Origin of the sequence: Clostridium sp. 'White wine YQ' (assembly GCF_028728205.1) — a bacterium.
Taxonomy (GTDB): Bacteria; Bacillota; Clostridia; order Clostridiales; family Clostridiaceae; genus Clostridium_T.
Genome location: NZ_JAQYUU010000003.1, coordinates 115,344 through 173,014 on the forward strand (window position 1 = coordinate 115,344; position 57,671 = coordinate 173,014).

At 30.4% G+C, this 57,671-nt stretch carries 55 protein-coding genes, 1 tRNA gene and 1 riboswitch (2 of these 57 cut by a window edge); of the genes, 13 read left to right on the forward strand and 43 right to left on the reverse strand.

The genetic code is table 11. The annotated features are described in order from the left end of the window. Nucleotides 1–292: the beginning of a glutamate racemase gene (gene murI, locus PTZ02_RS12785; RefSeq protein ID WP_274228464.1), read on the reverse strand. 482 nt of this gene lie to the left of the window's left edge; only the first 292 of its 774 coding nucleotides appear in the window; it begins with the start codon at nucleotides 290–292; its stop codon lies beyond the left edge, outside the window. A gap of 246 nt (nucleotides 293–538) precedes the next feature. Between murI and PTZ02_RS12790 the strand changes: the two genes are divergently transcribed. Next, nucleotides 539–1,660 carry an HD-GYP domain-containing protein gene (locus PTZ02_RS12790; protein ID WP_274228194.1) on the forward strand — a complete coding sequence of 374 codons (1,122 nt, stop codon included), beginning with the start codon at nucleotides 539–541 and terminating at the stop codon, nucleotides 1,658–1,660. 65 nt (nucleotides 1,661–1,725) lie between these two features. On the opposite strand, the gene PTZ02_RS12795 is transcribed toward PTZ02_RS12790, so the two are convergent. The 4 genes from PTZ02_RS12795 to PTZ02_RS12810 all read right to left on the reverse strand — a co-directional run bounded on the left by PTZ02_RS12795 (nucleotide 1,726) and on the right by PTZ02_RS12810 (nucleotide 7,059). Then, on the reverse strand, nucleotides 1,726–2,001 hold the full coding sequence (locus tag PTZ02_RS12795; RefSeq protein ID WP_274228195.1) for a hypothetical protein: 276 nt from the start codon (nucleotides 1,999–2,001) through the stop codon (nucleotides 1,726–1,728). A 201-nt stretch (nucleotides 2,002–2,202) separates the two neighbouring features. Further along, entirely contained in the window at nucleotides 2,203–2,592 is a 390-nt protein-coding gene (locus tag PTZ02_RS12800) for an ACT domain-containing protein (protein ID WP_274228196.1), read from the reverse strand. 65 nt (nucleotides 2,593–2,657) lie between these two features. Beyond that, nucleotides 2,658–2,758, reverse strand: a riboswitch (guanidine-I (ykkC/yxkD leader). 15 nt (nucleotides 2,759–2,773) lie between these two features. Further along, the gene (carB, locus tag PTZ02_RS12805) at nucleotides 2,774–5,983 is read right to left on the reverse strand and encodes a carbamoyl-phosphate synthase large subunit (RefSeq protein ID WP_274228197.1); all 3,210 of its coding nucleotides are present in this window, start codon (nucleotides 5,981–5,983) and stop codon (nucleotides 2,774–2,776) included. A 26-nt stretch (nucleotides 5,984–6,009) separates the two neighbouring features. Further along, nucleotides 6,010–7,059, reverse strand: coding sequence for a carbamoyl phosphate synthase small subunit (locus PTZ02_RS12810; RefSeq protein ID WP_274228198.1), 1,050 nt, complete (start codon nucleotides 7,057–7,059; stop codon nucleotides 6,010–6,012). 798 nt (nucleotides 7,060–7,857) lie between these two features. On the opposite strand from PTZ02_RS12810, the gene PTZ02_RS12815 reads away from it, so the two are divergent. Further along, nucleotides 7,858–8,514, forward strand: coding sequence for a hypothetical protein (locus PTZ02_RS12815; RefSeq protein ID WP_274228199.1), 657 nt, complete (start codon nucleotides 7,858–7,860; stop codon nucleotides 8,512–8,514). Nucleotides 8,515–8,590: 76 nt separating this feature from the next. Here the strand turns inward: PTZ02_RS12815 and PTZ02_RS12820 are convergent, their stop codons facing one another. The 11 genes from PTZ02_RS12820 to PTZ02_RS12870 all read right to left on the reverse strand — a co-directional run bounded on the left by PTZ02_RS12820 (nucleotide 8,591) and on the right by PTZ02_RS12870 (nucleotide 21,550). Continuing rightward, nucleotides 8,591–9,388, reverse strand: a complete 798-nt coding sequence (locus PTZ02_RS12820; protein ID WP_274228200.1) for an ATP-binding cassette domain-containing protein — start codon at nucleotides 9,386–9,388, stop codon at nucleotides 8,591–8,593. Continuing rightward, a complete protein-coding gene (locus PTZ02_RS12825) occupies nucleotides 9,381–10,358 on the reverse strand; it encodes an ABC transporter ATP-binding protein (protein ID WP_274228201.1) in 978 nt (325 codons plus the stop codon). The genes PTZ02_RS12820 and PTZ02_RS12825 overlap by 8 nt, the downstream gene beginning before the upstream one ends. Nucleotides 10,359–10,373: 15 nt before the next feature. Beyond that, a complete protein-coding gene (locus PTZ02_RS12830; RefSeq protein WP_274228202.1) occupies nucleotides 10,374–12,614 on the reverse strand; it encodes an ABC transporter permease subunit in 2,241 nt (746 codons plus the stop codon). Then, entirely contained in the window at nucleotides 12,601–14,919 is a 2,319-nt protein-coding gene (locus tag PTZ02_RS12835) for an ABC transporter permease subunit (protein WP_274228203.1), read from the reverse strand. Before PTZ02_RS12835 ends, PTZ02_RS12830 begins: the two co-directional genes overlap by 14 nt. A gap of 45 nt (nucleotides 14,920–14,964) precedes the next feature. Beyond that, the gene (locus PTZ02_RS12840; RefSeq protein WP_274228204.1) at nucleotides 14,965–15,675 is read right to left on the reverse strand and encodes a tetratricopeptide repeat protein; all 711 of its coding nucleotides are present in this window, start codon (nucleotides 15,673–15,675) and stop codon (nucleotides 14,965–14,967) included. Between the two features lie 77 nt (nucleotides 15,676–15,752). Next, complete coding sequence (locus PTZ02_RS12845) at nucleotides 15,753–16,613, reverse strand: GNAT family N-acetyltransferase (RefSeq protein WP_274228205.1); 861 nt, start codon at nucleotides 16,611–16,613, stop codon at nucleotides 15,753–15,755. 26 nt (nucleotides 16,614–16,639) lie between these two features. Continuing rightward, on the reverse strand, nucleotides 16,640–17,257 hold the full coding sequence (locus PTZ02_RS12850) for a DNA-3-methyladenine glycosylase (RefSeq protein ID WP_274228206.1): 618 nt from the start codon (nucleotides 17,255–17,257) through the stop codon (nucleotides 16,640–16,642). Nucleotides 17,258–17,393: 136 nt separating this feature from the next. Beyond that, a complete protein-coding gene (locus PTZ02_RS12855; protein ID WP_274228207.1) occupies nucleotides 17,394–18,890 on the reverse strand; it encodes a DUF4179 domain-containing protein in 1,497 nt (498 codons plus the stop codon). Between the two features lies 1 nt (nucleotide 18,891). Beyond that, nucleotides 18,892–19,410, reverse strand: a complete 519-nt coding sequence (locus PTZ02_RS12860; RefSeq protein WP_274228208.1) for a sigma-70 family RNA polymerase sigma factor — start codon at nucleotides 19,408–19,410, stop codon at nucleotides 18,892–18,894. Nucleotides 19,411–19,656: 246 nt separating this feature from the next. Continuing rightward, nucleotides 19,657–20,826, reverse strand: coding sequence for an ABC transporter permease (locus PTZ02_RS12865; protein WP_274228209.1), 1,170 nt, complete (start codon nucleotides 20,824–20,826; stop codon nucleotides 19,657–19,659). Next, nucleotides 20,819–21,550 carry an ABC transporter ATP-binding protein gene (locus PTZ02_RS12870; protein WP_274228210.1) on the reverse strand — a complete coding sequence of 244 codons (732 nt, stop codon included), beginning with the start codon at nucleotides 21,548–21,550 and terminating at the stop codon, nucleotides 20,819–20,821. Before PTZ02_RS12870 ends, PTZ02_RS12865 begins: the two co-directional genes overlap by 8 nt. A gap of 176 nt (nucleotides 21,551–21,726) precedes the next feature. Between PTZ02_RS12870 and PTZ02_RS12875 the strand changes: the two genes are divergently transcribed. After that, nucleotides 21,727–22,392, forward strand: a complete 666-nt coding sequence (locus PTZ02_RS12875; RefSeq protein ID WP_274228211.1) for a macro domain-containing protein — start codon at nucleotides 21,727–21,729, stop codon at nucleotides 22,390–22,392. 85 nt (nucleotides 22,393–22,477) lie between these two features. Here PTZ02_RS12875 and PTZ02_RS12880 read toward each other — a convergent pair whose 3' ends face one another. Further along, on the reverse strand, nucleotides 22,478–23,254 hold the full coding sequence (locus tag PTZ02_RS12880) for an SDR family NAD(P)-dependent oxidoreductase (RefSeq protein WP_274228212.1): 777 nt from the start codon (nucleotides 23,252–23,254) through the stop codon (nucleotides 22,478–22,480). 381 nt (nucleotides 23,255–23,635) lie between these two features. On the opposite strand from PTZ02_RS12880, the gene PTZ02_RS12885 reads away from it, so the two are divergent. After that, entirely contained in the window at nucleotides 23,636–26,233 is a 2,598-nt protein-coding gene (locus PTZ02_RS12885; protein ID WP_274228213.1) for a cation-translocating P-type ATPase, read from the forward strand. A gap of 21 nt (nucleotides 26,234–26,254) precedes the next feature. Here PTZ02_RS12885 and PTZ02_RS12890 read toward each other — a convergent pair whose 3' ends face one another. Beyond that, a complete protein-coding gene (locus PTZ02_RS12890; RefSeq protein WP_274228214.1) occupies nucleotides 26,255–27,127 on the reverse strand; it encodes an AraC family transcriptional regulator in 873 nt (290 codons plus the stop codon). 143 nt (nucleotides 27,128–27,270) lie between these two features. Between PTZ02_RS12890 and PTZ02_RS12895 the strand changes: the two genes are divergently transcribed. Next, nucleotides 27,271–28,722: a UDP-N-acetylmuramoyl-L-alanyl-D-glutamate--2,6-diaminopimelate ligase gene (locus PTZ02_RS12895; RefSeq protein ID WP_274228215.1), complete on the forward strand. Its 1,452-nt coding sequence runs from the start codon at nucleotides 27,271–27,273 to the stop codon at nucleotides 28,720–28,722. 65 nt (nucleotides 28,723–28,787) lie between these two features. Here PTZ02_RS12895 and PTZ02_RS12900 read toward each other — a convergent pair whose 3' ends face one another. The 4 genes from PTZ02_RS12900 to PTZ02_RS12915 all read right to left on the reverse strand — a co-directional run bounded on the left by PTZ02_RS12900 (nucleotide 28,788) and on the right by PTZ02_RS12915 (nucleotide 33,302). Further along, nucleotides 28,788–30,032 (reverse strand): glutamate-5-semialdehyde dehydrogenase, encoded by a 1,245-nt coding sequence (locus PTZ02_RS12900; protein WP_274228216.1) that lies wholly within the window; start codon nucleotides 30,030–30,032, stop codon nucleotides 28,788–28,790. Nucleotides 30,033–30,036: 4 nt separating this feature from the next. Next, entirely contained in the window at nucleotides 30,037–30,855 is an 819-nt protein-coding gene (gene proB, locus PTZ02_RS12905) for a glutamate 5-kinase (protein ID WP_274228217.1), read from the reverse strand. A 216-nt stretch (nucleotides 30,856–31,071) separates the two neighbouring features. Continuing rightward, entirely contained in the window at nucleotides 31,072–31,944 is an 873-nt protein-coding gene (locus tag PTZ02_RS12910; protein ID WP_274228218.1) for an SDR family oxidoreductase, read from the reverse strand. A 125-nt stretch (nucleotides 31,945–32,069) separates the two neighbouring features. Continuing rightward, on the reverse strand, nucleotides 32,070–33,302 hold the full coding sequence (locus PTZ02_RS12915) for an HD-GYP domain-containing protein (RefSeq protein ID WP_274228219.1): 1,233 nt from the start codon (nucleotides 33,300–33,302) through the stop codon (nucleotides 32,070–32,072). Nucleotides 33,303–33,550: 248 nt separating this feature from the next. Between PTZ02_RS12915 and PTZ02_RS12920 the strand changes: the two genes are divergently transcribed. Beyond that, a complete protein-coding gene (locus tag PTZ02_RS12920; RefSeq protein ID WP_274228220.1) occupies nucleotides 33,551–33,931 on the forward strand; it encodes a RidA family protein in 381 nt (126 codons plus the stop codon). 45 nt (nucleotides 33,932–33,976) lie between these two features. Further along, nucleotides 33,977–34,222: a TIGR03905 family TSCPD domain-containing protein gene (locus tag PTZ02_RS12925; RefSeq protein ID WP_202766749.1), complete on the forward strand. Its 246-nt coding sequence runs from the start codon at nucleotides 33,977–33,979 to the stop codon at nucleotides 34,220–34,222. A gap of 44 nt (nucleotides 34,223–34,266) precedes the next feature. On the opposite strand, the gene PTZ02_RS12930 is transcribed toward PTZ02_RS12925, so the two are convergent. Then, a complete protein-coding gene (locus tag PTZ02_RS12930) occupies nucleotides 34,267–35,145 on the reverse strand; it encodes a LysR substrate-binding domain-containing protein (protein WP_274228221.1) in 879 nt (292 codons plus the stop codon). A 132-nt stretch (nucleotides 35,146–35,277) separates the two neighbouring features. On the opposite strand from PTZ02_RS12930, the gene PTZ02_RS12935 reads away from it, so the two are divergent. Together PTZ02_RS12935 and PTZ02_RS12940 are read left to right on the forward strand one after the other, a co-directional pair. Beyond that, nucleotides 35,278–35,628 (forward strand): hypothetical protein, encoded by a 351-nt coding sequence (locus PTZ02_RS12935; RefSeq protein WP_274228222.1) that lies wholly within the window; start codon nucleotides 35,278–35,280, stop codon nucleotides 35,626–35,628. Between the two features lie 332 nt (nucleotides 35,629–35,960). Continuing rightward, nucleotides 35,961–36,036: transfer RNA gene (locus PTZ02_RS12940), tRNA-Met, on the forward strand. 99 nt (nucleotides 36,037–36,135) lie between these two features. Here the strand turns inward: PTZ02_RS12940 and PTZ02_RS12945 are convergent. The 3 genes from PTZ02_RS12945 to PTZ02_RS12955 form a co-directional block, all read right to left on the reverse strand. Then, nucleotides 36,136–39,060 (reverse strand): insulinase family protein, encoded by a 2,925-nt coding sequence (locus PTZ02_RS12945; RefSeq protein WP_274228223.1) that lies wholly within the window; start codon nucleotides 39,058–39,060, stop codon nucleotides 36,136–36,138. A gap of 200 nt (nucleotides 39,061–39,260) precedes the next feature. Further along, nucleotides 39,261–40,838, reverse strand: coding sequence for a DEAD/DEAH box helicase (locus PTZ02_RS12950; RefSeq protein ID WP_274228224.1), 1,578 nt, complete (start codon nucleotides 40,836–40,838; stop codon nucleotides 39,261–39,263). Nucleotides 40,839–40,969: 131 nt separating this feature from the next. After that, nucleotides 40,970–41,140: a zinc-ribbon domain-containing protein gene (locus tag PTZ02_RS12955; RefSeq protein ID WP_202766744.1), complete on the reverse strand. Its 171-nt coding sequence runs from the start codon at nucleotides 41,138–41,140 to the stop codon at nucleotides 40,970–40,972. 463 nt (nucleotides 41,141–41,603) lie between these two features. Here PTZ02_RS12955 and PTZ02_RS12960 point away from each other — a divergent pair, with 463 nt between their 5' ends. Then, nucleotides 41,604–42,593, forward strand: a complete 990-nt coding sequence (locus tag PTZ02_RS12960; protein WP_274228225.1) for a ubiquitin-like domain-containing protein — start codon at nucleotides 41,604–41,606, stop codon at nucleotides 42,591–42,593. Nucleotides 42,594–42,662: 69 nt separating this feature from the next. Here the strand turns inward: PTZ02_RS12960 and PTZ02_RS12965 are convergent, their stop codons facing one another. Beyond that, nucleotides 42,663–43,616 carry a 1,4-dihydroxy-2-naphthoate polyprenyltransferase gene (locus PTZ02_RS12965; protein ID WP_274228226.1) on the reverse strand — a complete coding sequence of 318 codons (954 nt, stop codon included), beginning with the start codon at nucleotides 43,614–43,616 and terminating at the stop codon, nucleotides 42,663–42,665. A gap of 156 nt (nucleotides 43,617–43,772) precedes the next feature. Between PTZ02_RS12965 and PTZ02_RS12970 the strand changes: the two genes are divergently transcribed. Together PTZ02_RS12970 and PTZ02_RS12975 are read left to right on the forward strand one after the other, a co-directional pair. Next, on the forward strand, nucleotides 43,773–44,246 hold the full coding sequence (locus PTZ02_RS12970) for a MarR family transcriptional regulator (protein WP_274228227.1): 474 nt from the start codon (nucleotides 43,773–43,775) through the stop codon (nucleotides 44,244–44,246). 146 nt (nucleotides 44,247–44,392) lie between these two features. Continuing rightward, nucleotides 44,393–45,628 (forward strand): MFS transporter, encoded by a 1,236-nt coding sequence (locus tag PTZ02_RS12975; protein WP_274228228.1) that lies wholly within the window; start codon nucleotides 44,393–44,395, stop codon nucleotides 45,626–45,628. A gap of 147 nt (nucleotides 45,629–45,775) precedes the next feature. Here the strand turns inward: PTZ02_RS12975 and PTZ02_RS12980 are convergent, their stop codons facing one another. From PTZ02_RS12980 to PTZ02_RS12990, 3 genes are read right to left on the reverse strand one after another with little or no spacing between them, the layout of a single operon-like run. Then, complete coding sequence (locus PTZ02_RS12980; protein WP_274228229.1) at nucleotides 45,776–46,525, reverse strand: amino acid ABC transporter ATP-binding protein; 750 nt, start codon at nucleotides 46,523–46,525, stop codon at nucleotides 45,776–45,778. Nucleotides 46,526–46,536: 11 nt separating this feature from the next. Further along, the gene (locus tag PTZ02_RS12985) at nucleotides 46,537–47,178 is read right to left on the reverse strand and encodes an amino acid ABC transporter permease (RefSeq protein ID WP_274228230.1); all 642 of its coding nucleotides are present in this window, start codon (nucleotides 47,176–47,178) and stop codon (nucleotides 46,537–46,539) included. 33 nt (nucleotides 47,179–47,211) lie between these two features. Then, nucleotides 47,212–48,015: an amino acid ABC transporter substrate-binding protein gene (locus PTZ02_RS12990; protein WP_274228231.1), complete on the reverse strand. Its 804-nt coding sequence runs from the start codon at nucleotides 48,013–48,015 to the stop codon at nucleotides 47,212–47,214. A 133-nt stretch (nucleotides 48,016–48,148) separates the two neighbouring features. Between PTZ02_RS12990 and PTZ02_RS12995 the strand changes: the two genes are divergently transcribed. Next, nucleotides 48,149–49,024 carry a GNAT family N-acetyltransferase gene (locus PTZ02_RS12995; RefSeq protein ID WP_274228232.1) on the forward strand — a complete coding sequence of 292 codons (876 nt, stop codon included), beginning with the start codon at nucleotides 48,149–48,151 and terminating at the stop codon, nucleotides 49,022–49,024. 51 nt (nucleotides 49,025–49,075) lie between these two features. Here the strand turns inward: PTZ02_RS12995 and PTZ02_RS13000 are convergent, their stop codons facing one another. From PTZ02_RS13000 to PTZ02_RS13060, 13 genes are all read right to left on the reverse strand, one after another. Next, a complete protein-coding gene (locus PTZ02_RS13000; protein ID WP_274228233.1) occupies nucleotides 49,076–49,969 on the reverse strand; it encodes a site-2 protease family protein in 894 nt (297 codons plus the stop codon). Between the two features lie 89 nt (nucleotides 49,970–50,058). Then, nucleotides 50,059–50,358, reverse strand: coding sequence for an AzlD domain-containing protein (locus PTZ02_RS13005; RefSeq protein ID WP_274228234.1), 300 nt, complete (start codon nucleotides 50,356–50,358; stop codon nucleotides 50,059–50,061). Further along, nucleotides 50,355–51,044, reverse strand: a complete 690-nt coding sequence (locus tag PTZ02_RS13010) for an AzlC family ABC transporter permease (RefSeq protein ID WP_274228235.1) — start codon at nucleotides 51,042–51,044, stop codon at nucleotides 50,355–50,357. Before PTZ02_RS13010 ends, PTZ02_RS13005 begins: the two co-directional genes overlap by 4 nt. 108 nt (nucleotides 51,045–51,152) lie before the next feature. Further along, nucleotides 51,153–52,478 carry an APC family permease gene (locus tag PTZ02_RS13015; protein WP_274228236.1) on the reverse strand — a complete coding sequence of 442 codons (1,326 nt, stop codon included), beginning with the start codon at nucleotides 52,476–52,478 and terminating at the stop codon, nucleotides 51,153–51,155. A 149-nt stretch (nucleotides 52,479–52,627) separates the two neighbouring features. Continuing rightward, entirely contained in the window at nucleotides 52,628–52,993 is a 366-nt protein-coding gene (locus PTZ02_RS13020) for a DUF6483 family protein (protein ID WP_274228237.1), read from the reverse strand. A 175-nt stretch (nucleotides 52,994–53,168) separates the two neighbouring features. Beyond that, on the reverse strand, nucleotides 53,169–53,342 hold the full coding sequence (locus PTZ02_RS13025) for a hypothetical protein (RefSeq protein WP_238883570.1): 174 nt from the start codon (nucleotides 53,340–53,342) through the stop codon (nucleotides 53,169–53,171). Between the two features lie 15 nt (nucleotides 53,343–53,357). Next, nucleotides 53,358–53,531, reverse strand: coding sequence for a hypothetical protein (locus PTZ02_RS13030; protein ID WP_238883570.1), 174 nt, complete (start codon nucleotides 53,529–53,531; stop codon nucleotides 53,358–53,360). Between the two features lie 15 nt (nucleotides 53,532–53,546). Further along, nucleotides 53,547–53,720 carry a hypothetical protein gene (locus tag PTZ02_RS13035; protein ID WP_238883570.1) on the reverse strand — a complete coding sequence of 58 codons (174 nt, stop codon included), beginning with the start codon at nucleotides 53,718–53,720 and terminating at the stop codon, nucleotides 53,547–53,549. A gap of 15 nt (nucleotides 53,721–53,735) precedes the next feature. Further along, entirely contained in the window at nucleotides 53,736–53,909 is a 174-nt protein-coding gene (locus PTZ02_RS13040) for a hypothetical protein (protein WP_238883570.1), read from the reverse strand. Nucleotides 53,910–53,924: 15 nt separating this feature from the next. Beyond that, entirely contained in the window at nucleotides 53,925–54,098 is a 174-nt protein-coding gene (locus PTZ02_RS13045) for a hypothetical protein (protein WP_238883569.1), read from the reverse strand. A 239-nt stretch (nucleotides 54,099–54,337) separates the two neighbouring features. Next, nucleotides 54,338–54,907 (reverse strand): hypothetical protein, encoded by a 570-nt coding sequence (locus PTZ02_RS13050; RefSeq protein ID WP_274228238.1) that lies wholly within the window; start codon nucleotides 54,905–54,907, stop codon nucleotides 54,338–54,340. A 15-nt stretch (nucleotides 54,908–54,922) separates the two neighbouring features. Beyond that, nucleotides 54,923–56,191, reverse strand: coding sequence for a M16 family metallopeptidase (locus PTZ02_RS13055; protein WP_274228239.1), 1,269 nt, complete (start codon nucleotides 56,189–56,191; stop codon nucleotides 54,923–54,925). A gap of 13 nt (nucleotides 56,192–56,204) precedes the next feature. Further along, nucleotides 56,205–57,671, reverse strand: partial view of a B12-binding domain-containing radical SAM protein gene (locus tag PTZ02_RS13060; RefSeq protein ID WP_274228240.1) — the 3' portion only. Its footprint extends 294 nt past the window's final position; 1,467 of the gene's 1,761 nt are visible here — the last part of the coding sequence; its start codon lies beyond the right edge, outside the window; the stop codon is at nucleotides 56,205–56,207.

Genomic DNA, 57,671 nt, shown 5'->3' on the forward strand with positions numbered 1-57,671 from the left:
TGATCGGAATATCTATATACTTTGTTCTAAGCTCCTCTATAGCTACTGAAGTTGCGGTATTACATGCAACCACAATCGCCTTTACTCCTTTACCTAATAAAAATTCAATATTCTCTAAAGTTAATCTTTTTATCTCCTCTATAGATTTAACACCATACGGTGCATTAGCTGAATCTCCTAAATAAATATAATTTTCTTCTGGCATATATTCAATTGCTTTCTTTAAAACACTTAGGCCTCCAACTCCAGAATCAAAGAAACCTATGGGTCTATTCTTAATAAGCTCTTCCATCATGTTATCACTCCATTAATTAAGCTAATATAAATAAACTATTAATAATTAATATATAATAATTATATCACCTAATTATTAGGAATGTATTATGATTTTTATTGCTTCATTCTTAACTATCTAAAAATAGCTTTATGATACTGCAAATAGTAGTGATTCTGTAACAATTTTAAATCATTTATATAGTTATTGTTAAAATTCTATAGTATAATTATACTTATCTGTTACTAGTATGAGGTGTTATTTATGAGGCTGGTGCCTATTGAGTGTATAAAAGAAGGAAGTTTTTTGGCTAGAACTATTTTCGATGAAAATGGACGTACTCTTCTAAAAGAAGGGATTAAATTGAATACGGCACTTATCAAGCGGATAAAATCCATCAATATTTTCTCACTTTACATAATTGATGAATATAGCTACAGTGATATAGAAGATGTTATCAAGCCTGAATTAAGGCAAAAGTCTATCAAGATTGTTAAAGATACTTTTTCTAATATAGAGAGAATTGCTAATTACATATTTGATTCTAGCACCTCTTCAAAAGATAAAAATCTTTTAATTAAAGAAAGAGAATGTTATTTAAAAAACATCTGTGATGTTGCTTTAGAATTAATTGAAAATATATCTGCGAATAAAAATATACTTGTTAATTTAGTAGATATTAAAAGTATGGATAACTATACATATCAGCATTGTGTTAATGTAGCGGTTCTTTCATTGGTTATGGGAGTTGCTTTAAAATTGCCACGCTCAGATTTACAAGATTTATGTATCGGTGCTCTAATTCACGATATAGGCAAGGTTTGTATTCCAAAGGAAATAATTCTAAAGGACGCTGAGCTTACAGAGCAAGAATTTAACATAATTAAGACTCATCCTCAAAAAGGTTATGATTACATAGGTAGTACTACAGAACTTAGTTCAGTGGCTAAAATGATAATATTGCAGCATCATGAAAAAGAAGATGGTACTGGATATCCTTTCGGATTAACTGGGAATGAAGTTAACCCACTGGTGAAAATAGTTGCTATAGCCGATGTATATGATGCATTAACTTCTGATAGACCATATAAAAAGGCTGCTACACCTAATGAAGCCTTAGAATACATTATGGCTAATGTAGGTACTCATTTTGATATAAATTACGTTGATTTATTCACAAAAATTATAGTCCCATTCCCTACAGGTACTGTTGTAAAATTGAGCAATGGAGAAATCGGAGTTGTAGAGGAAACCCCTCCTAATTACCCATTGAGACCTAGTATAAAAATATTAAAAAGTCCATTAAATGAAAATAGGGTGGGTTCTATCATAAACTTACTAAAAGATTTATCCCTAGTTATTTCTGGGATTCAATACGAAGTATAAAGTACATAATTAAAACAGGACATTGAAGAATTTATATTCTTAATGTCCTGTTTTTTATCTTAAATTTAAGAATTTAATGCAATATAATTCTTGCTCAATATTTCAAAGGAATAAAAACTTGCCTTCTGAAACGGATTATTATTAATTATTTCTTCTGCCTCTTTTAAGTTTTCCGCTTGAAAAATCATTGTAACCCCATCTTTATTATATTTCCCACCACAAAGAAGATACTTATCAAAAAGGCCTTTCTTATTCTTATGTGAATTTTCTTTTATACCTTCTTTAAAACTTCTATCAATCTTATAATTTATTTTAACAAATATTCCACTAGTCTTTTTCATATTAATAACCCCCTAAACAAATCTATATAAAGAGATTATCAATTCTCTTTACATAATAAATACTATGCCTATCTATATATATTTATTACAATTATCTTTATACGAACATATATTCTATATCTATATATTATCGAACATATGTTCAAGTGTCAACACTTATTTACTTCTTTTAGTAAATATTTACGTTAAGGGGGTGTATTCTTAAACCTCTATTTCACATCCTATAGCTTTTAAAGCCTCAATTGCCTCACCTATCTTATTCTCTTTTACTAATACATAATCTGTATCATAGGTTGATATTGCAAAAATACTTATCTTATGCTGAGCAAGTACACTACTTAAATTTGATAATATTCCGATTAACGAAAAATCCAAAGGTCCTTGAACCTTCAAAATTCTCCATTTTTTCTCGCACTTTATTTCTTCTGGAATATATTCCTCATTACATACTATAGATAGTTCCTCATGGGTCTTAGTAATTGAATAGACATCGCTTTGCAATGCCCATTTAGGTATTTCATCTTTACAGTCCAACCTACAAACTCCATAAAACATTTCTAATAGTTTCAATTTCAATTTTAAATCCTGCATTTATTGTTTATCCTCTCTACTGTTATTTTTAAAATATTAAAAGCCTAGGAGGACATCTCTACGATATCTCCCAGGCTTTTATCCTTCCGTGTACACAATAATATAATTGTGCGTTCTCTCTCGGACCTGACCAGTTCTTTTCTGCGGAAACCTAGAAAACTTTTCTTCATTTTATTATATCTTACTCTTCTGCGATGTCAAATACCTCAAGATCTTTTTTACACGTTTGATTAACTTTTACATTTACTATAGCGTTAAAAGTATCTAATGCAGTAACTACTCCGATATTTCTTTCTACTGCAGCTCTTCTTAAATTAAAGCCATCCCTTTTAGAATCATTACCTTTAGTCGGTGTATTAATTACTAGATCAACTTCCTTATTTTTAATTACATTCATTATATTTGGTTCTTCTTCTCCAAGCTTTCTTACTACTTCAGCATTTAATCCTTCTTTTCTTAAAAGTTCTGCAGTTCCTGATGTTGCAACAAATTCATAATCTAACCCCTTTAATTTTCTAACTATACTTAAGAATTCGTCTTTGTCATGATTATTTATAGTAGCTAGTATTTTTCCAGTATTTCTTTCTGGATATAACCCTGCTGCAAGCATTCCCTTATATAAAGCTTCTTCTAGGGTTTTACCTACACCCAATACTTCTCCTGTAGATTTCATTTCAGGCCCTAATGAAACTTCAACATTAGGAAGCTTTTGAGTTGAGAATACAGGTACTTTTACTGATACAAGTTTAGGTTCTTTATATACATCTACACCATATCCTAAATCTTTAAGCTTTGCTCCTAACATAACCTTAGTTGCCAAATCAACAATTGGTACCTTGCTAACTTTTGATATATATGGTACAGTTCTTGATGCCCTAGGATTAACTTCAATCACGTAAAGATTATCTTGATATTCAATAAATTGAATATTAATCATTCCCTTTATGCCTATTTCAAGTGCAAGCTTCTTAGTATATTCTAACACCTTATCCTTAATTGACTTACTTAGATTTTGACTTGGATACATTGTTATAGAGTCACCAGAGTGAACCCCTGCTCTCTCTAAATGCTCCATGATACCTGGAATTAAAACATCTTCTCCATCTGATATAGCATCTACTTCTATCTCTCTTCCCATTAGATACTTATCTATCAATATTGGATTTTTAGTATCTTTCTCAAAGGCATTACTTAAATAATATATCAACTCATCCTCGTCATGAGTTATTTCCATACCTTGGCCACCTAATACATAGGATGGTCTAACCAGAACTGGGAATTCTAATTCTCTCGCTTCTTTAATTCCATCCTCTATTGTCCATACTCCTTTTCCTTTTGGCCTACTTACCCCTAGTTTTTCTAGCATTTCATCAAACTTTTCTCTGTCTTCAGCTAAATCAATTTGATCTGCAGTAGTTCCTAGAGTCTGAATATCTTTTTCTTTTAAGAAGTTAGCTAATTTTATTGCTGTCTGGCCTCCAAATTGAAGTATTACCCCACTTGGCTTTTCTTTTTCAATTATATTAAATACATCTTCTTCTGTTAATGGCTCAAAATATAACTTATCAGATATATTAAAATCTGTACTTACTGTTTCAGGATTATTATTAACTATAATAGTTTCGATCCCCAATTTTTTAAGAGCTAATACACAATGAACTGATGCATAGTCAAATTCTATACCTTGACCTATTCTTATAGGTCCTGACCCTATAACCATTACTTTCTTTTTGTCCGATACCTGTACCTCATCATATTGTTCATAGGTAGAGTAATAGTATGGTGAAAGTGCCTCAAACTCTCCTCCACAGGTATCAACCATCTTATAACTTGGCTTTATATTCCATATACTTCTTAATTTAAATATATCTTCTGGAGTGGAACCGAGTAAATCTGCTATTCCTTTATCTGAGAAGCCTTTTCTTTTTAAATTTTGTAGCCATTCTTTATCTAGTTGTTCAAGCTTACTTAGTTTTAATCTTTGTTCTTCTTCAACAATCCACTTAAACTTTTCAATAAAGAATATATCCATTCCAGTTATTCTTGATACATGCTCAACTCTATAATCTCTTCTTAACATTTCTGCAAGAGCAAAGATTCTCTCATCATCTGGAGTTTTTATTCTTTCTCTAAGTTCTTCTAAGCTTAAACTTCTGAACTTTTTATGCTCTAAAGAATACTTTCCAATTTCCAAACTTCTAATACCTTTTAGGAATGCTGCTTCAAAATTAGCTCCTATAGCCATTATTTCTCCTGTAGCCATCATCTTTGTTCCTAAAGCCCTATCTGCAGAGAAGAATTTATCAAATGGCCATTTTGGTATTTTAACAACCACATAATCTAATGTAGGTTCAAAACATGCATAAGTTTTCTTAGTAACTGCATTTTCAATTTCATCTAGTCCATACCCTAATGCTATTTTCGCTGCCATCTTTGCAATTGGATATCCAGTTGCTTTAGATGCTAACGCTGATGAACGCGAAACTCTAGGATTTATCTCAATAACTGCATACTCAAAAGAATTTGGATTTAATGCAAATTGTACATTACATCCTCCTTCAATCCCTACAGCATTTATTATATTAATAGATGCCGTTCTAAGCATCTGATATTCTTTATCCGATAATGTTTGGGATGGCGCTACAACTATTGAGTCTCCAGTGTGTATTCCTACTGGATCAATATTTTCCATGTTACAAACTGTTATACAATTTCCATAGGAATCTCGCATAACCTCATATTCTACTTCTTTCCATCCTTTGACACTCTTCTCTAACAAGCACTGATGAATTGAGCTCAATTGCAAACCTGAGGCTAGTGTTACATTTAATTCTTCTTCATTATTTACAATTCCTCCACCTGTTCCTCCTAGGGTATATGCAGGTCTAACAACTACTGGGTAACCTATTTCATTTGCTACCTTTCTTCCTTGATCTAAAGTTGTTACAATTTCACTTTGAATCACTGGTTCATTTATTCTTTGCATCATAGCTCTGAATAATTCTCTGTCTTCACCCTCTTTAATGGATTCAACAGAAGTACCTATTACTTTCAAATTATATTTATCTAATATACCTTTTTCATACAACTCTACAGTTAAGTTCAGCCCTGTTTGGCCACCCATCCCTGCAAGAAGAGAATCAGGTTTTTCTTTTTTTATTACTTTTTCAACAAACTCTACAGTTAACGGTTCTAGATATATTTTATCAGCTACTTCTTTGTCTGTCATAATTGTAGCTGGATTTGAATTTACTAAAACAACCTCTATTCCTTCTTCTTTTAATGCTTGGCAAGCTTGTGTTCCTGAATAATCAAACTCTGCTGCTTGCCCTATAATAATCGGACCTGATCCTATAACTAATACTTTTTTTATATCTTTATTTAATGGCATTTTCTTACCTCCTAATACTTCTAAGCTTAAAGTGAATACTTCATAAATTTATCAAAAATATATTCCGAATCTTTTGGTCCTGGACATGCTTCAGGATGGAATTGTACTGAATATATTGGTAACTCCTTATGCTTCATTCCTTCTATTGTTCCATCATTTAAATTAACATGGGTTACCTCTATATTCTCTGGTAAGGTGTCTACAACATATCCATGATTTTGTGATGTTATATGCACTCTATTACTTTCCAAATCCTTAACTGGATGATTACATCCCCTGTGTCCAAACTTTAACTTTGAAGTCTTTCCTCCTAAGCTTAATGCTAAAAGCTGATGTCCTAGGCAAATTCCTACTATAGGTTTCTTTCCAACTAAGCCTTTAATATTTCTGATAGCATCTGGAAGATCTTCTGGATCCCCAGGACCATTTGATAAAAATATTAAATCTGGATTCACCTCTAATATTTTCTCTGCCTCAGTATCTGCAGGAAATACAGTTACCTTGCATCCTCTATTCAAAAAATTTCTTATTATATTTTGTTTTATCCCAAAATCCATTATTGCAACATGTTTTCCAGCACCATCTATTGTATATATTTCTTTAGAAGTAACTGTTTTAACTGCATCCTTATTGGAATAATTATTTAATTTAAGTTTAGCTTCTTGAAGTCCAATATCTTCTAAGGTAATTATGCCTTTCATAGTCCCATTATTTCTTAGTATCTTTGTTAATGCTCTTGTATCTATTCCTTCTAATCCTATAATTTTATTTTGTTTTAAATAATCTTCTATCTGAAATTCGCATCTAAAATTACTTGGGTAAGAACATTGTTCTCTTACTATAAATCCTTTAACTTTAACTGATTTAGATTCTACATCTTCTAGATTTATTCCGTAATTTCCTATAAGAGGATACGTCATAGTGACAATTTGTCCATAATAAGAAGGGTCTGTTAAAACCTCCTGATATCCTGTCATTCCAGTGTTAAAAACTACCTCTCCAACACTTTCTTTTAAATATCCAAATGCTTTACCTTCAAATATAATTCCATTTTCCAATATTAGCTTTGCTTTCATAATAGCCCTCCTAATTTAACTATTAAAGCTAAGAATACACCTTTTATCTAAGAAAGATCCCTTATTCTTTTGCATAAACAAAAGGATAATAGAGAGATTAAAATATATCATTAATCCCTTTATTATCCTCCAAATAGTTAAACGCAAAAACCGCGTATAAAGACAAAGCTGTTAAGTTTTTAATATCAAATGTTAACATAACAACATACTCCTTTCTGGCCTCACTGGACCAATTTAAAGTGTATCTAACTTTATTTTCTTAAAGATATTCTATGTTATAGTATTCCATTTGTCAAGAAGGTCTACAATTCCTTTTTGGTTATATTAAAAGAAACAGCTTACATAAAGGGATTTATTATTTCTACTTTTTATACATAATTTATTCATTTCTTTCTTAAAATATACTTAGCCCCCAATTTAATAGTCAGTATATATTCTTATTATACTTTTCTTTAGGAATTTATTCAAGATATTTGTTATATTTATACGATAAATTTGCATATTTATTCATTTTTATTTTTTATTAATCCCTATCTAATAATATTTTTTTATAAGGCAAAAGGACTGTTACAAAAGTAACAGTCCTTTTCCTTGCCTAAATTATTATACCTTGTCTTATTTTGAAGCCTTCTTAATTATTATCTATCCTAGTTATTATGTCAATGGATTTAGTAATTATATTTATTTTTTTCCTTGATTTTTTTATTTTTTTATTCAAAATACTTAAATCTTACTTAGTAACCATTTCATAAATGTTGAATATAATACTAATTGAGATTAATATAAAAGGATGTTTTTATGTATAACTCATATGAAAATTTCGACTTTGATTCCTCAACAGTTAGATTCTTTTCCCATGGTGAGGAAATAGATGAAGTTGGAGAATTTGAAGTAGATGTAAATTATAGCATCCCTCCACTTTTTAGGTTCATTAGTCTAGAAGAAGAATATGGTGATGGCTATAGAGAAGAAGAGGAGGATGTATTTTTCAATCCTATATATGGATATAGGCAGCTCCCAAATAATATGATGCCTCCAAATATAGTAGATCCTTCAGCATTTCAACTTTCTCCAAACTATCCAAACTATCCAAACTATCCAAATTACCAAGGCAATCAATTTTATCCAAACAATCCATATAGCCAACAAGGAGCACAAGGTAAAATGCCAAGCGCTGCAGGCCCAATGAGTAGTCCTCCTAATTTTGTTCCTTCAAAATCTGAGAGTAAAAAGTATGGTACTGAAAAAGGCGTAGGCACATATAAGGTTGATTATGGTGCAATAAGACCCTGTACAAATAGATTTGTATACATTTGGCAAAAAAATGGTAATGCTTACTGGGCTTATTTAACTTATGTTGGCCCAAGGTCTGTAGCAGGTTGGCGATGGATGGGCTTTAGATGGGTATACTTTGGATTAGATCTAAATAGGATAGACAGTTTTACATGTTATTAATAAAAACCTAATATTTATAAGACTAAACCCACAGAATATCATTAAAATTCTGTGGGTTGTTTTTATATGATAATAGCTAAGATGAAAACAATTGTGAACTTATAAGCTTTTTAGTATATTCTTCTTTAGGCTTATCTAATATCTTCATAGTTTGTCCTATTTCAACTATCTTACCGCTGTTCATTACTGCAATTCTATCGCATAAATGTTTTACAACCTTCAAGTCATGAGAAATAAACAGATAAGTAAGTTTCAATTCTTTTCTCAAGTTTTCTAAAAGATTAAGTATTTGTCCTTGTATTGATACATCTAATGCTGAAACTGGCTCATCACATATTATGAAACTTGGTCTTGTTGCTATAGCTCTTGCGATTCCTATTCTCTGTCTCTGCCCCCCACTCATTTGATGCGGATACTTGTATTTATCACTTTCAGACAACTCTACTAGGTTAAGTAACCTTATTACCTCACTATCTAGTCCTGAATTATCTACTATCTTATGAAGTCTTAAAGGCACCTTTAATAACTCATCAATTGTCATCAGAGGATCTAATGTCCCTTGACTTGCTTGAAAAATAATTTGCAATTCCTTTCTCAAGCCTCTCATAACATCATCATTTATCTTTGTTAAGTCCATGTTCTTATAAATTATTTTACCTTCATCAGCTTTTATAAGATTTAGTATTAATGACGCCGTTGTACTTTTACCACATCCACTTTCACCAATAAGTCCTAAAGATTCTCCTTCTTTAATTTCAAAACTCACATCATTTACTGCTTTAATGAGATTCTTCTTAGCAAAAATATTTTTCTTTACAATATAGTGTTTTGACAGGTTTTTGATTGTTATTAAATCTCTACTTTCTCTATTCAAAAATATCACCTGTATCGTTTAAAATACATCTTACCTTTCTGTCATCTATATTTCTCACCTTTGGTATTCCTTCTAGGCACTTAGAATTTTTATACTTGCATCTTTCATAAAATGGACATTGATTTTTAAATTCATCGGGAATAGGCGTTTTCCCCGTAAGAGAATATAATTCTTTATCATTATTATCTAAGGATTCTACACAATTTATTAGTTCTTTAGTATATGGATGAAGGGGATTGGTAAGTATGTCCTTGGTTGTACCTTCCTCCATAACTAATCCACCATACATTACAACTACCCTATTACATATATATCTAACTACATCAAAATCATGAGTAATTATAATTATTGACGATTCATCCTTTATATTTATATCTTTTAAAAGGTCTAACACCTTTTTTTGTAATGAAGCATCTATTGCGGCTGTTGGTTCATCTGCAATTATTATCTCTGGGGAGCAAAGGGTACTCATTGTAATAAGCACTCTTTGACAAAGTCCCCCACTTAACTGCCAGGGAAACATATTATAAACAACCTCAGCATTGTCAATTCCAACCTTTTTCATTGCCGTTATTATTTTATTTTTGTCATTGTTCTCCCCATGAACCTTTAAAACTTCCCTAAGTTGCTTGCCCACCCTTTTATATGGGTTCAGTGCTACGCTAGCATCTTGAAATATATAGGATATTCTTTTCCCACGTATTTTACGCATATCTTTTTCACTTAGTTTAATGAGTTCAGTATTATCAAAAATAATACTTCCTCCATCTATTCGAAAATCAGAATCTTGCGTTAATCTAAGTACTGAAGATGCAGTTACTGTCTTACCACTTCCCGATTCACCTAGTATACCTAGAATCTCTCCTTTGTTAAGCTGAATATCCACTCCTCTAATTACTTGAACGAATCCATTATTAGCTTTAAAAGAGAGCATTAGTCCACTAATATTAAGAATTGTATTATTATTCATCGACTCACATCCAAACTAATAATTTATATTTGAAATAGAAGATACTAAGGTCTTTACGAAATTCTTTTCAATTGTATCTTTTCCTATCTCATTATTATTTTCTTTATTTAACAGCAATATTGTTGGTACAGCCCCTTTATAATACATAACTTCTTTAGAATTAGGACCTTTTTCTATTATTTCACTAACTTTTTTCTTACTTATATTAGATTCAACTATCATATTATTTTTCTTTATCTTTGATTCAAATTCATGATTAAATGCCCAAGAAAAATACTTTGTTACAGAAATTTGTTGTGAATTAATAACCACAGTATTTCCATTAACATTCATATTAGTTAGATCAATATTTAAAACAGTTTTATTCAGTAAAACAAGAGGATTGTCTACATATTTCTTCACTCCTGAATACTCCTCTGTTAGATTACCATCCCAAAATGCAATTATTATACTTCTTCCTTGATTATTATTGTCCTGGTACAATTTTTTTGCCGTCTCAATAAGCATTTTCATTTTTTCCATGATATTCTTTCTATCATCAGAAAAATAATTGTACCCCATACTTATCATTATATATTCATTTGATAAATTAGGATTTTTTCCTGGCAAGACTCCTATTACATTTCTTCCATTACCTGTTAAGGTACATGCTTTAAGATTAATCTCTATTTCAGTATCGTTCTCCAAAGACTTAGAAGCTTCCTTTGTTATATATATTAAAGAGTCGCCTGTTATCTTGCTACTCATAGCAGAAGGCAAGGTATCATTAGTATTTAATACATCTATAACTCCTAATGCTTTTGATTTTTCTTTTATATTATTTGAAAATTCTTTAATAGCTTCTCTAGAATAGGTTTGTTCGTCAAATAGCACTAGTTTATTATCAAATATCCCATAGTCCTTTAGATTAAACATATCCACTGAATCACCCTTAAATATTTGCCCTTTTAATGAATAATCCTTATAATCTAATAGCGCAAAGTCTTTGCCAAAGACCAACTTATTTGATTCTTCTCCATTTTTTATTGTGAAAGAATACTCTTTAGCAGAATTTAACTTATCTACATCATAGGTTTGAATATAATCTTGTCCAATTGGCTGAAACCCAGCTTCTTTTAAGGACTCTTTTAGATTATCAGCAGTATATTTTGCCTCTTCGCTACCTATTAATACTTGATTCTTAAATTCCCAACTCATTATCTTTGCTGCTTGTTTTTTAGTTGCTTGATCCTTATAATATCCAATACCTATATTTGATATAAATAACAAAAGTATTCCCGCAATTACTACCCCTGCTGCCTTTTTAAATTTCTTCTTTTTATCTTTTAATATAACTGAAGACCCTAGCTTCTTTCTAGAAAACATTTCTCTTAAGCCTTCTCCAAATAAGTTAAAACTAAATATACTAATAAAAAATGCTACTGCAGGAGAAAACACCATCCAAGGAGCTGCACTTATATATGCAATTGATGATGATATCATACTTGCCCACTCTGGCTCCACGCTTATGTTTAAGGTCTTTCCTCCATCTAATAAAATTCTTATATTCCCTACATAAGCTCCAAAAAGGCCCAATTCCATAATCATAGAAAGAGCTAATGCCATCTCCATAAATATAAGCACTATAAGCTCTGGTGAAAGATGTGGTAATACATTTTTAACTGCAATTAATATATTACTTTTCCCTATTGCTCTTTCTCCTGTAATAAAAGGCTTGGATAATATGTTTTCAACTCTCTCTCTTACCAGTCCTGCTACCTTACCAAAGCCCACTATAGTAAGCACAATCACAAAGGCTAATATAGATTGTTCCTTGAATAAACCTAAGAAAAAGCTTATTCCTAAAACAAGAATACTTATAATTAATGCTGGAATTGCACTAAATACTAAATTAAACAAACTTATTATAGATTTACATAGATTATTCCCAAATCCTGCTGCTATACCCAAGGGAATCGCAATTAGGAATCTACCCAATACAACTAAAATTCCTATTTCCAAAGTAAGTCTAGTTCCGTAAACTAGTAAGCTTAATTCATCTCTTCCCAATTGATCTGTCCCTAGTATATTTTCCTTTGATGGCGAGAATGGCGCCCCTTGAATCGATATTGATGCACCACTTTTCTGAGCTGTTGTTTTAATTCCCTCTATCGCATATGGATTATAATGGGTAACCTTTTCTGGAAAAGCAACAAGAATTAAGATAACTGCTATTATTATTCCTCCGATTATTAGAGGTAAGTTAAGCTTTTTCATTTTGGTTTCCTCCTAATATATTACCTCTTTTAAATGGATTAACTATTATAGAAAGAATTTTAAATATCATATTTAAAATGAAGTAAACTATTCCTATACCAATAACCAAACATATACATGTCCAAATGTCGCCATCCTTAAAATAACTAAATAACTGATATACAATACCTGTATACCCAAATAAATATTCTACTACAATAACATTTGACATTATTATAGTTAACACCGATGGTAAAGTTTCAATTATTTTAATGACTACGCTTATTAGAAGATGATCTTTTAATATGCTAAAAGTTGATAATCCTTTTGCTTTTGCCGCCACTATATAATCTTTGTTTATTTCTTCTTTTACAGCTACCTGTGCCACTCTTGAAATATACGCAGTTGGAATAATTGCAAGGCAAAGTAGTGGAAGTAAGAACTGTGTAATGCTGCTATTTTCAGTTGAAATTATATTATTCTTTCTTAAATAAATAAATCCAAGCTGTATACATACTGCCACAAATACATCCGGCAAAGAAAGTACAGCAACAGGCAATAAGAAACCTGCATTTCCACTATTTTTATTTTTAAAACTACTCAAGGTTCCTATTAATGTTCCAATGAAAAATGCTAGTATTAATGAGCTCAATATTAAACCCAAACTTTTTATAATTGAAAAGCTAATAATATAAGTTATACTAAATCCACTTAAGGTTTTACCAAACCCCTGTGTGAGAAATTCTCTTATAAACAAAATAGCATTATGTGCTATATTGTAAATTGGATAATTCGATATATGTTCGCCACCATAGGAAACAATATCAAAGCTTTTTGGAGTATAAGCTAAAAATGATATAAAGAACGTTGCTACACTTATTACAATAAGTATTTGTATAACCTTATCTATTATTGAAAAAGCACTTGAATAATATATAGTTTCCAGTACTTGTTCAAAAGATTTATTTCTAGGCTTTAATCTATATACCTTCTTCAATACACTTATAACTATTGCAGCCGCTATTATTATAAGAATGAAGGCTTGTTCAGTTCCATTAAAAAGCCCATGATACCAATCTCCATAAACTTCCCTTTGAATATAACTTAAAAGTACATCCCCAAATCCATTAATTGTACTACTACTTACTTTATTAATATCAAAATTTGCATTCCCTGCCTTGTCACCACTTAATACTATGGCTGGAATATCATTTAGGAAAAATTCTTCCCCATCAGTACCATAAATATTGCTATTCATCATAGGAGCAATACCACTTGCTGGACAATAGGCTGCTAGTTTATTCATTATAGTTTGTGCTACAGAACCGTCTGTTGACATTATAAGATTAATATCAGATCTTTCCCCCACGCTATTGAATACCAACACTTGCGTTTTCTCTAGTGGGAAGAGTGGATTATTCACATAATACTTCGAACCCTTCATCCCTTGATTAAAGCTATTCCATACAGCAAAAATTATAGTTTTCTTTGGACTATACTTTTGCATTTTTAATGTTCTAGCTTGTTCCATAAGCATAGCAATTCCTGATGCATCCTCATCTATATGTGATGAAACAATTAAATATCCAGCAGTTTTATCACTTCCTTGAATCATCCCAAGAACATTTGGAGTATCTTGCATTTTAAAACTTACATCAACATTTAAATATCCATTTAGGTTCATTCCCACTGAATTACTTAAATCTTGAAATACATTTTGAGTAACAGTATATATTAGTATTGATTTTCCATTCTTTTTCTGCATATCAAAAGAATTTTTTTGACCTATCCCATTTCCAGGAAAAATTACAGCTTTTCCACCACTTTGAGCAACATATTCTAACTTACTATCGCTTAATGGTACAGAAGATAGAATAATGTAATTTTGTAATATTTCTTTTGGAATTGATTCTATATCTCCTTGAAGCAGATATAATTTACTATTAACATTTCCTACTCCCCCAGAACCTGTTAGTGTTTCTCTAAAGTCCTCTCCATACTTAAAGCTTTTAATTACTTTATTATCTCTATCTCTTAAACTTAGTTCTGGAGATGAATTATATATAGGCACCATGGTTTTAAAATTTTGATAGTATGTCCCATTTTCTCCTGCGGGCTCAAGCCCTATATCTTTGAAGTATTTTTCCAAGTATTTTACTTGTCCATCATTAGTATCTATCTTTGAAAGCTCATCTGTATTTTTATAAATATTATCACTAGTAAAAATATCTTTTTGGAAGCTGTGCTTATTAATACTAAATGCGACTAAAACCATAATCAGTATAAGTAAAAAAAAGCCACCAAATCCTTTTACCCATTTCAGCACAATACCCCTCCTCATTTTTAATTTCACTAACTAACTTTTATTGCTTTATTTTATTAGATTGCTGAACTTTTCAGAATCTCTTACAGGATCAAAATCATGTTCTTCGTTCGCAGTTTCTTTTACTGCCGAATCTAATTCTATTGCTTTAGATAAGTAGTTTACTGTATTATCAACGTCCCCTTTTCTACCATATATACTTGCTATTCCATAGTAACTCCAAACATAATTTTCTACTTCCAAATCTTTGTTATACCATTCCAACGCATCTGTAAATTCTCCTTGCAACTCATACAACAAGCCTTTATTAAACATAGCATATCCATAATCAGGTTTTATTTGTAACGACTTGTCTATATCTTGCATCGCTCCACTATAATCCCTCGTATAAGCTTTTGAAATGCCTCTTACTGAATATGCTTTATAATTGCTATTATCCTCATTTAAAATCTCATTGCATAAAGAGATTGCACTTTCATAGTCTTTTGTATAAAGCACATCTCTTGCTTTTTCTGCTTTTTCATCCAAACTCTTTTGCTTATTTTCCGCATCTAACTTAGCTTTTGCACCTCGGTCATTATTTTCTTTAATTTCGCTAGCTTCCTTTTCCTTTAGCTGCTCCTGCACTTTATTTTGCCTATCTAATTCCTTTTTATTATCAATACTTTGCTTTACTAAAACTCCTATAATAATTATTACTAATACACTTAATAATGCTACTTTAATTTTTCTACTTCCTGGCAACTTAATTCTAAACATATTTATTCTTTAGTGATGAAGAGCTCCATGTTCTCTTAGCCTCACTAAATGTTCACATCCTTCCAATTCTTTTTATGTTAAACATCTAGTTTATAATAATCATAAATTGTACTTTCCTTAAAACCACATGATTTATATAATCCTAAAGCCTTATCATTTTCCGATGCAACTTCAAGTATTATACTATTTACATTATTTTTCAGTAATTTTTCAAGAATCAAACTCAATACTATTCTTCCATAGCCTTTTCTTCTATACTCATGCTTTATTCCAAACCCAAATATATATCCATCTTCCCCATCCATAGTTACCCCTATCTTTCCGATAACCTTACCTTCAAGTTCAGCAATATAAGTAGTCCTATGTTCATTATCCTCTCTAGTACCCTCTTCCTCCTCTATTTCTGGTAACCCAAAGAATTCTCTATCTAACTCTAGTAATTCTTTTTTATGCTTTATGTCTGCTTTTTTAAGTGAAACTCCCCTACTTTCAAAGCTAGGTATCTTGGATTCATTGAGCCTCATTCTATATTCAGAAAAAGAATATTTTGAACCTATTGCTTCCACAAAACCAATTCCAGAATCAACTCTTCTTTCTGTAATTAAAAGAATTCTTTCAGTATTACCTTTCTTACAATGCTCTTTCCCCTCGAACATAAGCTCTTTAAATATACCCTTTCGTCTATAGCTAGGGTGAACCATTCCTGTAGCTTCAATTTCTTTGGGATTTGAACCAAACCCATACATCCCTAAAAATCCTATTAATTTATCATCCTCATAATATAGAAAATCATTAACTTGATTTTTGGCTCTACTTTCAAGCATATCCCAATTAAGTTTCATATTTAATTCCTCATAAGAATTACATTCTTCCTCTAATTCTTTAATAGCTTGCAATTCCTCTTTAGTTAGTCCATTAGCCTTTATTAGTTTAAACATTAATAATACCCCTCAAATCCTAAATCCTATTTCTTTGATACAAATTCATTTTCCTTTATATAGAACCTCCAAGGAAAATATCTTGCTTCCTCCGCATAGTCTATACCTATTCTTGTTGTTTCTACAATATCCCTTTTATCAATAGCTTCTCCATCTTCTACATATAATTCAGATGATGTTATTAGATCTATAAAATTGTGTTCTTTCTTAGTTATATTCATTGCTATACATAATTTTGAAGGTCCATTAGTTAACTCTTTTATTTTTCTAGTCTCTAATTCCTTATATTCTTTCTTAAACCTATTTAATGACATAAATTCTATTCCTTGAACAGGTTCTAATGCTCTTATAAGAACTCCTTCTGGAGAACCTTCTTTAAATGTAATTATGTTAAAGCACACATACATACCATAAATGCTAAAAACATAGGATATTCCTGGTTTCCCATACAAAGGTTCAACTCTAGCTGTTTTTTTGAACCCATATGCATGAGACGCTTTATCTATTGGTCCAACATAAGCTTCGGTCTCAACAATCTTTCCTTTTAATATTTGGCCATCAATTTCCCTTACTAATACTTTTCCCAAGAGCTCTTCAGATACTTGAACTGTTTCTCTAGCAAAAAATTCTCTCTCTAGCCTCATATTTTCTCCTTTGCTAAATATGATTACACGTAAGAACAATCATATTTTTCAATTTAATATTATTATATATCAAATTATATTATTTACCAAAAAAACTCCAAACATTTTAATATGTTTAGAGTTTTTTATGTTATTTTTATTTCAAATTAACATTGATTTTATATTTTTCCTCTATTACCGGATTTTTAGCTAAAGGTAAAGCAATCTTATATTTTTTATTTTCATCTATTGGTGGTAATACTATACTTATAATTTTATTATTAACATCTTCTATTTTACCAATTGTCCCATCTTCTGCTCTGGATGTAGTATTAAAATTCTCATCAATAATATAAGCTAGATTTATATTAAAATAATTATAATCCCCATTAATTTTAAAGGTTATCTTTGTACCCTTATCATTAGCTTCTATATTTTTAATTTCCACATTGGTAGTTTCATTAACCATTATTTTTTGATTTATAAGTTTATCAATAGGCACAAAAGATTTGCTCTTATCCATATTATAAGAATTAATTACTTCATTATAGGCATAGCCATCTTTCTTTTCCTTTTCAGTTACATTTCTCTTCTTAACTATATTTTCTTGTGGTATATTCTTAAAATCATCACTGTTAATAGTACATTGAAGAATTGATATATCTCTACCATCTATCTTCTTATTAATTATCCCTTTTTCTTCTACTATAGGTATGATAGTTATACTTTTTAAATTTGATATATCCCCCAAGATACCGAGCTTTTCTTCATATCCTTTATCATTTGAGCCTCCTCCTTCTTCTTTTGTCATAAGAGGATTGCCCTTATCATCTAAAACTATATATTTTCTAACTTCAGACAACATTAAAATCTCATTATTTTTTTTATACTGAACATCTTTTGTTTTATTAATTCCCTCTATATTTATGGTATTTCCAAAAGGACTTATAATTAAATTTTTAATATTCAATGTACTTTCTGGTAAATCTATTGTTTTATTAATTTGTATAGTCTTAGAATTTTTCTTACTTTCCTTTTTAGAAACTGTAAACTTAAAATTCCAAGGTCCCGCAACATTTGCTATGATTCCTGAAGATATTTCAACCTGGACTTCATCAGGTAGGTTCATCTCTGCTATATTAGAATATGTTGCTACAATTATCTTATCATCACTAATTATTTCACTATCACTTCCATAGGATTGAGGATACATACCATTTAGCTTTATTCCGCCTATGTCAAAAGTCTTATCTTTTACTCCCTTTCCTTCCACTGTAGATGAGATGGCAATCATGCTATCATCTATTGCAATTTCATTTATGGTTAGCTTTATTCCTTCTTTCTCGATAGACTTATTTAATGAAGTTGTAAAGTTTTCAAACTTCGGCATAGGTTCTCCATAATTTCTTTTTTCAGAAAGCATTTTAAATATAAGACCTGGATTAGATATAGCCTTAACTAAATCTGGTTTAGCAATAAATACAGCAGTAGTAAATACCAATGCCAGTCCAGCTATCTTTATAATAAGTTTATTATGTTTCGGTTTAGTATTTTTTAATTTTTCTCTTTTCCCTCTTTCTATTCCTTGCTCAATAGCCAAATCAATTTCTTTAGGAATAGTAATTGAATTTTTCAAATTCTCTATATCATTCATGTTAGATAATCTCCTTTCCCACATATATCCTTAATTGACTTAACCCCTTATTTAAGTAGGTCTTAACAGTTCCTATAGGATAACCTAAGCTCTCTGCAATTTGATTTATTGTTAAGTCTTGAAAATATTTTAATATAATCACCATTCTATGTTTCTCTTCCAACTTATCAATGGCATAAAAAAGATCTAACCGCTCGTCTATATTGATCTTAGTGATATCTTCATTGCAGTTTTTGTTGTCCTCTAGATAAATGATTTTTTCTTTATTTCTAATAAAATTCTTACAATTGTTTATTAATATTCTTGTAAGCCATGTATTAAAATATTGAGGCTTTCTTAACTTTTCTATAGAAATATAGGCCTTATAAACAGTTTCCTGCAATATATCTAGTGCATCATCTTTATTCTTCACAAAGGCATAAGCAGTCCTATATAAATCCTCATTTTTCAGTTTTATTATATAGTTAAAGGCTTCTTCGTCTCCTTTAACTGCTTGAGCAATCTTTTTCTCCAAATCCATCATTTTTCTCCCTTAGGTAAACTTTAAGTAGAGGACTTATTTTACTCTACACTTATTAGACACAGTAAGTATGCAAAAGGTTTTATAATTTTAAAAAAATTTTACATATTTCCCACATTTTTTTGTACTATTGTTGATTTTTGATTAATAAATCTATAATTATTTCCCGGGAATAAAAATTTAAGCTTATGTTCATAAAAATCAAAAAGCCAGAGTCTCCTCTGGCTTTTAAATAACATGATTCTATTAACTTCTAAATACAACCTCTTCTCTAGAGAACATATATCTTGCGAAAATAACTGAAATAATCACATATAATATATGCCATCCTAAGACTATTCCTAAATGAACAGGATTAAATATTCCTGTAATAGCCTCTTTCATCACTACTACTGCATTTACAATAGGAATGTTAAAGAATAGGATTCCTATACTTTTTGCATCCATCATAAATGGAATGTAGGTTAATATCATAACTGGAATTAATAGTCCGCTTAAGTAAGTGTTTGCTTCCTTAACTGAACGTGCAAATATACTTATAGCAATTTCTAACGAACTTAGTGCAACTAATACAAAAACTGATATAACTGCTATTACCCCAAAAGCTCCTAATGGTATCGACAAACTACTTCCTGTAGAGAATATATACATCATGGAACTAAGCATTGCTGCAACGCTTGTAATTAAAGTAATAAAAGCTATTGATGCAATGGCTCCAAGCTTGCCCCAAAATATGGATGTCCTTCCTACTGCCGTGGATAAAAGTGGTTCAAAAGTTCCTCTTTCTTTTTCTCCTGCAACTAAATCCGATGCTATTCCTATAGTAGGACTAATCATAAATATTATTAATATTGTTGGAAGCATGTTTAATATTGCAACTCCCATAGGATTATCATTCTTATTCCCCAAAGTTTCTTGTTTAACTTCAAACGGAGTTAATACTTGTGTACTAATTCCTTTAGCTTGAAGTCTGCTATCTACAATGCTCTTACTATAGCTATCAAGCATCTCTCTTAGTACTGCCGCTGCCATAGAAGATTTATTTGAATTTTCATCATATATGATTTTCAAATTTGTTTGACCTTCACTTGTAACCTTACTATCAAAATCCTTTGGAACATCAATAATTAAAGATATCTTTCCCTTATCAAGCTTTTCTTCCATATTACCTTCATTATCTATTGTAATAGTACTGCTTCCTTTCAAAATTTTATATACTGAAGATTCCGTATCACCTTTATAGGCTACAGTAATATTCTTAGAAACAGAATTTTGATTATTCTTCATAGTTGTATCTATTATCTTGAACATAACTGGATACATAATTACTGGTAATAGTATGGTAAAAACAAGAGTCTTTTTATCTCTAAATAAATCTAAAAGTTCTTTTTTTAACACTACTAAAAAATTACTCATTATTCTTACCTCCAACTAAGCTAACAAATACCTCTTCTAAATCATTATTATTATATTTTTCTTTTAAATGCTCAACTGTTCCTTGCTCTATAAGTCTACCTTTATGAATTATAATTACTCTATCACATAGTTTTTCTACTTCTTTCATTGAATGCGATGAAAGCAATATACTCTTATTTTCACTTTTACACTTCAATATAAATTCATGAATTACTCTAGCAGCAGATACATCCAAGCCCGTACTTGGTTCATCAAAAAGCATTACTCTTGGAGAATGTACTATAGTTCTTGCAATAGAAACTTTTTGCTTCATACCTCTTGAAAATTTACCAGCTTTTCTATCTATATATTCTTCCATCTCCAAATCTTTAGATATTTCTTTAATTCTTTCATCAATTTGTCCTTGAGTCATTCCATATAGTCTAGCAAAGTATTCTATATTTTCCCTTGCTGTTAATCTGTCATAAATACCTACTTCCCCTCCGAAAAGTATACCAATTTCTTTTCTAACATCTGATGAGTTTTTAATTACATCATAATTATTAACATTTATAGTTCCGCTAGAAGGCTTTAACATAGTTGATATCATTCTTAGTGTTGTAGTCTTTCCTGCTCCATTTTCTCCTAGCAAACCAACTATTTCTCCTTCTTCAACAGTAAAAGAGAGTTCGTCTACTGCTTTGATCTCCTTAAATATCTTTGATAAATTATCAACCTTTAACATAAATTCACTCCTTTATGTACTTTATCCGATATAATATGTACATTTTACCAATTACTTTGTTGTTTATCAATGAACAATCTAATAATTTAAAAATTAAATCCATATTTATACATATTATTAGAGAGTAGATGGATATAATAATAGTGTTTATATATTAAAATAAGCTAGGTGATTTTATGGGAAATTTTAAATTGATTTTTGATGACATAACAAAGCAACCTTTTGATGCAATAATAAATAGTGCAAACTCCTCTCTTTTAGGTGGTGGAGGCATTGATGGTGCTATTCACAGAGGTTCTGGATATGAACTTCTCAAAGAATGTAAAAGTTTAGAGGGCTGTAGAACCGGCTCTGCAAAAATAACCAAATCATATAATTTATCTTCAAGCAATATCTTTTGGATAATTCATATGGTTTCTCCTATATGGCGTGGCGGAGAACATAATGAATATGATATTCTTCGCTCAGCATATCAGAAAGCCTTAGAGCTATGCATAACTTACAAAGATGTATACTTAAATCAAACCATAGAAGCGTTTAACAAGCAACAATCTCGTTTACAAGAAGTTCGCAGTTCTCACTTATTAAGCGAATTAAGGAAATCTACTGAGGAATACATTAATAAGCATCCCATCAAAACTATTGGGTTGCCTTTCATGGTTTCTGGAGTATACTGTCTTCCTCCTAAGGATGCTGCATGCATTGCCTTGGAAGAGATTAAAAATTTTCTAAGCAAGCACCCATCTATTGAAGAATGTACTGTTGTTTGCCTAGATCAAAAGAGCTACGATATATTTAAACCTAATTGCAAAGACTTCTTTTCTGAATTTAAAGCTATGTAATCTAAAAGGAATTTATAAATAGTAATGTATACTATTTATAAATTCCTTTTAAACCATAATAAACTTTCATCACATTTTCTTGTTTTTATCCCTTATTAACCCTTTTTATTATTTTTCTAATTAAACTTCTTGGTAAAATTCTCATAGTTTGAATTAATAACTTATTTTTAAAACCTGGAATAACAATTGCCTTATTTGTTTTTATAAACTTAGTGTATCCAATTATTGCAACTTCCTCTTGAGCCATAATATTTCCTTTAGCTAATTTTGATTTTTTTATTCCTGCTTTTTGCTGAAAACCAGTATTTACTGCACCTGGACATAATGCCATTACTCTTATACCTTTCTTAGTATTTTCTTCATAAAGTGCCTCTGTAAATGATAAAACAAAGGCTTTTGTGGCATAATATACACTCATATTACTTCCTGGAGCAAAAGCTGCTGTGGATGCAACATTTAAGATACTGCCGGTTCCTCTTTGTACCATATCTTCAATAAACACTTTTGTTAACTTAGTTAATGCCATTATATTCACTTGTATCATATCCAATTGCCTTTTATAATCTGACTTTGAAAATTCACCAAAATCTCCTAGTCCTGCATTATTTACTAAATTATCAACAAATATATTTTTTTTCTTCACAAAATCTAATATGCATTCCACACTATCCTCATTGGATAAATCTATTGATAGCACTTCTATATCTACATCACTTAATTTAGATATTTCTTCCTTTACTTTATATAAAGCTTCATAATTTCTAGCAACCAGTATTAAATTATTTCCACCTTTAGCAAATAACTTTGAAAGTTCATATCCAATCCCTGAGGATGCTCCAGTTATTATTGTATATTTATCCATAATGTCCTCTCTTTTATCTAATTAAATTTAGATTTATTCTATCATAAACCATTAGTTATTGACAGTTCATTGCATATATGCTACTCTTAATGTATAAAATCGAATGTTTAAAAGGGAGTAGTTCCAAACACATCATCAACAGGTCGACTATTTTTTAGTCTGGTGCTGTGTACCTATAACTTTTAGGTTACGAGACTTTTAATATGATTCTTCAGTGGAGGAATTATATTAAAAGTCTTTTTTTATATACTATATTAAAATTTAACATTATATAAATTGAGCAAGAATTTATAAATATATTTTTTGCGGTTAAACTATTTTTAGAAAATTAATAAGACTTTTACCCTTTCATCTTATTATTTAAATGAGGAGTTGTGCGAAATGAAAAACTATTATAACAAAAGCAGTGAAGAGTTGCTTAAAGAATTTAATACTTCACTAAGTGGCATTGATTCTAGTAAAGTTGATGAAATCAGAGAAATTCATGGTTTTAACGAATTGCTAGAAGGAGAAAAGAAAAGCCTTATTATGATTTTCTTAGAACAATTTAAAGACTTCTTAGTTTTTGTTCTACTTGGAGCATCTATTATTTCCTTTGCTGTTGGAAATAAAGAAAGTACCATAGTAATACTAGTAGTTCTTATAATGAACGCTATATTGGGAACTGTCCAACACTTAAAGGCAGAAGCCTCTTTAAAGAGTCTTAAGGCATTATCTGCTCCTAATTCAAAGGTGATTAGAGATGGACACAAAATAGAAATTCCTTCAAAGGAATTAATTCCAGGTGATATTGTACTTTTAGAAGCTGGTGATTTTGTTGCTGCTGATGGAAGGCTAATAGACAATTATTCTTTACAAGTTAACGAAAGTTCTTTAACTGGAGAATCCATAAATGTTGATAAACACAGTGATTTAATCACTGAAGATGAAGTTCCTTTAGCTGAAAGAACTAATATGGTATTCTCAGGCTCACTAGTAACCTATGGCCGTGGAACTGTTTTGGTAACTGGAACAGGTATGAATACTGAAATAGGTAAAATAGCTCAACTGCTTAAGGATACCAAGGAAAAGAAAACTCCATTACAAAAAAGTTTAGATGATTTTGGTAAAAAACTTACCTTTTTAATATTAGGTATATGTTTTATAATTTTCTTTGTAAATATTTCAAGAGGTCTTCCTCTTATTGATTCAGTTATGTTCTCCATTGCTTTAGCTGTAGCTGCAATTCCAGAGGCACTAAGTTCTATAGTTACTATTGTATTAGCCCTTGGAACTCAAAAAATGGCTAAGGAAGGTGCTATTGTTAAGAAACTAAAATCTGTAGAAAGCTTAGGTTCTGTATCAATCATCTGCTCCGATAAAACAGGTACACTTACTCAAAACAAAATGAAGGTTAAGGAATTATACATAAACGGAGAAGTAATTCCTAGTTCTGGCTTAAATTTGTCCAATCCTACACATGAGTTTTTCCTTAAATCTTTAGTTCTATGTAATGATTCTTCAATTAGAGATGATGCTGAAATAGGGGATCCTACAGAAGTTGCTCTAGTAAAATTAGCAGCTGATTATTCAAAAACTGCTGAAGAAATAAGAAATACTCATACAAGGAAAAGTGAGATTCCATTTGATTCCGATAGAAAGCTAATGAGTACCACACATGAATTTGATGAAGACCATGTTATGATAACTAAAGGTGCTGTTGATGTGCTTATAAACAAGATAACATCCATTGAAACAGTAGATGGGATAAAAGAGATATCTCAAAATGATAAGGATGCTATTGAAGAAACTAATAAAAATTTCTCTAGAAAAGGACTTAGGGTCTTAGCATTAGTTTATAAAAACATTCCGCTAGATACTGAAATCTCAGTAGAAGATGAAGGTAATTATACGTTCGTTGGCTTAGTGGCAATGATTGATCCACCTAGAGAAGAATCCGCTAAAGCTGTTGCTGATTGTAAAATAGCCGGAATAAAACCAGTTATGATTACTGGTGATCATAAAATTACTGCTGCTGCAATTGCAAAGGAAATAGGTATTTTAGAAGATATATCCGAAGCGATAGAAGGTAAAGAAATTGATCATTTATCCAAAGAAGAGCTTAAAGAATTGGTTCCTAAAATTTCAGTTTACGCAAGAGTAACACCAGAGCATAAAATAAGAATAGTTGAAGCATGGCAGGAAAGAGGCATGGTTGTAGCTATGACAGGGGATGGTGTTAATGATGCTCCTGCATTAAAGCAAGCTGATATAGGTATTGCAATGGGAATTACAGGTACAGAAGTTTCAAAAGATGCTGCTTCTATGATACTAACAGACGACAACTTCGCTACTATTGTCAAAGCAGTTGTTAACGGTAGAAATATATATGCTAATATTAAGAATTCTATAAAATTCTTACTCTCAGGTAATGCAGCTGGAATACTTTCAGTCCTATATGCCTCAATAGTGGGACTACCTCTTCCTTTTGCACCAGTTCACTTATTATTTATAAACCTAGTAACTGATAGTTTACCTGCAATCGCTCTTGGTGTTGAAAAGCAAAGAGGAGATTTGCTTAATGAAAAACCTAGAAATGTTAATTCATCAATACTCTCAGCAGAATTCTTAAGATATATTGCAAGTGAAGGTATTTTAATTACAATCGCTACTATGAGTGCTTATTATATAGGCTTTAATCATGGCGGAGCTGCTCTAGGAAGCACCCTAGCCTTTTCAACTTTATGTTTAGCAAGATTATTCCATAGTTTCAATTGTAGAGGTACGGAATCAGTATTTAAAATAGGTTTATTTACTAATAAATATATCTGGTATTCAATATTTGCGGGTGCGGTACTATTATTTGGAATATTAAATGTACCAGCACTAGAAACATTATTCTTAGTTGCACCATTAACCTTAGTAAACGAGCTTGAAATAATACTTTTAGCGTTAGCACCAACTGTATTAATTCAACTTAAAAGATTAATAGCTAAATAACTTAGTTTATATAAAAAGAAACTATCTTAAGATAGTTTCTTTTTTCTTTTGTAATAACTCTTTTGGCGATACTTTAAACATACTTTTAAATGCCCTAAAAAAACTTGAATAATCATTAAAGCCACATTGTAGATATACTCTAGTAATAGGTTCACCTAGTTTTATAAGATCACGTGCCATTAGTAGTCTTTTTTGCATTACATAATTATGAAGCGTATATCCTGTTTCCTTTTTAAACTTGTGCATTAGATAATATTTACTCAAATAAAACTTTTGAGATAATAACCCAATAGATAACTCTTTACTTAAGTTATTATTTATATATTTTAGTATTTTCTCTATCTGCTTATCATACTTAAGTGTTTCCTCATCACTTATATACATATTCCCAAGATGAATTCTATTTAGATATATAATAAACTGAATCAATAATGAATTACTTAAGATTTTATTTCCAAAATCTTTTGAATTAAAAGATGCTTCAAGAGACTCAATTATAAATTTTAGATCATTTCGCAATTTTTCTTCTAGTCTAATAATATTAAAACTTTTTTCACTAGCTAATTTAAAACATGTTGAAAGGTCACAGTTTTCATAGTTATGATTCTCTATAAACTTAGGATTAATCCAAATGACTATCCTATCATATATTTCACTAGATTCTATAACAGGTTTGTGAACATCATGATTATTTACTAATAATATATCCCATGGTTTTAAGCAGTACGCTTTTCCTTCTATTAAATAGGTTACCTTCCCTGATAAAAATATTATTATCTTATTGAAATCATGATAATGAAATTCGAATTCCTGGTTTTTTCTATCTTTTAAGTGAAAAAGCTCAAAATCTCTTTTTAAATATCCTGATTTATTTCTATATTCATTCCCATCCATTAAGAAATAGCTCCTATAATCTTTTTATATACTTATTATATTAGAGCACTTTTTGCAATGTTTCAAGCAATAAATGCACTATATATTGCTAATGACCTGTATATAATGATAATATAAACCATTATATTTGTCGGAGGATTAAAATGAAACTTTCTGAATTATTGAAGGATATAACTCCTGTCTTAATACAAGGAGATAATTCTATAGAAATCTCTGGTATCAGTTATGACTCTAGAAAAGTTCAAAAGAATTTTTTATTTGTATGTATCAAGGGCGATACTGTTAATGGTAATGATTTTATATTTGATGCCATTAATAATGGTGCAATTGCGATCATAACTGATGAGAATTTTCCACCTGAAATAAATGATATTACTTTTATTAAAGTAAATGATAGTAAAATTGCACTAGCAAGTATTTCTAGCTTATTCTATAATGATCCTTCAAAAGAAATAGGCTTAGTAGGTGTTACTGGAACAAATGGTAAGACTACAGTTATACATTATATTGGTGATGTTCTTGAAGCCTATGGAAATCCAACTGGATTAATTGGAACATTAGGCTATGAATTCAAAAATAAACAAATTAATATTGAAAGAATAAATCCAACTACCCCCGAATCACTAGAGCTACAAAATTTATTTAGGAATTTTATTGATTATGGAGCTAAAAATGTAGTTATGGAAGTTACCTCTTCTGCCCTATATAAAAATAGAGTTGACTTTTGTGACTTTAACGTTGGTGTTTTTACAAATCTATCTCAAGATCATCTTGAAGTTCATGGAACTATGGAAAACTATAAGAATGAAAAATTAAAACTATTTCATAAGTGCACTCTAGGTGTTATTAATTTAGATGACAAATTCTCTAAGGAAATAATAGAAAAGGCTACTTGTAAAATTTTAACTTATGGCATAGATAAAGATGCTGATATAAAGGCCAGCAAAATAAGATATAATAATGACTCTGTTACTTTTATTGTAACTTTAAAAGGAATAAGCAAAGAAATAACTATTAATATTCCTGGTAAGTTTACTGTTTACAATGCATTAGCCACTATCGGTGCATGCTATGGACTAGGTTTAGAAATTAATGAAATTCTTAACTTAGTTTCTACTATTAAAAATGTTCCTGGAAGACTTGAATTGATAAATAATAGCTTAAATAAAAATGTAATAATTGATTATGCTCATACTCCTGATGCCTTAGAAAAACTTTTAATGATGTCAAGACAGATAACAAAGGGTAAGATTATTGTAGTATTTGGATGTGGAGGGGATAGAGATAAATCTAAGAGAGGAATAATGGGTATGGCAGCAGGCGTATTATCAGATTATACAATAATAACTTCTGACAACCCCAGAACTGAAAACCCCCTAGACATAATTGAAGATATTGAAGAGGGAATGAATGTTATAAAAGCTAATCATGAGAAAATTATCGACAGAAAAAAAGCTATAGAGAGGGGTTTAAGTCTTTTAAAAGATGATGACCTGCTAGTAATTGCAGGGAAAGGACATGAAGACTATCAAATTATAGGGAATACCAAAATACATTTTGATGATAGAGAAATTGTTCGAGAACTTTTAGGATAAAAGATATCATAAAATAAAACTGGACTAACTAAGATTTAATGTTACTTCTTAGTTAGTCCTTATTATTATCTCACTTGGCCTTCACCATATATAATATATTTTATTGTGGTTAATTCATTTAATCCCATTGGTCCCCTAGCATGTAATTTTTGAGTGCTAATTCCTATCTCTGCTCCAAAACCAAATTCAAAACCATCTGTAAATCTAGTAGACGCATTTACATAAACTGCAGCTGCATCTATTTCTCTCAAAAACTTCTGAGAATTAAAATAATTAGTGGTAACAATTGCCTCAGAATGCTTTGTACCATGTTCATTTATATGGTCAATGGCTTCTTCTAGAGAGTCTACAATTTTTATTGCTATAATGTAGTCTGAAAATTCTTTATCCCAATCTTCTTCAGTTGCTCTTACAGCACTTGGGATATACTTAAGTGTTCTATCACAAGCTCTTATCTCAACATTATATTCTTTAAGCCCACTATATGCTAATGGAAGAAATTCTTCTGCAACTTTCTCATGAACTAGCAAAGTTTCACAAGCATTACATACTGCTGGCCTACTACATTTGGCATTAATCAATATATTTTTGGCCATCTCTAAATCTGTTTCACTATCAACATAAACATGGCAATTTCCTACTCCTGTTTGTATAACTGGAATATTTGAGTTTTCTACTACAGATTTTATTAGTCCTGCTCCACCTCTAGGAATTAAAACATCAATATATTCATTTAACCTCATCATTTCTCTTGCTGTTTCCCTACTAGTATCTTCAACAAGTTGAACACAATTCCTTGGAAATCCTACTGACTCTAGGGCATCTCCTATTACTTTTACAATGGCCTTATTAGAATTAATTGCTTCACTTCCGCCACGTAAAATTACTGCATTTCCTGTTTTCAAACATAGGGCTGCTGCATCTAAAGTTACATTTGGTCTTGCTTCATAAATAATCCCTATAACTCCAAGAGGAACTCTTTGCTTTCCTATTTGAAGTCCTGCTTTATTCTTCCACATTCCAATTACTTCTCCAACTGGATCTGGTAAAGCAGCCACTTCAATTGCACCTTTGGCCATATCTTCTATCCTTACATCTATAAGAGTAAGTCTATCTAACATGGCTTTTGTAATATTTTTTTCTCTAGCAGCTATTAAATCTTTATCGTTCTCATTAATTATCTCTTGCTTTTTTGCTAGTAAGAGCTCTCCGATCTTTTCCAAAGCTTCATTCTTAGCTTTTGTTGACACCGTAGCTAAAAACCTTGCTGCTTTTTGAGCTTCCTTTCCCTTTAAGATTAATTCTTCCATGTAACTATTCCCCCTTTTTATTAATAAATAATGTTCCTATTTCCTCACCTTGGATTATGTCAATAAGTATACTTGGATCTTTTCCATTTGCAAGAACCATACCTACTCCAGCATCTATCGCCACTTTTGCTGCATCAAGCTTGGTTTTCATTCCACCAGTACCTTGGGCTGAACCAGCTCCACCTGCACACTCCTCAAGTTCTGGAGTTATTTCATATATTTCTTTTAGCATTTTAGAATCTTTATTAACCCTAGGATCCGAATCATAAAATCCATCTATATCAGATAATATTATTAGTAAATCTGCATTAACTAACTTAGCTACTATAGCAGAAAGATTATCGTTATCCCCGAAATTAAGCATGTTTCTTATCTCATCAATAGATACAGTATCATTTTCATTAACTACAGGTATAATTCCCTTTTCTAACAAGGTTTCAAAAGTATTAACTACATTACTTCTTATATGCTCATCTTCAACAACAGCTCTAGTTAATAATATTTGTCCAACTACATTACCATATTCTCCAAATAACTTACTGTAGATATGCATTAGCTCACATTGTCCTACAGCTGCTATCGCTTGCTTTTCTCTTATGGATTCTGGTCTTTCTTTTAAATTAAGCTTGCTGCATCCAACCCCAATTGCTCCTGATGATACAAGGATTATTTCTTTGTCTTGATTATTTAGATCAGATAAAACCCTTGCAAGTTTATCTATCCTTCCTAAATTAATCTTCCCGTTATCATATGTAAGTGTTGATGTACCAACTTTAACAACTATTCTTTTACTATTTTTAATTACTTTTCTCCCCCAACTCAAGCTATGATGCCCCCTTCATTTTTATATTATCTTTCGAATAAATTTTTTTCTATTATAACACACTTATTTAATATTACACATATTTATATAGGGTTTTTTATAGGAAACTTAACTTATACTTGTTTGAAAATGTCGGCTTCTGGACATTTTCAGGCATGAATAAGTTATTAGTTGAACTTAAAACCCTATATTCATAAGTTTTTTCTATTTTACTATTTAAATAACAACCATTGCTCCACCATTTACATGAATTGTTGCTCCATTAATAAATGATGCATCCTGAGATGCTAAAAATATGTATGCACCTGCAAGTTCTATAGGTTGTGCTGCCCTTCCCAATGGATTGTCAGTGCCGAATTTTTCAACTTTCTTTTCATCGAAAGATGATGGAATTAATGGGGTCCAAACTGGTCCTGGGGCTACTGCATTAACTCTTATCCCTTTACTTGATAAATTAGTTGCTAATGATCTTGTTAATGTTGTTAATGCCCCTTTTGTACTTGAGTAGTCAATTAATGTTTCATGCCCATTATATGCAGTAATTGAGGTTGTTATTATTATTGAATCCCCTTTTTTCATATGTGTAATGGCTTCTTGAATTATGAAAAATGCACCAAATACATTGGTTTCAAATGTTTTTCTTAATTGTTCTTCACTTATGTCTTCTATCTTATTTTGTGGGAATTGAACTGCTGCATTACTAACTAATATGTTTATGCTTGAAAATCTATTTATAGTTTCTGTAATTGCTGTAGTACAAAAGTCCTTTTTAGTTATGTCACCCTTAACTAAAAGGCACTCTCCTCCAATAGCTTCAATTTCACTTTTTGTTTTCAAAGCATCTTCTTCTTCATTAAAATATACAATTGATACTTTAGCTCCCTCTTTTGCAGCTGCAATTGATACAGCTCTCCCAATTCCACTGTCCCCACCTGTTATTAGCATAACTTTGTCTTTAAGCCTTCCACTACTTATACTATATCCCTGAGCTTGATATATTGGCAGTGGATTCATATCCTTTTCGATTCCTGGTTGAATCCCTTGATGCTGAGCAGGAAATTTTGTTGGGAAATTTGTTGATTCATTCATTTCAATTTACCTCCTTAAAAAAACCTAAAGTTATTATTTTCTAAAAGGAGTGTTTTTAATACACAAAAAGACGAAACTTAATAATTTCGTCTTATGACATAGACTTTAAAATATTTATTTTTCTCTTATAAATTGGAAGTTACGCATTTTAACACTTCAAATGCTTTTGGACACAATTTATTGTTTTCTACCATTTTACCTATAATCTCTAAGCACTTTTCTCGTTTCAAACCTCTTCTATATGGTCTATCCTCAGCTAATGCTTGATATATATCACAAATAGCTAAAAGTCTTTGTTCTTCACCTAATTCATTATGTTTTAATTCTCTACTGTATCCTGTTCCATCTAGCTTCTCATGGTGGCTTATAGCCCATTCTCTTATGTCATTTATACTTGTTATTGGTTTTAATACTAAATCTGTATATACAACGTGAGTTTTAACTACTTTATATTCCATATCCGTTAACGCACCATTTTTGTTAATATATTTGATTGGAACTGCTAATTTCCCTATATCATGTAATAGTCCTGCAATCTTTAATTTCATGGCTTTATTTTCATCATAGCCTTTATATTTCCCCATAGTATATGCTAATTCTGATATGCCTCTCGAATGCATTGCAGTAAAAGAACTTCTTATATCTATAATTTCAGCATATACTTCTGCAACTTGCAAGAATTCATAAGTATTAAGACTTTCTTTAATTATTGGTTTATTGCTCTCCATCCACTTATCCATGAAATCTGGATCATTTAATCCTCTCCATAATGTCTTTTTAGAAATCACTTGTATCACAGCTTTTCCAACACTTGAAGATACATATTTATCAATATCGTTAGTCAATATACTTATTATCCACTTATAATCTTCTGGGCTACATTCTATATAATTAGAATCTATAAAATCACTAATCTTTAATATTTGACTCATTAAAGGTATTTGTTCACCTGCTAACCCAAAGGGGCCAGTTCCATCATAATTTTCATGATGATACTTTACATATTCAGCTATTTTTTCAATTTTAGGTATATTACTTATGAGCCTTGCCCCTTCTAAGCAATGTTCTCTAGTTATCGATTCCTCATCATATTCCATAAATGCTACCTTTGTTAGTCCCAAGTCATGAAGATATGCTGCTATATATAGATTTTTCAAATCCTCTTCATTTAAACGCATTTCTTTTGCAATATTTAATGCTATAAATGTTGTTCCCTTTGAATGGCTTATATAGTCATCCTTATTGTTCATTTTTTTAATTCCATCAATATGCTCTCTAATAGTTGAGTTATTTGCAATTTCACTCAAACTCACTGTAATTACCAAGGACTCTATAATCTCATCTATACCTACCTTCATTTAATCACCTACCTTATGCGTATAATTATTTTACATCAAAATTCTCTGTTTTAAAACATAATATTACATTTCTATATCCATTTTTTTGTCTTTTTAATATTTATTTATAATTATATATTACTCAAATGTATATATAATACTTACATACCTACATATGGAATGCTTATTGAAAAACCAAAACCCCTATGTTAAAATTTAATTCAGACAATTACAATAAAATTACTATGGAATTATAAGGAGGGATATAAATGAATAAAGAAATTATTTCTACAAACAGCGCTCCTGGAGCTATAGGACCTTATTCTCAAGGTGTAAAAATCGGAGAATTGATATATACTTCAGGCCAAATTCCACTAAATCCTAAAACAGGTGAAATTCCAGAAACTATTCAAGAACAAACTAAGCAATCTTTAGAAAATTGTAAAGCCATACTTGAAGCTGGCGGAACTAGCTTGGATAATGTTTTTAAGACTACTGTCTTTCTTTCTGACATGAATGACTTTGTTTCTATGAACGAAGTATATGCATCATATTTTCCAAACAACCCACCTGCAAGAAGTGCAGTTCAAGTAGCTAGATTACCTAAGGATGTAAAAATAGAAATAGAGATGATAGCTATTTCTAAATAATATATACTAATATACTATAACTTAAAGATAAAAAGGGGATTTAAAATGAACTTTACTACTTCTGGCGTATGCGCTAAAGAAATCATTTTTGATATTGAAGATAATAAACTTAAGAACGTTTCTTATGTAGGTGGATGTAACGGAAATTTAAAAGGAATTGGAGTGTTAGTTGAAGGGATGGAAGTTAATGATGTAATTTCTAAACTTAAAGGTATGACTTGTAAAGATAAATCAACATCTTGTCCTGATCAATTGGCAAAAGCTCTTGAAACCTATTTAAGTTCAAAGTAATATTTAACCTCCCTTTAAAAATACGTTTAAAGGGAGGCTTTTATTTATATATAGTCATTTTTGTATTCTTTTAATTCTTTTATGAACATCTTTAAGGCCTTAGAATATATTATTCCTTCAGGCATAATATATGTAAAGTCTCTATTGTACTCTTGATCTAATTCAAAAATCTCTAGTTCACCTTCTGCTGCATCCTTTTCTACTACTAAATAAGATATTAATGTTACTCCTAATCTATTTTTAACAGCTTCCTTAACTGCATAATTGCTTCCTAGTACTATTGTATGCTTCGGTTCAATATGATTTTTCTCAAGAAACATATTTAAATACTGTTTAGTTCCAGAACCCGGCTCCCTGCTTATCCAAGTTGCATTTTCTAATGAGCCATTTTCTTCAAAGTAATTCTTAGGAACTGCTACCACAAGCCTATCCTTTGCAAATATTCCTGATTTTATATTAGTGTTATAAGTTATTAATCCCTCTACTAATCCTACATCCAACTGTAACTTACTCACCTTTTCGCATATAGACGATGTATTTTCAATAGATATCTCTAAAGCTAATTCTGGATACCTTTTATTAAATTCTCCCAAAAACCTTGGAAGGAAAAACTCACCTATAGTTAAACTTGCTCCTATCTTAAGCAAGCCAGTTACTCTTACTTGAGAATCTATAAACTCTTCTTTAGTTTTCTCTATTATATTTATGATCTTTTTAGCTCGCTCATATAATATGACTCCATCTTTAGTTATAATGATATTCTTTTGTTCTTTAGATCTCATAATTAATGTTGTATTAAAATAATTTTCTAAGTTTTTAATATGAACACTTACACTCGGTTGTGATATGGATATTTCTTTAGCTGCCTTAGTAAAATTCTTTAATTCTACTACTGCGATAAATGTTTTTAATTCTTCAATCATTATATATTCATTCCTTAATCTACTATTTCTTTTTCTAATTAAATTTTATACCAAAAAAAATAATTATGAAATTGTATTTTATATTTATAAACATTATAAAAAGTGGAGAGACTATTTTATGAGGTGATTTTTGTGTATAGTAACGTTGGAGTAAATTTAAATAAGGAATTGACATATTTGTCAAAAAGAAAAAGAATACCTAGAGCAAAACATGCTAATACTAACTACTGTTGTGAGGAAAGTTTACTAGAAACTTTAGAAAACAAATATTCTAGTGATATGGCAAACATTGTAGATTTTATTAAAGATAAGGCTAAAACTTTCAAGTCATCATTTAGCAATAATAACAACACTAACAATACTCAATCCCATATAGAATGTTGCAGTTCTAAGAGTAAAATGGATATGAAAAACATGGCATTAATGGGCATAGGAGCTTTAGCAGTAGTATATGGTATAAAAGCCTTAGCTAGACATAGATAAATAGACACAATTTTCAGAAAGTTTGTTGAATAAATCTAAGGTTTATGCTATAATATTTGCAAGAAGTAACTCTACTTCTTGCAATTCCTTACTCATTAAATACTTTAACATTGTTAATTAATTTAAAAGTTAATTATATGCCTAGCAAGATATAATCTAGGATGTAAACAGCATATATAGGGCTGATATATACCTTTAATGATTATATCTAGTAGGCAAGATTTGCTTATATCTATAAAATTTAATTATTTTATTTAAAACTACTATTGACTTATATAAGCAAGTAACCTATACTTACAAGGTAGCTTAGAGAAATCTAATGTTATTAATATCGCGGGATGGAGCAGTTGGTAGCTCGTCGGGCTCATAACCCGAAGGTCGTAGGTTCAAGTCCTGCTCCCGCAACCATAACAAAGAATCCTAATTTTAAATTAGGATTCTTTTTCTTATCTAAAAATTAATAAAATCCAGTTATTAAACTGGATTTTATCTTTATATAGTATTTAACTAAAATAAATTTACTATCATATCAAATATATCTTTTGAAGCTTTTATTTGATTTTCATTTCCTACAACAGTTATTGAATTGTCTTTTATTGCTTCCTCTATAACTTTATAATAGTCTTTTATTTGTTGTTCACTTGTCTTTAGTATTTCTTCTCTTTCTTTATTTAATTCTTCATAAGTTACTCCTGCAAAGTAATCTGATACAGCTTTATCTGCCTTAGAATCTGGATTTGATGGAATATCAAGCTTACTTATCGTTCCTATAATATATTTCACCATATCTTCATCAGTTGCATTGAAAGATTTCAAATATTCTACAGTTTTCCTATATGCGTCAAAAGTCTTCTCAATATTAGGATCCCTATAGGAGCTAAAATATATAAATCCATCCTTACTTAAGTTTATTCTTACTCCATAAGCTCCGCCTTCAACTCTAACTTTGTTCCATAGATAATCAAAGTTAAGTATAGTGTTTAGTACCCTCATAGAACCTGAATAAGAAAATCCTTTATCTAAATAACTTCCACCAAGAACAACATAATTTACATTACTTTGAGTTAATAATCCTTCATTTAACTTCTTAAGTGGATACTCGTAATCTTTTAGGTAAACACCTTCTTTATTCAACCCATCTATTAGTATATCTATATTTTCCTCTAATAATGATAACTTACCTTCTTCTTCTGTAAATGAAATAGTTAAATTATTTATGTTGAATATTTTTCTAGATACACTCTCTAGTTTTTCTTTAACTTCCTTTGGATTTTCTTCTAATGCCTTTTGTATATCACATAGAAAATTATATAACCCAAGTCCGCCTATAAGATCTTCAAAATATCCTCTCTTTGAAATATAACCTATAGCTCTTAAAGCACCAATTACATTTCCTGAAGCTACCATTGCCATTTGGTATCTAGATCTTAAATCTCTAACTATTTGTAATATTCTATTTGTATCTTCAAAAGAAGTTTCAATAGCCACTTCTCTCATTAACTTAACTAATTCACCAACTTTTGAACTTAGGGCTTTACCTGCCATAGTGAATACAGGTGTGAAGTCCTCCATATTTCCTTTTTTATAAAAACTTCTTGTAGAATAAGATAGCCCACCTGTACTCATATTTATATCATTGGTTAATTCCTCATAAGTTTTTGTCTTAGTATTTATCTTTCCTAAAAGGAATGATAATAAAGCCATGTATTGAGCATCTTCTTTTTCTATAGTTCTTCCATCGAATATCAATTTAACGTAAGAAATTTCATTAGTAAACATAGGAGTAAATAAAGTCTTAAGCCCCTTAACATCTACTTCCTTTAGTTCAATGTTTTCTACTTTCTTAGGTATATCTTCAATGGCTAGTTTAGGAATTGTATCTTGCTGCTCCTTAGTATCTGGAGTTAATTGTCTCTTGTTCAGTTTTTCTGCTTCGTCCTTTATCCTTTGAAGTTCATCCGATGACAATGTTTCTTTTATCTTTTTAAGCTTTGCCTTTAAGTCCTTTTCTTTCTTCTCAGTCAATCCTTTTTCTGGAGTCATTACTATAATCGATTTATGAGTGTTATTTAATATATAATCTTCGATTAGTTTCTCAAGATATCCATTAGCTGCTTTTTTTCTAATATCATCAATTGTTTCTGAGTTTTCTAGATTCAGAAAAGCTTCTCCACCATATAACATACTTTCTAATATTCTTATGGCATAAATTAATCCTTTTGGATAACCTCCAAAATTAGCTTCTCTGATTTCAAATTCTTTTCTATTAATAGCTCCAGTGATGAAGTTCTCACTTATTCCATTCTTGCATATATCTTTAAGAATTTCTTCAATCTTAGATATTATTTCTCTTTCATTTTCTTGATCAGTATTTTTGATAGTTATATTTAAATAAGGTTGTTTTATTCCTCTCTCATATCTACCAGAAACTACGGTTGCCACTCCGCTATCAATTAATCTATTTTTTAATATTGCATTATTTGCAGTTAATAAGATGTACTCTAAAACCTCAAAAGATAGCCCTAATTCCTTGTCTAAGGTATCTCCTATTGAATAATTAAGAGAAATATATGTCTTTTTACTCTCATCTTCTTGTTCACTTATTCCATAAGATAGTTTTGTTTTTCTCTCTTCATTAAATGGTTCTTGAACTGTTATCTCACTATCTACCGGTGCAAAATCATAATTTTTAAGATAGTTTTCATGTATAAATTCTAGCTCTTCCTCTGTATTTCCATCTCCATATAGAAAAATTGCTCCGTTTGATGGATGGTAATACTTTTTGTGAAAATTCACAAAATAATCATATGTTAACTCAGGTATAACATCTGGATCTCCACCCGAATCCACTCCATATGTAGTATCCGGATATAATGAGGTACTTGCTTCCCTAGAAATAATTGAATCAGGGGATGAGTAAACACCCTTCATTTCGTTATATACAACACCATTTATTTTAAGTTCATCTGTTGTCTCGTCTATTTCATAATGCCAGCCTTCTTGCATAAAAATTTCTTTTTCTTTATATAAGTTTGGATGTAAAACTGCGTCTAAATACACATCCATTAAATTGAAAAAGTCTTTTTTATTTTTACTAGCTACAGGATACATTGTTTTGTCTGAAAAGGTGAGAGCATTTAAAAAAGTATTAAGACTTCCCTTTAATAATTCTACAAAAGGCTCCTTACTTGTAAACTTTTCTGATCCACACAATACAGAATGTTCTATTATGTGAGGTACTCCAGTGCTATTTTCTGGAGGTGTTTTGAAAGTAATAGCAAAAACTTTATTATCATCATCATTCATAAGTTTAATTAATTTAGCTTGTGTTTTCTCATGAGTAAAAATTAATCCAGTTGAATTTATCTCTTTTAAGTCCTTAACACTGTCTAATCTAAATCCACTTAATATAGTACCTTCTTTATAATCCATATATTTAGCATCCTCTCTATAAATCTATTGATTTATTTATATTATACGTATTAAATTAAATTTTAAAATTACTTTCTTACAAAGTCTAGTAATTTTTTTGAATTATTTTAATAAAAAATCGTCAAGGCGAGATTACTAAATAGCAAAAAAGTCATGTAAGATGTTTTTACACACTCACATGACTTATAAATATTACTATGTTATTTTTTTGAATTAGCTATTTCTATGTTAACTTTTCTTCCTCTAACTCTTTTTCCAATAGAATTTTTCATTATGTGTCTAACAGCATCTTCTGATGCATCTATAAATGTGTATTTATCAAAGATATCAATATCTCCTATATCTTCTTTTCTAAATCTTGCACCTTCACTTAAGAATGCTAATAGACTCTTCGGATTCATTCCATCTTTTCTTCCCAAGTTGATAAATAGTCTCTCATATCCACCACCTGATTTTACTGATATAGAGTTCTCAGAAGAATCATAAGAAACCTCTTTGCTGTATATCATATTCATTAATGCTGCCGCAACATCAACTAAATCAAATTCAGCATCTATTTGTTCTGCTAAAGGTATAAACTTACTGAAATCTTCTCCTTCAATAGTTTCCTTTATCTTTGTATATATTGTGTTATATTTTGCTTCAAATATATCATCAATTGTAGGTATTTCTTTTCTCTTAATTTTACCTTTTGTAGCTCTCTCTATTTGCTTTAATGCTCTATACTCTCTTGGAGTAACTAAAGTATATGCTACACCTTCTCTGTTAGCTCTACCTGTTCTTCCTATTCTGTGTACATATGACTCTGTATCTTGTGGAAGATCATAGTTTATAACATGAGTAACATTCTCAACGTCAATACCTCTTGCTGCTACATCTGTAGCTACTAAGAATTCTAAATGTCCTTCTTTAAACTTTCTAAGAGTATTCATTCTGTGGTTTTGTGTTAAATCACCATGCATACCTTCAACACTATATCCTCTTGCTTGCATAGATGAAACTAATTCATCTACTCCTTTTTTAGTCTTACAGAATATAATTGCTGCTGTAGGAGAATCTACATCAAGAATTCTACATAATGACTCTACTCTGTCAGAATGTTTTACTTCATAATAATATTGACTAACTGTAGAAACTGTCATCTCATTTTTTATTATAGAAATATGTTGTGCATCATCTTTCATATAGTTTTTAGCTAATTTTTTAATTTCAGCTGGCATTGTAGCTGAGAATAATAGTGTTTGTCTTTCAGGATTTGTTCCTTTAAGAATCTCTTCTATATCATCAATAAATCCCATGTTAAGCATTTCGTCCGCTTCATCCATTACTAAGAACTCAATGTTTCTTAGGTTTATTACATTTCTTCTCATTAAGTCTAAAACTCTACCTGGTGTACCAACTATTATGTCAATTCCTCTGTTAAGTGCTTTTATTTGTCTATCAATTGATTGACCACCATAAACAGGTAATATTCTTGCTCTTGTATGTTTAGCTATTCTTACTAATTCTTCATTTACTTGAATGGCTAATTCTCTAGTAGGTGCTAATACTAAACATTTAGTATTTTTATTGCCAAAGGTAATATTGTTAAGTACTGGAGCACCAAATGCTAAAGTCTTTCCTGTACCTGTTTGCGCTTGACCTATTACATCAAATCCTTGTAATAAAACCGGTATTACTTTCTCTTGTATCTTTGAAGGTTCTTCAAAGCCCATATCATCTATAGCCTTTAATATATCTTCATTTAATCCTAGTTCTTTAAAGTTCATTTCACTCATTAATTTTCCATCCTTCTTCTTTATGTTGATTGTATATATATAATATAAACAATCCTCTACATTTTTATTAATATATTGTTTACACTCAATAAAAAGCCCTATAAGAGTACTTCTTATAGGGCTAAAAATTACTATCTTCTGAAGTTTCTATTGTTGTTGCTTTGAGCTTTTCTAGCTTTTCTGCACTCTGGACATCTTACTGGATCATTTTCAAATCCTTTTTCTTTGTAGAATTCTTGTTCTCCTTCAGTGAAGATGAATTCCTTTCCACAGTCCTTACATAAAATAGTCTTATCAGCCATTTCAAATTCCTCCTTTTAATATCAAGATCTTAAACACATCTACATCCTGTTCTTAAAAGAAGAAATGATGAATAAGTATTTAAATCTTTTATTTACCTTGGCTATTATATTTTAGCATGATGAAGGATTTTATGCAACCATTAAAAGCGCACTTACTTCATCACTGTTCACTATTATTATATTCATATTATTTCTTTTTATTCACTTATCCCATATTTTTCTTTTTAATCTACAATTTCATATTTTTCCCTTAATTGTATTGAAAGTTCCTTAATAATCATAACAATTATTATAACTTTAATTATTCTTAATTAAAAAATTCCATTATATTCTAGTCAAGCCTTGATTTTCCGTCAAATTTGACAAGCTACTGAAAAACCGCTATCATTTTCATATAGCATAGCAAAAGGAGGAGATTTTCATTAGCATTAAAGAAAAGGCCCTTTTAAAGATTAAGGCTCTAATGAATATTAACAAAAAAACTGTAGCTATACTAGCATCTTTACTATTAATTATAATTTTAGTCGTACTAATACATTCAAAACAAAAGAATATTACTTTAGTTGTGGGGAATGAAAGCAAAACCATAACTACTTACGAAAATACAGTTGAAAAAGTCCTAGATGATGAAGGCATCACTTTAGGAAAAAAAGATAGAGTTGAGCCCGCTCTCGATTCAAAGCTTCAGAAAACAGATAAAATAACCGTTATAAGAGCTATGAACTTAATTGTAACAGTTGATGGCAAGGATATTTCTGTTCTTTCTGCTGAGGATGACATATCTAAAATGCTTGAATCAGAAGGAATCTCTCTAAGAGAAGATGATAAAGTACAACCAGAAAAAACATCTGAACTATCAGACGGAATGAAGATAAAAATAACACGTGTAGATTCAAAAACTATAACTGAAACTGTAGCAACAGATTACACAACAATTGTTAAGTCAGATAATAACTTGCTAAGCATCTTCAGAAAAACCACTCAACCAGGAGTAAAAGGTAAAAAAGAAGTTACCTATAAGGTTTTATATGAGGATGGTAAAGAAATATCTAGAGAAGCAATTAGTGATAAAGTTATTGCTGAACCAGTAAACGAAGTTGTTGTTCAAGGTACACAAAGTGCCGTAGCTGTTTCTAGAGGTGGAGAACCTATGTCCTTCTCCAAGAGAATTTATTGTAGGACAACAGCCTATTGGGCAGTTAACGGAGTTGGAAACACTTATACAGCTAGTGGGAGATTGGCTGTAAGAAATAGTGAGGGTTATAGTACAGTAGCAGTAGATCCATCTGTTATACCTTTTGGTACAAAACTATATATCCCTGGGTATGGATTTGCAACTGCTGCAGACTCTGGTTCTGGTGTTAAGGGAAATACCATAGATGTTTTCTTTAATTCAAAGGGTGAAGCTCTAAATTGGGCCGTGAAAAACATCTATGTATATATCTTAAATTAGTTGAACAGAGTGTATGAAAAAAAGATAGCTTATTAAGCTATCTTTTTTTCATGTTTATTATTCTAAAAATTAAAACTTAAAAGCTAAAACACTTACTCCATAAACTAATACTCTTACTCCATTTATTATAAGAAAATTCTTTACTGACAATATAAAAGTTTTGCTTTTTACATGTTCCCCCTCAAAAGTCCCTATATTCCTATTAACTATAATAAAAGTGAGCAATGACAATATAGAAAGCACAGGTTCAACTCTCATAATAATTAATACTAATAAATCTATATATGCTATATAGTAAATCCACTTAAAAATCTTTAAAGCTAACTTATTCCCAACGTAAACTGGTAAGGTATATCTTCTATTTTCTATATCATCTTCTCTATCACAAATATTATTAGCTAACATAATATTTGCAATACCAGATATGGTAGGTATGGATAATAAGATTATTATTATGATTTCCTTAAAATTAAAGGCTATATTGATATTTGTTTCTAATACAACTATGTTAATTATGTTTTTATCTATAATATGTATATAAATTGCAATAAATAGTATTATCCCACCCATAAAGATTCCTGATAGAAGTTCCCCTAAGGGAGTTCTTGATATTGGGATTGGTCCAAAAGAATAAATTATCCCAATAAAAAAAGAAAGTGCTCCTAAAAGTAGAATAATTACATTTGTTCTTAAATACAAGATCACACCAAATCCCATTGCTATAACAAGTAAAGTTCCTATTACAGAAACTACCTGACTTTCTTTTATATTATATCTTACAATTGCATTATGCTCTTCATAACCATACCCATGTTTTTTAATAGCTCTTTTATAGTCTATATAGTTATTTATTACAGTAGTTGCCATGTCTATGCATAACAAAGAAACAAACATTACTATGAAGTTTATTATATTAAAACTGTTATATCTATATATTGCTATAAGCGATCCTAATAAAAAAGGTACTACACTTGCTACCTTTGTCTGTATTTCTGCTAACTTAAAAAAGCTTTTAATATTCATTTGTTATCTTCACTCCATTTCTTATTAATTATAAAATATAGAAATTGTATTTTTCAAATCAAATTTTACCATAATAATTATTTTAGTATTGTTGATATAGAAACAAAAGTTTACTATAATATTGTTATTACACTAGCGGATGGGAGGATACAGGTCATGAACAAAGAAGAACAGGTCAAAATTAATTTCAGGAATTTATTTAACAAAATGACTTGGCTTAACAAACTTAAGATGGAAGACCATTTTAAGGGCTTTAATTCTTCTGAAGTACACTGTATCGAATTTATCGGAAGAAATGCAGATTCCAACGTGACAAAACTTGCAGAGTCCTTTTATATGACTAGGGGAGCTATAAGCAAGATGACCAAGAAACTCATTCAAAAGGGTGTTATTGAAAGCTATCAGAAACCAGACAATAAGAAAGAAATTTATTTCAGCCTTACTGAACAAGGACAAGAGATTTATAATGTCCATGAAAAACTTCACAGAGAGTTTCAAGAGCGTGATAAAGTCGTATTTGAACATGTAACTGAAGAGCAGCTTGACAGTATGCTTAGATTCATGGAAACCTATAGTAATCATTTGGATGAAGAAATTAAAAAACAAGGTATAGATATTAAGTCAGAATAAGTTTGAACAATAAGAATACAAGCAGCCTAACTCTATTGAGATGGGCTGCATTTTTATTTAACTTATTTTGTTGACAAGGAAACAAAATGGTGATATCATGATTTTGTTGACAAGGAAACAATTTTAATTCTGAGAGGAGAATATAAATGTCTAAATTTAAATCATATAATGAACAAAACACTGAGCAAATCATGGATAGAAAGGCTTTAGTCTTTGGTCTTATGTCAGTTTTTCTTTGTGGAATAGGGTTTAGTATTATAAACCCTGTGGTACCATTCTTAGTACAACCTTATATAAGCAATCCTGCAGATCAAGCTATTGTCGTTACATTACTAATGTCTGTTTATGCAGTTTGTGTATTTTTTTCAGCTCCTGGGCTTGGAGCCTTAAGCGATAGATACGGCCGTCGTCCAGTGCTCTTAGTATGTCTTTTAGGTTCAGCAATCGGGTACTTAGTTTTTGGTATAGGCGGAGCTCTATGGGTGCTATTTGCTGGTCGCATAATAGATGGTGTAACAGGTGGAACCATTAGTACAATATTTGCATACTTTGCAGACATCACCCCTAGAGAACAGCGAACTAAATACTTTGGGTGGGTGAGTGCGGTTGTAGGTGTTGGTGCTGTTATGGGCCCTACCCTAGGTGGATTACTTGCCAAGTTTGGTTATTCTGTACCTATGTACTTTGGAGCAATAATAACTTTACTTAATGTTATTTATGGATTGTTTTTTATGCCTGAGAGCCTTGACAAGAATAATAGACTTGAAAACATTGACCTTGTAAGACTAAATCCATTCTCACAACTTTTAGGCGTACTTTCTATAAAAAGCTTAAAAAGGCTACTTATCTCAGCATTTTTACTTTGGATACCTAGTGGATCTTTACAGGCTATTTTCACACAGTTTACAATAGATACTTTCAATTGGAAACCTGTGCTAATTGGTCTTGTATTTTCAATAATGGGTGTGCAAGACATCATTTCACAAGGCTTAATAATGCCAAAACTTTTGAAAAAACTGAGTGATGTACAAATTGCAGTTCTTGGCATGATTTCGGAAGTTATAGGCTACGGACTTATTGCCTCATCGGCTTTGTTCTCCTTCTATCCTCTTCTTATAGCTGGAATGTTTATATTTGGATTTGGTGACTCCATCTACGGACCTTCATTCAACGGCATGGTGTCCAAGTCTGTGGATTCCAGTGAACAGGGAAGAGTTCAAGGAGGAAGTCAATCTATCCAATCTCTAGCAAGAATACTCGGTCCTGTCATTGGTGGTCAAATCTATGTATCCCTTGGACATACTGCACCCGCTTTTATGGGCATGCTCCTTATAGCTGTAGCAATACCAATCTTATATAAAGTGACTCATGTAAATATTTAAAATTATCTATTTTAACATATAATAATAGGGTTTCAGAACTTATGGACAAGTTCTGAAACCCTATTTATCTATACCACACTTCTTTATATACTATATTGAAAATCATTAAAACCATATAACTGTTAAAGAAAAGTGTTGATAGGATATTTAGCTATTACCAAGAAAACTCTTAGTACGTTCATTTTTAGGATTATTAAATATCTCTTCTACAGTTCCCTCTTCAATAATATCTCCATTTTCCATAAAAAGAACTCTATCTGAAACTCTCTTTGCAAATCCCATATCATGTGTAATTATTAATACTCCCATTCCAGTTTTAGCTAATCCTTCAATCGCTGTTGCTATTCCTTCAGTTAACTCCGGATCTAAAGCTGAAGTAGGTTCATCAAAACACATTATTTTAGGGTTTAATGCACAAGCTCTTGCTATAGCCACCCTTTGCTTTTGTCCACCTGAAAGTTCAAATGGATAAGAATCTTCCTTATCTTCTAATCCCACTTGTTTAAGCAAGTCTCTAGCTTTTCCCTTTGCTTCTTCCTTTGGAACTTTATACACATTCACAGGTGCTTCTATTATATTCTCTATAACAGACATATGAGGAAATAAATTAAAGTTTTGAAATACTAATCCTAAGCTTCTTCTAACATTTTTCATTTCTTCCCCAGATGAATATACTATTTTTCTATCTTCACTCTTAAATAAGAAGCTTCCATCTACTTCTATACTTCCTCCATCAGCTTTTTCAAGCCCATTTATACATCTTAAAACTGTAGTTTTTCCTGCACCAGATTGCCCTAATAGTGCAACAATCTCTCCTTGCTTAACTTCGAAACTTACATTATTAAGAACCTTTTTTCCCTTGAAGGATTTATTTAATTCTTTTACTATTAAACTCATAACTTATCCTCCTATGAATAATAAGAATATTTCTTCTCTAAGCTTTGGAAAACCTTAGTAAGAATTGCTGTTAGCAATAAATAAAATACTGCTACTACAACTAAAGGTATCAGCGAAGCGTCCCTATTAGATGCTATTTTAGCAAATCTCAATAATTCATCCAAGCCTACAACATATACTAATGCTGTATCCTTAACTAAAGTAATTACTTCATTTGAAACTGGAGGTAATACTCTTTTAATCATCTGAGGTAGTACTATTCTAAAGAATGTTTGTGAATTCGACATGCCTAAAACTTCTGAAGCCTCATATTGCCCTTTATCAATCGACTCTATTCCTGCTCTAAATATTTCTCCAAAATAAGCTCCATAATTTAAAACAAAGGCTAATATTGCTGCTGGGAATCTATCTAAAGTTACACCTATAATTGGTAGTCCAAAGAATATAAATATTATTTGCAAAAGTAGAGGAGTACCTCTCATAATCCATATATATCCTTGAGCTAGGGTATTTATTATTTTTATTTTCGATAATCTCCCAAGTGCAACTATTACTCCCAATGGTAATGAAAGAGCCAAAGTCACTGCAAATATTTTTAATGTTTCTAAAAGCCCTTCCATTAATGAAGGTAATAAGCTTGTCACATAATTCATGTTAAATTCACTCCTGTATTACTTATTTAAGGATTATTTCACTATATCCTTACCAAACCATTTTTCTGAAATCTTCTTTGAAGTTCCATCAGCTTTTAATTCATCTATAGCCTTTTGTACTGCTGATAAGAATTCTTTATCATCTTTTCTAAAGCCAATACCATACTCTTCAGTTCCAAAGTTTTCGTCTAAAACTTTATATTTAGATTCCCCTCTTTGATTTGTATAATATCTTATTAATATTTCATCTCCAACAACTGCATCTACTCTTCCAGCTTCTAAATCCATTAATGCATCATTATTAGATTCAAAAGTTACAAGTTTTCCACCCTTAAATGTTTTAACTAAATCAGCTTCCTTCTCAACTGCATCAACTGCACTTGACCCATTTTGAGCTGCTACATTTTTGCCGCTTAAGTCTGCTTTAGTTTTGATAGGTGAATTTGCAAGTGTTATAATAACTTGCTTATTTTCTAAATATGGTTTAGAAAAAGCAACCTTTTCTTTTCTTTCATCTGTTATAGAATATCCATTCCATATCACATCAATTTTTCCGCCATTAAGTTCACTTTCTTTCATTGACCAATCTATAGGTTGAAATTTAACTTTTACTCCTAGTTTTTCCCCAACTGCGTTAGCTAAATCAACGTCGAACCCATTTATGTCCCCGTTATCATCTTTAAATCCCATTGGTACAAATGTATCGTCTAATCCTACTACCATTTGACCCTTATCTTTTATTTTTGCTAAATCAGTCTTATCTGACTTCTTTCCACAAGCTATAAATGTTGTAGCTAACATAGCTAAACTTAATACCACTGCAATTTTCTTTTTCATATATTTGTCCCCCTTAAATATCACTTTATTACTTTATCATTCTAAAGCATTAAAGGGGACATGTCAATATATTTTTGTAATATAATATTAATTAATATAAACTATTTTATATAACATTTTTAGGAGGTGCCTTATGGAAATTAAGATTTTAACTTTAGACTATTTAGATGCTTTTATAAATTTAGATTATACAACCTTCAATAGAGATGTCCCTAGATCAAAGGAAATGGGTTTATCAATGCTTAGAGATTGTAAAGATGGAGCTTTCATGGCCCTAGAGAACAACAACCTATTAGGATTTGTTTTTTGTAGAGTTTTAGGTGACACAGGATATATTGGGCCACTAGGAGTTGCTAATAATCTATATGGAAAAGGAATTGGTTCAAAACTTCTAGATAAAGCTATGGAATATCTTAAAAATAAAAATTGTAAATTAATTGGGCTTGAGGCTCTCGCTGACAATCCTTCTGCATTATCTCTGTATATAAAAAAAGGTTTTACTCTAACTCTTCCTACATTAGTACTAAGAACCCCTGATACTTTATCCAAATCAGGATTAACTGTAAACTCTCTGAAAAATAATTCTTCAGATTTTAATGAAGTAATTAGTAAAATCTCTGCTCTAACCCAAAAAGAAAGCTATGATTTTACTTGTGAAATTCAAAATTCTTTAAATAATGGGGGATATCTATACTACTACCAAGATGGAGATAAGGTATTAGGGTTTATAACTTATAACAAAAATCAACTAGGAGATATGTGGGGATTAGTTGATAATTGTGATAATAAGAATGAAATTTTTATTTCTCTCATAAATAGTTTAATGGGTATACTCCCACCTAATGGAGTAACTTTTAGAGTTAATAGCAAATATAAAGATTTTATTACCTTTTTAGTAAACAACCGATTTGAACTAGTGCGTGGAAATATACGCTTTGTACTAAAAGATTATGAAGGCTATAGCAATGAAAGTAGTAATAGATTCCTACTTAGAGGATGGATAGTATAAAATGTAAAAATGATAGAAATCACTCTTTGATTTCTATCACTTTTTTGAATCTTATTTGCTTATATATGAAATAATTACTCCTAAAAGTAAAATTAATCCGAAATATTCTATTGCAAAAACGACTCGTTCATAAGGTTCTAAGTCATAATATAAATTATTACTATTCTTCCTTCTATTAACCAATTGAATTATGCCTAATAATAAAATCAATAGCATAATAGGATTGAAACTTATGAATATAGCAATTATCGCTATAGGAATTCCTAAAAACCACAAAAATGGTGATATTGCAGATGCAACCCTTCCTCCATCCAATGGATATATAGGTATAAGATTAAACAAGTTAATAAAGCAACCTGCATAGCTTAACGCTAATAAAAAATCATCTCTAATAACTAAATAAAGCCCTAGGCATATAAAAGCTATTAAGCTTCCAAAAAGAGGTCCTGCAATAGCTATTTTTGCTTCTTCTTCAACATTTTTAGGTTGCTCTTTTAATCTTATAAAAGCTCCTACGAATGGAATGAAAAGCGGAAGAGACACATCAACACCTAATCTTTTTGCCATTATAAAATGTCCCATTTCATGAAAAAATAATAACAAAACAAAACCTATTCCAAATGCAATACCATAAACTCTTCCATAAATAATAAACATGAAAAGCATTGATAATAGGGTTGCTGTAAAATTTCCAAGCTTAAAAACTAACATTAATATTTTAAACTTTGAAAGAATTAATAGTAACAAGCCTTTTGCTTTAACTAATATAGCTAATATTATACCTACAATCCCTAACTTTCCTTTATTACTTTTTGATTTGTTTATTAAATCTTTACTTTTATCCCCTGTATCTTTCAACAAATCAGTTTTATGATATTTATTTATCTCTATAGCATCATTGCTGTTTTCCGTTGTTTCTATTGGTCTTTCATTTAATTTATACATAACTCCCCCTTAAGTGAGACTTCTGGAAAATATATGTTAATTATAATATACCTAATAAAAATAATAAAGTTCAGTTATATTTGCTTAATTTAAACAAATGAATTAATTGCTGCAACAACTGCTACTGATGCCGCAATTATTACAATAATGTTTGCCCTTAAATATGTGAGAATAACCGCAGTTACTCCTCCTGCAAGTCCAACTATTGGATACTTCCCTACAGATAAAATTCCCGGGAAAATCATTACTCCCAAAGCCGCATAGGGTACTGCACTAAGAAACTTATTAACTCTTTTAGAAAATTTAAAATTGCTAGTTATAAATAATGGAGTAATTCTTGAAAGCTGACTTATCGCTCCCATAATAAGTATTACTAATAAATATCTCATACCTCTTCATCTCCTATTAACCATATTCCTAATGATGCACCTAATATTATTGAAATAATAATTGCCCATCCTTTATTAATATACTGACTCATCAACCAATTTAAAGTCATGCTTGTTATTGTTATAAAGCCAATCTTTGATTTCTTTGATAAGGCTGGAATAAGAAGTGATATAAATAGTGCATAGAGTCCAATTTCCATACTTTTGCTTAGCCAAGTAGGGATTATTGATGCCGATATACACCCTATTAAAGTCCCTAAAAACCATGAGCTATAAGCTGTAAACATAAGTGCTGCCATATATTCTTGAGACTTATCTTTTTTCATAGATATGACTGCAAAGCTCTCATCTGTAATACCTAATGATAAGCCAAGTCTCCAAGGAAATGTTAACTTTTTATATCTATTATGAAAGGTTAACTCCATTACAATATGTCTTAATGTTAACATACCAGTCGCTATTATTATCTCCATTGCTCCTACCCCTGAAGCAAACATTGATACTGCCATGAATTGTCCTGCCCCTGTATACATCCAAGCACTCATAGCTAAGATGTCATAGGTAGGTAATGCTGCTTGCTTTGCTAATGCCCCAAAAGTTATTGCTATAGGAATATACCCCAATGCTATTGGTACCCCCGCTTTTATTCCTTGATTAAAATGATCCCATTTTTTGTTTTGCCCCATTTTTTCTCCTTTCAAGTTTTTGCTTACTGCTTAATTATGTTTATAAAGATTATACTACTTATGTTATTTCTTCCTCAAACAAAAATAAGAGCATTTAAGCTCTTATTTTTATGATTTCTTCTTCAAATATATATACACCGGAATCCCTATTAAAGTTATAACTATTCCAAAAATTGCATTCTTTGTATCAGTGAATAATGTATTTATTAATATATATATTCCCCCTACTATTCCTATAATCGGAATTATTGGGTAAAGAGGTACTTTATATGGTCTTTCTAAATCTTTATGTTTAGTTCTTAAGATAAATATTCCTGCTACTGCCATTACAAAGAATATCCAAACCACAAACACTGCTAAATTAGTTAATGTATTAAAAGATCCGCTTAATACATAAAGTATGGCAAGTACTACCTCTAAAATAAAGGTGTTTAATGGTGTTTCAAACTTATCATGAACCTTACCTATTGTTTTAGAAAAAGGTAATAGATTGTCCTTTGCCATAGCAAAAGGAATTCTAACACCTGTTAATAAATATCCATTTAGGGCACCAAATATCGAAATCATTATACCTATTGCTATAAGTGCAGCTCCCGAATTTCCAAACAAGACTACTGCTGCATCAGAAGCAACTTTATCAGATGCCATAATTTTTGATAAAGGTAGTATATTTAATATCGCAATATTAATAGTAATATACACAACTATTGTAACAAGTAATCCTAAGATAATTGATCTAGGTAAATCTCTCTTAGGATTTTTAAGCTCTCCAGCCATGTTTCCTACTCCAACCCATCCGTCATAAGCCCAAAGTGTTCCTAACATAGCAGCTCCAAAACCTGTAGCTGCAACTGTACCTGAACTTGCTGCAGGGGCTCCAAAACTATGAGCTCCTCCATTAATCAATCCAAAAATTATAATTACTAATATAGGTATAAGCTTGGCTATTGTAGAAACTGCTTGCACTTTACTTCCTAATTTTGTTGATAAGATATTTACAAAGAAGATAAATAATATGATGACTATTGCTAATATTTTTTGCTCAGTTCCTGTCATTGGGATAAAATACGTTGCTTGAGTTACAAAAACTATTGATAATGCTGCCACTATACTAGGCGTGTATACAAGAGTTTGCACCCATCCATATAAAAAAGCCCATTTCTCTCCATATAATTCTTTTAGGTAAACAAATACACCACCTGTCTTAGGAATAGCTGCTGCAATTTCTGCTATTGTAAGTGCGGATGCTATTGTAATAATCCCCCCTACTACCCATGCTAATATTCCTAGAAAAGGAGTTTTAGCATGGCTAAACACTATTGAGGCTTTAAAAAAAATACCTGATCCTATAACTACACCTATTACCATTGTTATAGCTTCAAATAACCCAATTTGCTTTTTCAGGTTTTTTTCAACATTGTTTTCAGTTTGCATAAACTTAAGCTCTCCTTTGCTGTAAAGAATTTATTCTGATATTTTTCGCCTATATACTTGCATAATAAGTTTATTGTATTAGCCGGGTTATTATCTGTCAACTGGAATTATGCTTATATAGTGCAAATAGCAGGAACTATTTGTTCCTGCTATTTATCAAACATTTTTCTTACTATATTTAATCCCTCTAAAATCTCTTCTTTAGAAAAATTATATTTAATGAGTTTTTCCTCATCCCATTTGCTAATCTCATCATAAAAGGATAGTGCTGTTTCTATGTTCCTAGAAGATCTACGTGACTCTAAAGCTTCAAATATAATATTTTCAGCCTCATTAATATTCCCTTCACTTACGTATTTATTAACCATTATTTCAAGAAGTTGATCTTCTCCAATTATAATATCATTACTATTTTCATCAATACTACTTTCTATAGCATCTCTCCCTTTAACTATAGCCTTTATTACCTGCATAGCTGCTTTTATCATTTTCATGATATAGTCATTTTCATACATCTATAAATCCACTCCTTGTTGAGCCATATATCTTTTAATATTTTCTATACCTTATTGTACATTAACTAAATTAGTATGTAAAATTTTGTATTATGTAATACAAAAAGATGATCTTATATTAAATATAAAAATCATCTTTATCAGTACAAATACTTAATCTTGTATTTTTCTTATACTAAAACCAAACTACTAATACGTTTGAGCCTTCTTCTCCGTCAATTGAATCTCCAGTAATATTCATACCTTCTATTTTCTCTACAATCTCTGGTGATGTAATTACTACTTTCCCATCAATTATATCTATATCTTCTAATGCTATCTTTATTTCTTTTTTGTTTTCATTACTCATTTTTATTTCCCCCTTCTAAAACCAAACTACTAATACGTTTGAGCCTTCTTCTCCGTCAATTGAATCTCCAGTAATATTCATACCTTCTATTTTCTCTACGATCTCTGGTGATGTAATTACTACTTTCCCATCAATTATATCTATATCTTCTAATGCTATCTTTATTTCTTTTTTGTTTTCATTACTCATTTTTATTTCCCCCTTCTAAAACCAAACTACTAATACGTTTGAGCCTTCTTCTCCGTCAATTGAATCTCCAGTAATATTCATACCTTCTATTTTCTCTACGATCTCTGGTGATGTAATTACTACTTTCCCATCAATTATATCTATATCTTCTAATGCTATCTTTATTTCTTTTTTGTTTTCATTACTCATTTTTATTTCCCCCTTCTAAAACCAAACTACTAATACGTTTGAGCCTTCTTCTCCGTCAATTGAATCTCCAGTAATATTCATACCTTCTATTTTCTCTACGATCTCTGGTGATGTAATTACTACTTTCCCATCAATTATATCTATATCTTCTAATGCTATCTTTATTTCTTTTTTGTTTTCATTACTCATTTTTATTTCCCCCTTCTAAAACCAAACTACTAATACGTTTGAGCCTTCTTCTCCGTCAATTGAATCTCCAGTAATATTCATACCTTCTATTTTCTCTACGATCTCTGGTGATGTAATTACCACCTTTCCGTCAACTACTTCTATGTCCTCCAATGATATTTTTATTTCTTTTTTATTCTCATTACTCATTCCCATTCTCCCCTTTTCATATTTAATTTCAATAATAATTTATACCTCTTAAGTAAATTCAAATCTTTTAATCATTTGCCCTCTATTAAGAGTACTTATTCTCATCACCTCCTAACACCTATAATCAATGGCTATTTGATACAGCTTCATATTATTTCAAGCTCCGAAAAGCTAAAAATACTTAGTTAGAAAATAACATGCACTTAATCTCATTTTTCAATATTATATAATTGCTTTTTCTATTTTTGATCTATTGAGTAAGGCCCTAATAGAGTAATAAATCCATACATTTCGTCCTCATCCAGTTCTTCCATAGCAGCAAATTTATTGCATAGAATCTCTAATTCTGATTTAAATTCAACTATTTTTTCAGGAGCCACCTTTATAAACATTGCTCTTACATCATTTGGTTTGCTTTCATTATTAGATATATTATCAATAATCCTTGTGGCTAAATTAGAGAAATTCATTGCAGTAACCTTAGCTCTATTTTTATTGATATTAGTATCATTTCCTTGATTGTGCACTCGTATATTGTTGGTAGTTAATTCATATACCTTTTCCAATCTACCCTCTACTATTCTATTTTCCTTAAGCTTTACTACTTCTTTTTTTATCATTCTATTTATTGCAAGTTGAATAATATGAGGTGAAATTTTTAAATCGTAAGATAGATCTCTAATTGTACTTGGTCTAGTAGATAATGCTAATATAATTTCAGTATTTTTTATAGTATTATCACATTCTCCTGTTACATCATCGCACTCAGTTATTAAGTCAAAATTATATATTGTTTGAACCTCTCCCATAACTATTCCTCCTTACTATATTTTTAATATCTCAACAACCTTATCTGAGTTGAATCTTCCAATTGCTGCCATTCCAATGTTATCATTAATAAATATATCATTCATAGCATCATTAATCATAAAATCAGTACATTTATTAATTTTTCTTATCTCATTTTCTAATGAAAAAACTTTATTATTTATCGCATTATTTGCTAAAAATCTTATATGTTTAGTTAAGTCATTCATACTAATTATTGCTCTTGTTTTAAGTATATTTTTTGCTTTACTAATTTCACTTTCAGTAAATCCTTCTGTCTTAGCTTTTCTGATTTCATTTAATATTAATTCCATTACTTGTTCGACGTTTGAGTTACCGCATATCCCTGCAAATGCTAAATTTCCTCTTTTGCTATATATAGATGTAAATGAATTAAGACTATATGCTAAACCTCTTTTTATTCTTACTTCATTCACTATTCTTGACTCTAAACCTGAATAGCCTAATATAGTTGAAATTATATCAACAGTTGAATTTGTTTCACTATGAGTATCATTCAACCTAAAACCTATAGAGAAGGCTGTATTTATACCTTTGTTATCGCTATTTATATAAATACTTGATTCAGAGTTTATTAGCTCACTATATTTTCTAGTTTCTATATCTTCCCAACACCCAAACTTTTTCTCAATTAGATCTAATACATCATCGTAATCTATATCACCAATAATAACTAGCGTTGAGTTTTCAGGAGTATAACTTTCATGAATTACTTCTTTAACCCTATCTAACGTGATATCATTTATGCACTTAGATGATCCCACTATTATTCTTCCTACATCTAAATTCCCCCATAAAGCTTGGCTTGTCCTCTCTGTTATTTGATTAAATGATGAATAAAAATTGCTAGCCTCATTTAATACTATCTTTTTTTCCAGTTCAAACTTTTCACTACTAATATCTGAGTTATATAACACAATGTTCGCTAGTGCATCTAGACAAGTTGGTAACATGGTATTTATCCCGGTAAAATAGTAGTGTGTATGTTCCTTTGTTGTTGTTGCGTTATACTCAACTCCATTAAAGGTTATCTCATTCATAATTTCTCTATATTTATCATTATTAGTATTTGATGATGATACCACTAAATGTTCTATTAAATGTGATATTCCATTTGTCTCATCATCTTCATACTTGCTGCCTTGCTTAATCCATATTCCGCATGACATTATATTTGTCTTGGGAATCTTATGCATAACTACATTTAGACCATTACTTAAACAAAATGACAATACCTCGTACAAGACACCTACTCCTTTAACTAATTTTTTTTATATTTATTTTATTTCCATCTATCCTTGTGAACAACACATGTATTTGATTTAAACTAATAGTTTCAAGACTATTTGTATTTTTTTTATAATCGTATACATCATACTCATAGCTCTTTTCAACTTTTGGTTTTTTACTAAAATACATAAATTCTATAATATCTCTTTCAAATGCAAATACCTGTACCAATCTATCTTTGTATTCCGAATAGTCTATATCATTTATTAAATTTTCAACGCATTCTATTTCACTATTAGGATCTATCCTTAGATGATTCTTATCTCTGCTTAGCATTTCAAACTTCTCCATGTTAGCTATTTTTAAATTTCTAAATACCTTATAGTGACTACCAAATATACTATATAGCATCCTATATGTTGTACTCATATACTTCATTAGTGTTTTAGATATAGAGTATACATATATATCTAAATATTCACTTTCAGTCCTAGTTTGAGTACTAAAATCAAAATATTGAGAGAATATTGCTGTATTATTTAAAATACTTTTTTCAATATTAGTATTGATATATTTAGTAAATGAACTATCTGATAATTTATTTGTAAATATTAATCTTTCTTTTAACTGATTATAGTATTCAGTTCCTGGTAGGACTGTAAATAAGTGAAGCTGTGTATCTTCTACTTGCATCATCCTTAAATCAAAAATCAACTTAAGAGTCAACTCTATATCCTCCAGAGTTTCCTCTGGAAACCCATACATAAAAGAAGCTCTTACTATTATGTTATATTTTTTTAGCAGTCTAACTACCTCATATACTTTATCTATTTTCAGGTTTTTATTGATTACTTTTTGTATTTTTTCAGAACCACTTTCTATCCCCAAGAAAATACTTCTGCATCCTGCTTTTTTCATTTTAGCTATACTTTCTTCATCTAACGTATCTACTCTTGAGCTGCAGGTCCATTGGAATTTTAACCCTAAGTCAATGACCTTATCACAAAATTCAATTAGCATTTTCTTGTTAGCAGTAAATAAATCATGTTGAAATATAAAATTATCTATACCGAATATCTTCTTATGATATATCATTTCGTCTATAATTCTATTTGTACTTTTTAATCTAAATCTTCTCTTCCAAAACATTTTAGTAGAGCAGTATTTGCAGCTAAACGGACAACCTCTACCTACATCTAATGAAATAGCTTTGTCTATTTCTCCTTCAAGAAAGCTATAATCGATTAATGGTAGTTCATCAAGATTTTCAATTAAATCCATTTTATTTACAACAACTTTACCATCTATCCCTACATATGCTATTCCATTTTCATTACTAAATTGTTTATTACTAAATAGCGTCTTTACTATATTCGTTATTGTCTTTTCACCTTCTCCTAAGCCTATTACATCAATCCAATTGTAAGTTTGCAATGTTTCTACTGCAGTCATGGTTGCTTGTGGACCACCTAACATAACCTTAATATTACAATC

Excerpts from the sequence above, each read along its gene's own strand:
- PTZ02_RS12790 (WP_274228194.1), top strand. The coding sequence starts at position 539 with ATGAGGCTGGTGCCTATTGAGTGTATAAAAGAAGGAAGTTTTTTGGCT.
- PTZ02_RS12795 (WP_274228195.1), bottom strand. The coding sequence starts at position 2,001 with ATGAAAAAGACTAGTGGAATATTTGTTAAAATAAATTATAAGATTGAT.
- PTZ02_RS12800 (WP_274228196.1), bottom strand. The coding sequence starts at position 2,592 with ATGCAGGATTTAAAATTGAAATTGAAACTATTAGAAATGTTTTATGGA.
- carB (WP_274228197.1), bottom strand. The coding sequence starts at position 5,983 with ATGCCATTAAATAAAGATATAAAAAAAGTATTAGTTATAGGATCAGGT.
- PTZ02_RS12810 (WP_274228198.1), bottom strand. The coding sequence starts at position 7,059 with ATGAAAGCAAAGCTAATATTGGAAAATGGAATTATATTTGAAGGTAAA.
- PTZ02_RS12815 (WP_274228199.1), top strand. The coding sequence starts at position 7,858 with ATGTATAACTCATATGAAAATTTCGACTTTGATTCCTCAACAGTTAGA.
- PTZ02_RS12825 (WP_274228201.1), bottom strand. The coding sequence starts at position 10,358 with ATGAATAATAATACAATTCTTAATATTAGTGGACTAATGCTCTCTTTT.
- PTZ02_RS12830 (WP_274228202.1), bottom strand. The coding sequence starts at position 12,614 with ATGAAAAAGCTTAACTTACCTCTAATAATCGGAGGAATAATAATAGCA.
- PTZ02_RS12840 (WP_274228204.1), bottom strand. The coding sequence starts at position 15,675 with ATGTTTAGAATTAAGTTGCCAGGAAGTAGAAAAATTAAAGTAGCATTA.
- PTZ02_RS12845 (WP_274228205.1), bottom strand. The coding sequence starts at position 16,613 with ATGTTTAAACTAATAAAGGCTAATGGACTAACTAAAGAGGAATTGCAA.
- PTZ02_RS12850 (WP_274228206.1), bottom strand. The coding sequence starts at position 17,257 with ATGAGGCTAGAGAGAGAATTTTTTGCTAGAGAAACAGTTCAAGTATCT.
- PTZ02_RS12855 (WP_274228207.1), bottom strand. The coding sequence starts at position 18,890 with ATGAATGATATAGAGAATTTGAAAAATTCAATTACTATTCCTAAAGAA.
- PTZ02_RS12860 (WP_274228208.1), bottom strand. The coding sequence starts at position 19,410 with ATGGATTTGGAGAAAAAGATTGCTCAAGCAGTTAAAGGAGACGAAGAA.
- PTZ02_RS12865 (WP_274228209.1), bottom strand. The coding sequence starts at position 20,826 with ATGAGTAATTTTTTAGTAGTGTTAAAAAAAGAACTTTTAGATTTATTT.
- PTZ02_RS12870 (WP_274228210.1), bottom strand. The coding sequence starts at position 21,550 with ATGTTAAAGGTTGATAATTTATCAAAGATATTTAAGGAGATCAAAGCA.
- PTZ02_RS12875 (WP_274228211.1), top strand. The coding sequence starts at position 21,727 with ATGGGAAATTTTAAATTGATTTTTGATGACATAACAAAGCAACCTTTT.
- PTZ02_RS12880 (WP_274228212.1), bottom strand. The coding sequence starts at position 23,254 with ATGGATAAATATACAATAATAACTGGAGCATCCTCAGGGATTGGATAT.
- PTZ02_RS12885 (WP_274228213.1), top strand. The coding sequence starts at position 23,636 with ATGAAAAACTATTATAACAAAAGCAGTGAAGAGTTGCTTAAAGAATTT.
- PTZ02_RS12890 (WP_274228214.1), bottom strand. The coding sequence starts at position 27,127 with ATGGATGGGAATGAATATAGAAATAAATCAGGATATTTAAAAAGAGAT.
- PTZ02_RS12895 (WP_274228215.1), top strand. The coding sequence starts at position 27,271 with ATGAAACTTTCTGAATTATTGAAGGATATAACTCCTGTCTTAATACAA.
- PTZ02_RS12900 (WP_274228216.1), bottom strand. The coding sequence starts at position 30,032 with ATGGAAGAATTAATCTTAAAGGGAAAGGAAGCTCAAAAAGCAGCAAGG.
- PTZ02_RS12910 (WP_274228218.1), bottom strand. The coding sequence starts at position 31,944 with ATGAATGAATCAACAAATTTCCCAACAAAATTTCCTGCTCAGCATCAA.
- PTZ02_RS12915 (WP_274228219.1), bottom strand. The coding sequence starts at position 33,302 with ATGAAGGTAGGTATAGATGAGATTATAGAGTCCTTGGTAATTACAGTG.
- PTZ02_RS12920 (WP_274228220.1), top strand. The coding sequence starts at position 33,551 with ATGAATAAAGAAATTATTTCTACAAACAGCGCTCCTGGAGCTATAGGA.
- PTZ02_RS12925 (WP_202766749.1), top strand. The coding sequence starts at position 33,977 with ATGAACTTTACTACTTCTGGCGTATGCGCTAAAGAAATCATTTTTGAT.
- PTZ02_RS12930 (WP_274228221.1), bottom strand. The coding sequence starts at position 35,145 with ATGATTGAAGAATTAAAAACATTTATCGCAGTAGTAGAATTAAAGAAT.
- PTZ02_RS12945 (WP_274228223.1), bottom strand. The coding sequence starts at position 39,060 with ATGGATTATAAAGAAGGTACTATATTAAGTGGATTTAGATTAGACAGT.
- PTZ02_RS12950 (WP_274228224.1), bottom strand. The coding sequence starts at position 40,838 with ATGAGTGAAATGAACTTTAAAGAACTAGGATTAAATGAAGATATATTA.
- PTZ02_RS12955 (WP_202766744.1), bottom strand. The coding sequence starts at position 41,140 with ATGGCTGATAAGACTATTTTATGTAAGGACTGTGGAAAGGAATTCATC.
- PTZ02_RS12960 (WP_274228225.1), top strand. The coding sequence starts at position 41,604 with ATGAATATTAACAAAAAAACTGTAGCTATACTAGCATCTTTACTATTA.
- PTZ02_RS12965 (WP_274228226.1), bottom strand. The coding sequence starts at position 43,616 with ATGAATATTAAAAGCTTTTTTAAGTTAGCAGAAATACAGACAAAGGTA.
- PTZ02_RS12970 (WP_274228227.1), top strand. The coding sequence starts at position 43,773 with ATGAACAAAGAAGAACAGGTCAAAATTAATTTCAGGAATTTATTTAAC.
- PTZ02_RS12975 (WP_274228228.1), top strand. The coding sequence starts at position 44,393 with ATGTCTAAATTTAAATCATATAATGAACAAAACACTGAGCAAATCATG.
- PTZ02_RS12980 (WP_274228229.1), bottom strand. The coding sequence starts at position 46,525 with ATGAGTTTAATAGTAAAAGAATTAAATAAATCCTTCAAGGGAAAAAAG.
- PTZ02_RS12985 (WP_274228230.1), bottom strand. The coding sequence starts at position 47,178 with ATGAATTATGTGACAAGCTTATTACCTTCATTAATGGAAGGGCTTTTA.
- PTZ02_RS12990 (WP_274228231.1), bottom strand. The coding sequence starts at position 48,015 with ATGAAAAAGAAAATTGCAGTGGTATTAAGTTTAGCTATGTTAGCTACA.
- PTZ02_RS12995 (WP_274228232.1), top strand. The coding sequence starts at position 48,149 with ATGGAAATTAAGATTTTAACTTTAGACTATTTAGATGCTTTTATAAAT.
- PTZ02_RS13000 (WP_274228233.1), bottom strand. The coding sequence starts at position 49,969 with ATGTATAAATTAAATGAAAGACCAATAGAAACAACGGAAAACAGCAAT.
- PTZ02_RS13005 (WP_274228234.1), bottom strand. The coding sequence starts at position 50,358 with ATGAGATATTTATTAGTAATACTTATTATGGGAGCGATAAGTCAGCTT.
- PTZ02_RS13010 (WP_274228235.1), bottom strand. The coding sequence starts at position 51,044 with ATGGGGCAAAACAAAAAATGGGATCATTTTAATCAAGGAATAAAAGCG.
- PTZ02_RS13015 (WP_274228236.1), bottom strand. The coding sequence starts at position 52,478 with ATGCAAACTGAAAACAATGTTGAAAAAAACCTGAAAAAGCAAATTGGG.
- PTZ02_RS13020 (WP_274228237.1), bottom strand. The coding sequence starts at position 52,993 with ATGTATGAAAATGACTATATCATGAAAATGATAAAAGCAGCTATGCAG.
- PTZ02_RS13025 (WP_238883570.1), bottom strand. The coding sequence starts at position 53,342 with ATGAGTAATGAAAACAAAAAAGAAATAAAGATAGCATTAGAAGATATA.
- PTZ02_RS13030 (WP_238883570.1), bottom strand. The coding sequence starts at position 53,531 with ATGAGTAATGAAAACAAAAAAGAAATAAAGATAGCATTAGAAGATATA.
- PTZ02_RS13035 (WP_238883570.1), bottom strand. The coding sequence starts at position 53,720 with ATGAGTAATGAAAACAAAAAAGAAATAAAGATAGCATTAGAAGATATA.
- PTZ02_RS13040 (WP_238883570.1), bottom strand. The coding sequence starts at position 53,909 with ATGAGTAATGAAAACAAAAAAGAAATAAAGATAGCATTAGAAGATATA.
- PTZ02_RS13045 (WP_238883569.1), bottom strand. The coding sequence starts at position 54,098 with ATGAGTAATGAGAATAAAAAAGAAATAAAAATATCATTGGAGGACATA.
- PTZ02_RS13050 (WP_274228238.1), bottom strand. The coding sequence starts at position 54,907 with ATGGGAGAGGTTCAAACAATATATAATTTTGACTTAATAACTGAGTGC.